This is a genomic window from Bradyrhizobium septentrionale, assembly GCF_011516645.4.
GTDB classification, from domain to species: Bacteria; Pseudomonadota; Alphaproteobacteria; order Rhizobiales; family Xanthobacteraceae; genus Bradyrhizobium; species Bradyrhizobium septentrionale.
The window spans coordinates 7,277,877-7,331,359 of the sequence record NZ_CP088285.1 but is presented as its reverse complement, the minus strand read 5'-3'; the positions used below and the strand labels follow the sequence as shown (position 1 = coordinate 7,331,359).

The window sequence follows — 53,483 nt, the reverse complement described above, 5'->3', positions numbered from 1 at the left end:
GCAGCATGGCGGAGGCGGTGCTGGTGATCGATGCCGCCGGCGTCGTGCTGCTCTCGAACCCGGCCGCAGAGAAGATGCTGCGCTACAAACCGGGCATGACGCTCCGGCAGCTGCGCGCAATGAGCAACGTGTTCCAGTCCGACGGCGAGACGCCGATGCAGGCCGACGACATGCCCTCGGCCAAGGCCTTGCGCGGCGAGGAATTCGACGGGCTGGAATTCGTCGCCAAGCCGGTCCGCGGCGCGCCCCCGATTCACCTCGTGGTGTCGGGTTGCCCGCTGCGCGACGGCGACGACGCCATCACCGGCGCCGCGCTGATCTATCACGACATCACCGCTTCGCGCGAAACCGAGCACAAGCTGCAGCAGGCGCAGAAGCTCGATGCCATCGGCAAGCTGACCGGCGGTGTCGCGCACGACTTCAACAACATGCTGACGGTCATCACCGGCACCACCGAGACGCTGGTCGACAGCCTGCGCAACCAGCCGAAGCTGGCGCAAACCGCCGAATTGATCGACCGCGCCGCCGAGCGCTGCCGCGAGCTGATCCAGCATCTGCTCGCCTTCGCCCGCCGCCAGCCGCTCGAGCCGCGCACCGTCGACATCAACGGCACCGTGGTCGATATCGCAAAACTGCTGCGGCCGACGCTCGGCGAGCAGATCGAGATCGATTCCGTGCTCGCCCCCGATGTCGCCAGCGTCCATATCGATCCCTCGCAGCTCGCCAACTCGCTGCTCAACATGGCGATCAACTCCCGCGACGCGATGCCGAACGGCGGCAAACTTTTGTTCGAGACCAAGAACATCGTGCTCGACGACAACTTTGCTGCTGTTAATCCCGACATCACGCCGGGCCGTTATGTGCTGCTCGCGGTCAGCGACACCGGCACCGGCATGTCGCACGCGGTGCAGGACAAGGTGTTCGAGCCGTTCTTCACCACCAAGGAGGTCGGCAAGGGCTCCGGCCTCGGCATGAGCATGGTGTACGGCTTCGTCAAGCAGTCCGGCGGCCACATCAAGATCTACAGCGAGGAAGGCCACGGCACCACGATCAAGCTCTATCTGCCGCCTGCCCGCGGCCAGGTCGAGGCGACGGCTCCGGAGCCGGAGCCGGTGCGGCGCGGCAGCGAAGTCATCCTTGTGGTGGAGGACGACCAGCTGGTGCGCAACTACGTCGTCACGCAGCTTGGCGCCCTCGGCTACAAGACCATTGCCGTGCCCGACGCCCGCGCGGCGCTGGCGCTGGTCGACAAGGGCGAGAAGTTCGACCTGCTGTTCACCGACGTCATCATGCCGGGCGGCATGAACGGCCGCCAGCTCGCCGACGAAGTGAGAAAACGGCGGCCCGGCCTCAAGGTGCTCTACACCTCGGGCTACACCGAGAACGCGATCGTGCATCACGGCCGCCTCGACGAGGGCGTGCTGCTGCTCGCAAAGCCCTACCGCAAGGCGCAGCTCTCCAGCATGCTGCAGCAAGCGCTCGGCGAGTGATGCGACGCCTCGACCTCTCCTCGGTTGCGGCAGGGCGATCGCAGGGGTGCACTGCCAAAATATCGAAAACAACCCCATGCAAAGGAGCCGACGGCCGCCGACGTTCGCCACGGTGCCTTGACGGGCTAATCAGCGATATATTTCCGTTATTCGGAAATTGTGCAGGCGCCCTTCACCCTGGGGCTGTCGCATGTTGCATTTACGGACTTCTGCAACTGACGTTGCCACGTCGTCATGGCCGGGCTTGTCGCGGCCATCCACGTCTTCTTTTGCTCTGAGGCCAAGACGTGGATGCCCGGCACAGGGCCGGGCATGACGAGTTTGTGGCGCAGAGCGAGACGCAGCTACCTTGTCGCCAGCGCGACGCCGGCGAGCGTGAACAGCAGCGCGGTGATCTGGATCGGCCCGAGCGGCTCGCCGAGCGCAATGGCGGAGGCCACCACGCCGATGACAGGCACTGCCATGGTGCCGATCGCCGCCACCGAGGCCGGCAGGCGGGCGAGCGCGGCAAACCACGCGACATAGGCGACGCAGAACTGGATCAGGGTCGAATAGACCAGGAGCCACCAGCCGACCGTCGTCACCCGCTCGAGATGCGTGGTCTCGATCAGCAGGCCGACGATTGCGATCGGCACGCAGCCGAGGCCGATCTGCCAGGCCGCGGCCGGGATCGGCGGCATCACCAGCGGATATTTCTTCGCCAGCACCGTACCGAGCGCAAAGCCGAACGCGCCGCCGAGCGCCATGATGATTCCCGGCAGCTTCTCCTTGCTGGCGGAAATGCCGTTGCCACCCATGATCGCGGCAAGCCCCGCGAACGCCATCACCAGTGCGATGGTCCGCAGCAGCGTCGGCCGCTCGCCGAGCACCGGCCAGGCCAAGAGCGAAGCCCACACCGGCATGGTGTAGGCGATCAATGCGGTCTCGCTCGCCGGCAGCCAGAGCAGCGCCAGCCCCATCAGCACCATCCAGCCGGTGACGTTGAGCGCCGCATAGAGCACGAGCCGCGGCCACAGCCGGGCCTCGACATGCAGGCTCTGGGCGCGGATCACGGCCAGCAACGCCAGCAGCACCGCGCCGATCACGCCGGTGGTGCCGCGCAAGGTCAGCGGCGGCAGCTCGCTGAGCAGGAATTTTGTGGACGGCCAGTTGAACCCCCAGCCCACCGAGGTGATGGCGAGGAACATCAGGCCGGCGGGCGCAAGGCGCGGCCGCGCGTGAGGCTTCTGATCTGTCATGGAACCCGGCAGGGATGTGAGTCGATCACAGCTTGCCCGCGATTTTGTCGCCCGACCATCACGCCCCTGACATGCCTGATCCGTAGTTTGCCCGTAGCCCTACGTGAGTCCCTAAAATTCAATCCGGGACGGCGAATAAAAACTTCGCCTGTGAACAGCGGGGCGAAACTCCAATCCACAGGCGGCGCGAATTTTTTTGGCTTGGGAATCCCTGAGGACTCACCGATAGTTGGCTCGATCACAGGCGCGGCACCGACCCCTGTTATCCCCCTCCATCCACCATATTTAGTGCTTGATTCAGAAACTCGTACTAGTCCTTGACGGGTGAGACGGACATGGCCTAGTTTTCAACCTGTTCGGCGCGAGTGTGTTTGGGTTCCCGCCGGTCGCTCCCACAAGGGTACCAAAATGACCACTCCGCCAGGCCTTTGGGCCGCGGGTGAAGGGCTTGTCTGCCCTGATTTTGGGCCGAGTCCTTTGGGCTAGGTTCGGGACGACAAACGGGCCGCGAAGGACCCGGAAACAGAGGCCGAAAACCGGCCCGAAAGAAGCGTACGCGTGACGTGTCGCGTGAAGCGTTTTGGGGCGTTGAATGCATGACCCGGAGGACCCGCAACGTCGGGATCCGCGCCGGGATCGTGCCGCCGCAGGGCCGGGTCAAACCGGCGCCGCGCGGTTGAGAGAACAGGCCGGGTCCACCGGCTGAGCTGCGGATGACGGGAGGCGTGCTGACGCGTTTTCCCTGAGTCCGCGAACAGATAACATTCCGGCAACCTGCGGAGAAACGTGGGGCCGGGCAGAAGAAGAGACGGGGCTCGACCATGCGAATCGATCGGCGCAATACCACCAGCGGACAATCTCCCTATGCCGGGATCAATTTCCGCCTGACCACATCAGAGATCCGCAATCCGGACGGCTCGGTCGTGTTCCGCGCCGAGAACGTCGAGGTGCCGGAGTTCTGGTCGCAGGTCGCCTCCGACGTGCTGGCGCAGAAGTATTTCCGCAAGGCCGGCGTTGCCGCGCGCCTGAAGAAGGTCGAGGAAGAGACCGTGCCGTCCTGGCTGTGGCGTTCGGTGCCCGACACCGAGGCGCTTAGCCTGCTGCCCGAGAACGAGCGCATCGTCGGCGAGACCAGCGCAAAACAGGTGTTCGATCGCCTCGCCGGCTGCTGGACCTATTGGGGCTGGAAGGGCGGCTACTTCTCCACGGAAGAAGACGCCCTCGCCTTCTTCGACGAGTTGCGCTTCCAGCTCGCAAAACAGATGGTCGCGCCGAACTCGCCGCAGTGGTTCAACACCGGACTGCATTGGGCCTATGGCGTCGATGGCCCCGGCCAGGGCCACTATTACGTGGACTGGAAGACCGGCAAGCTGACCAAGTCGAAGTCGGCCTATGAGCATCCGCAGCCGCATGCCTGCTTCATCCAGGGCGTCGGCGACGACCTCGTCAACGAGGGCGGCATCATGGACCTCTGGGTGCGCGAGGCGCGCCTGTTCAAATATGGCTCCGGCACCGGCTCCAACTTCTCCAGCCTGCGCGGCGAAGGCGAAAAGCTCTCCGGCGGCGGCCGCTCGTCCGGCCTGATGAGCTTCCTCAAGATCGGCGACCGCGCCGCGGGCGCGATCAAGTCGGGCGGCACCACCCGCCGCGCCGCCAAGATGGTCGTGGTCGATGCCGATCACCCTGACATCGAGACCTATATCGACTGGAAGGTGAAGGAGGAGCAGAAGGTCGCAGCGCTCGTCACCGGCTCCAAGATCAACCAGAAGCACCTCAAGGCCGTGATGAAGGCCTGCGTGAACTGCGAAGGCAGTGGCGACGATTGCTTCGATCCCGAGAAGAACCCTGCCCTGCGCCGCGAGATCAAGCTCGCACGCCGCAGCCTCGTGCCCGACAACTACATCAAGCGCGTCATCCAGTTTGCCAAGCAGGGCTACAAGGACATCTCGTTCGACATTTACGACACCGACTGGGATTCCGAAGCGTATCTGACCGTCTCCGGCCAGAACTCCAACAACTCGGTCTCGCTGAAGGACGACTTCCTGCGTGCGGTGGAAACCGACGGCGACTGGAATCTCGTCGGACGCACCACCAAGAAGGTGACCAAGACGCTGAAGGCCCGCGACCTCTGGGAGAAGATCGGTTACGCCGCCTGGGCCTCCGCCGATCCCGGCCTGCACTTCAACACCACGATGAACGACTGGCACACCTGCAAGGCGTCCGGCGACATCCGCGCGTCCAATCCGTGCTCGGAATACATGTTCCTGGACGACACGGCGTGCAATCTGGCCTCGGCCAACCTGCTGACGTTCTACAACACCTCGACCAAGCGCTTCGACATCGAGTCCTACGAGCACCTCTGCCGGCTCTGGACCGTCGTGCTGGAAATCTCGGTCATGATGGCCCAGTTCCCGTCGAAGGCGATCGCCGAGCTGTCCTACGAATTCCGCACCCTCGGCCTCGGTTTTGCAAACATCGGCGGCCTGCTGATGACCATGGGCCTGCCCTATGACTCGAAGGAAGGCCGCTCGCTGTGCGGCGCGCTGACCGCTGTGATGACCGGCATCTCCTACAAGACCTCGGCCGAGATGGCCGCGGAACTGGGCACCTTCCCGGGCTACAAGAAGAACGCCGCGCACATGCTGCGCGTGATCCGCAACCACCGCCGCGCCGCCCACGGCAACGCCGGTGGTTACGAGGCGCTCGCCGTCAACCCGGTGCCGCTCGATCATGCCTCCTGCCCGCAAGCCGACATCGTCGCGCACGCCAAGCTGGCGTGGGACGACGCACTGGCGCTCGGTGAAGTCAACGGCTATCGCAACGCCCAGACCACCGTGGTGGCGCCGACCGGCACCATCGGCCTCGTGATGGATTGCGACACCACCGGCATCGAGCCTGATTTTGCGCTGGTGAAGTTCAAGAAGCTCGCCGGCGGCGGCTACTTCAAGATCATCAACCAGGCGGTGCCGGCGGCGCTGCGCGCGCTCGGCTATCGCGAGAGCGAGATCGCCGAGATCGAAGCCTATGCCGTCGGCCACGGCTCGCTGTCCAATGCGCCCGGGATCAACGCCTCGACCTTGAAGACCAAGGGCTTCACCGATGAAGCCATCGCCAAGGTCGAGAAGGCGCTGCCGACCGCGTTCGACATCAAGTTCGCCTTCAACAAGTGGACCTTCGGCGAGGACTTCATTCGCGACACGCTCGGCATCGGCTCCGAGGCCATTGCTGCGCCGGGCTTCGACCTCCTCTCAGCGGTTGGCTTCACCAAACGCGAGATCGAAGCCGCCAACGTGCACATCTGCGGCGCGATGACGGTCGAAGGCGCGCCACACCTGAAGGCCGAGCACTATCCCGTGTTCGACTGCGCCAATCCCTGCGGCAAGATCGGCAAGCGTTATCTCTCGGTCGAGAGCCACATAAGGATGATGGCGGCTTCCCAGCCGTTCATCTCGGGCGCGATCTCCAAGACCATCAACATGCCGAACGACGCCACGGTGGAGGACTGCAAGTCCGCTTACCTGCTGTCGTGGAAGCTGGCACTGAAGGCCAACGCGCTCTACCGCGACGGTTCAAAACTGTCGCAGCCGCTCAACTCGCAGCTCATCTCCGACGATGAGGACGAGGACGATGCGGTCGAAGCGCTCTACGAGAAGCCGATGGCGGCGCGTGCCGCCCAGGTCTCGGAGAAGATCGTCGAGAAGCTGGTCGAGCGCATCATCGTGATGCGCGAGCGCGAGAAGATGCCCGATCGCCGCAAGGGTTACACCCAGAAGGCTGTTGTCGGCGGCCACAAGGTCTATCTGCGCACCGGCGAATATGACGACGGACGGCTCGGCGAGATCTTCATCGACATGCACAAGGAAGGCGCCGCACTCCGCTCCTTCATCAACAACTTCGCGATCGCGGTCTCACTCGGTCTGCAATACGGCGTGCCGCTGGAAGAATATGTCGACGCCTTCACCTTCACCCGCTTCGAGCCCGCGGGTCCGGTGCAAGGCAACGACTCGATCAAGTACGCGACCTCGATCCTCGACTATGTCTTCCGCGAGCTCGCGGTGAGCTATATGAGCCGCTTCGACCTGGCCCATGTCGATCCGAACGAAAGCGGCTTCGACGCGCTCGGCAAGGGCGTCGAGGAAGGCAAGGAACCGGATGAGGCCCCCACCCACCAGGCGACGAAGTACGTGTCGAAGGGCTTGACCCGTTCGCGCACCGACAACCTCGTCGTCATGCGCGGCGGCTCGTCCGCAGTCAGCGGCAACGCCGACAACGCGCCCGCCGGCGGCAGCCGCGTCACGGCGCTGGCTCCGCACGGCGCAACCGCCCGCGGCGTCTCCGACACCATCGAAGGCGCGGTTGCCCTGAAGCAGGAGGTCAGCCACGACCTCTCGCCGACCGAGAAGCTCGAGGCGCTGAACTGGAGCAAGGCCGGCACCGCCGCAGCCGCAGCACCGTCCAAGGCCGAGCGCCGGGCCGAAGCGAAGGCCAAAGGCTACGAAGGCGAGATGTGCTCGGAGTGCGGCAACTTCACGCTGGTGCGGAATGGGACCTGCATGAAGTGCGATACGTGCGGAAGCACGACGGGGTGTTCGTGAGGAGCCTATATGAATCATCGCCGTGATCATGAGGACGAAGACATCGAGCGTGTAGCGCGAGATGCAAGGAGGGCATTGGGGATCGAGTTCACCCTAAAGCCCGACATGATCACGGCGGTATTCAAAGCTAAGTATCTGGGCTTCCTAAAGGGCTACGTCCGCATTCCGGATGCGGACATGCCGGACGACCTAGCTGCTTTTGATCCAGAAACGGGCATCCTCAGTCTGCAGGAGAGTACGTTTACCGCTGCCAACGAAGTGCTAGGCAATCCACCGGGACGTAAGCGCGCCCGCTTTACGATTGCGCATGAGTTTGGACATGTGTTTCTTGGCCACAAGAAGACGCGTCATCGAAATATCTCCGGACGCAAGATAGAGAAAATTGCAGCCCCAATTGTTCGCGACGAACGCGACGCAGATCGATTTGCCGCGGCCTTTCTCGCGCCGTCTTACTTGGTAGAGAATCCACTGTTGGTCTCTGACCGCGACATGGCTGACAAATTTGATATTAGCCAGACTGCGTCATCAATTCGCCTTGACGTACTCCAGCGGATATACCGACGCACCCACGGTATCCCTCGACCTATCCCCGAAAGCATCTATGAGTTTTTAACGGACGCAGCGAAGCGCGGAGCCAAGGTCACCAGCCTTGAAGCCGAAAATAAGCGGCGCATTGCTGAAGCGAAGGCTCGCGGAAAGGGGAAGTGAACCGCTCGAATTGCCGCAACCTCACGCTGGTGCGGAATGTCACCTGCGTGAATCGCGATACGTGCGGAAGCACGACGGGGTGTTCGTGACGGGCATGTCGACTGCGGATTGCTACTAGCCACAGCCTGGAAGCGAAGGGACGGCTTCGGTCGTCCCGTTTTCTTTCACAGGACAGGCTTGCATCTGAGCAATCCAAGCGCGAATATAAGCGTGTTATCAACCTATTCAGGTTCGAGATTTGTAGTGAAGAACCCGACTAAACCAATAAAGCAGAACAGGGTAAAGCCGATCGCAGAAGGCTCACACGATGCTTGGCTAAGCGAGATATTACCCAATCACGAGCGTTTATGGAACGCATCTCCGACGAGATCAAGCGATTTGGTATCAACACGATTGGAGCGGTTGAGAAGCTAGTAACCACCAGTTTCTTGCGAAGCTTTAAAGAATACATGCGCGATGAATCTGGAGTTAGTTTTCTCCGATTGATCATTTTGTATGACGACATCGAAGGCTATTTCAAGAGGGCCCAACCGAAGTGGGGGCAAATGCCTCGTGACGCTTTCAAGCTGCTTTCTTCAAAGTATGGCGAGGAGAATGTCCTTCGCCTCCTCACGGTGTATGATAAAAAATTGCAAGAGGACGACTCCAAAGAGCAGCTGGCGACTTAAGTTACAGCAAGCGTAGGGCGGATTTGCCGAAGGCGTAAACCGCCGCTTCGCTCGCAACGGTCGCGGCGGGTTACGCTTCGCTAGCGCGCCTACTCGCTTCGATCACGTTTGCGGCTACCTCTCCGCCGAAGGCGCTGATTGTGATCGAACAGTTATCCGCCACGCTGACATCAAAAAGCACGTTCCCGTCGTCCGAAAAGACCTCCATGCGGATACCATCGAAGGCGACATCGGATGCCCATTGATATCTCATGGGGCGATCTTCGAGCGTAGGCATTTTCATGCCGAGCGCCTCTGACGATCAAAATCGTACAGTCTACCGCGAGGCGTTGGCACGCTTTTCAAGAAGCAGCGTGCGGTCGGTGATGTCCTTCAATTCGAACGCCTGGGAGTCGACGAACGCGACGGACCCGTTGTTGGGGTCCGCGGCGAGGCGATGGGTTTCACCCAGATGATGCTTCAGCCAGGCCCGCTGCTCGGTCTGCAATTGCGCGTGCGCCTCGCCCTTCGACTTTGCGAGAAGCGCTTGATAAGCGGCGTTGAGCCTGGCGTCCCACTTGTCGATTTCAGCCTTGCCGCACGCGAGCATCGTCGTTGACACCCCTTCGGCCTTGTCCATGCACGCATCATACTCGGTGCTTTGCTGCGCGCGGACCGACAAAGTCCCGAGCACGAGCGTAGCTGCAACAATGACAAGCCTTCGCGAAAGCATGACCACGTCCAAATCACTCCACCCGCATCTTTCGAACGATCATCGTCGCAGTCACGCCGCTTTCGCAGCCTTGTCTGCCGGCGCGGTCTCCATCGCGCGCATATAGAGATCGAGCAGGGATTCGCGCTCGTCGCGCTCGTCCTGGTCCTGTTTGCGCAGCTTGATGATCTCCTTGAGGATCTTCACGTCGAAACCCTCGCCCTTCGCCTCCGAAAAAACTTCCTTCTTCTGCTCGCTCAGTTCCTGGATTTCAGTGTCCAGGTTCTCGATCCGCTCGACGAAGGAACGAATTTTTCCGCCGGGAATGGTGATGTCAGACATGGTGCCTCCTGCTGAATGAGGCCGTGAAAATGAAAGCAAAGAGATGACCAATGTCTTAACCCACGCGATCGCTGCGGCGTGTTCATAGCTGAGGTATTTTTGTGACGACGATGCGCTCGCATCATCGCATGCGAAACAAATCCGTCAGGCGTCACCCGCCGCCCTCAACGTGATCCGCGTCAATTCGGACGGGCGACCGAGCCGCAAGGCAAAACCCGGCCATAGCGCGGTGCCGTTGTTGACGTAGAGCGTCATCCCGTCGACGTCGTAACGGCCCGAGACGAAGCCGGCGTTGGCGCGCGCGGCCAGGCGGTCGATCCCCAGGATCAATCCGCCATGCGTGTGTCCGGAGAGTTGCAGGGCGACGCCGAGCCGAGCGGCGTTTCGTGCGTCGCTCGGCTGGTGGTCGAGCAGGATGACGGGCGCGCCCTTGGGGGCGCCGTCGAGAACCGCGGCAAGGTCGCGGACGGGATGCCCCCTGCGGCGCGACGCGCGGTCGGTAATCCCTGCGATCACCAGCCGGCCGTCGCCGCGTTCGAGAACGACGTGCCTGTTCTCGAGCGAGCGCAGGCCCAACGCGGCATAGTGCGCCATCCACCCGTCATAGCCGAAGATATATTCGTGATTGCCCGAGATCACGTAGACGCCATCGGCGGCCACAAGGTCCCGCAACGGCTCGATGTCCTTGCGCCGCGCATCGACGGTGCCGTCGATCAGGTCGCCCGTGATCGCGATCAGGTCCACGCCGAGCTTGTTCGCTCGCGCGACGACGGCGCGCGCCCATGGCGCAGGAAACAGCCGGCTGATGTGAAGATCGGTCAGTTGCAGGATGGTGTAGCCGTCGAATTGTCGCGGCAGTCCGCGGATGCCGACTTCGACGTCTTTCAGCGGCGGAATTCGCATGGCCTGATGGACGCCGATTGCGGCGGCTGTGGCCGCCAGCGCTGCAAGTGCGTAGCGGACGCCGTCAGGCGCGCCCACGATGCCGCCGTGGACCAGCGCGGCGACCAGTAATCCGGCATCGAGCGCCAGTTGCAGCAGCGCCAGCAGCATGATCGCACCGAACGCCCAGTTGAAGAGGACGACCACCGGACGCGGAAACTCCGGCGAGAATTCCGATCCCGACGACAGTCTGTTCCAGCGGTGAAACTGCAAGGCGACCAGCACGAGCAACGCGGCGACGATCTTTGCCGGGAGCGGCCAGTCGAGCGGCCAGATGAAGCGGGCCAGGATCAGCAGACTGGTCAGGCCGAAGATGAGCTGGGGAATCGGTTCGCTCCGGATTGGATCGGTGGGGCTGTGCGGTCGGCGCCCAGCGAACGTAGGGCGGATCGGCCGCAGGCGTAAGCCGCCATCATCAGCACATTTTCGGCGCGTTGCGCTTCGCTGAAACGCCCTGCGCGCTCATAGCTTTGCGGTGGAGCAAGGCTGGCGCCGCCGCAGCCGTCGCCCCGGCCAAGCCGAAGGCCGCGTTGCCGCTCTGGCGGAGGTCTCCAAGCACCTTCCCCATCAGCATCATCAACCGCTCCTCCCGAAATAGAACTTGAACATTGCTCATTTTATGCCTTATTATTGAACAATGTTCATATTTGATGGAGCCGGCCATGCAAACCACCTCCTGGACGGACGGATCGATTGGGCCCGACCGGCCCGTGAAACCGTGGATCAAGCACGCCCCGACGATCGTCACGACAGGCGCGATAGTGATCCTCGCGCTGTACGGACGCATCGCGCAGCCGGCCGACTACAATGATTTCGCCGACCGGTCCGATCTCTTCGGCATTCACCACGCAGCCGATGTCTTCTCCAACGCCGGGTTCGCACTGGTCGCCATCTGGGGCTGGCTGGCGCTGCGCCCCCGGCGTAACAGCGATCAGCTTCGCGCCGGATGGCCTGGCTACCGCTTGTTCCTGATCGGACTGTTCCTGACCGCCTTCGGGTCCGCGTACTATCACCTCGACCCCGGCAATGCCCGCCTGATCTGGGACAGGCTGCCGATCGCGCTTGCTTGCGCCGGCCTGCTGGTCGGCGTCCGCGGAGGCACAAGGCCCGGATTGAAGACCGACATCGAAGCGATCGGTCTCGGGCTGTTTGCCGTGGCGAGCGTCGCATGGTGGGTCATCACCGACAGACATGGCGCGGACGATTTGCGGCCGTATTTGTTGTTGCAGGTGCTGCCGCTCATCCTGATCCCGCTCTGGCAGTCGATCTATCGCGCGCCGCGCGCCGACCGCACGGCTTTCGCCACCGCAATGGTGCTGTACATTCTGGCCAAGATCACTGAGGTGCTCGACCATCAGATCGCCGGCACGTTCGGCTTCGTCAGCGGACACACCTTGAAGCATCTGATCGCGACGGCAGCCACGGCCGCCGTCGTCTGGGGGCTGACGCGACGATTCTCCGCCGGCGGCCGGCGGTTGAACGACGCGGCGAGCTAGGCTTACGCCTCAGCCAGCGCAACAGCCGGCGAAACGCCAGCCGGCTCGACCCGCCGGTTGTTCTCGTCAACGATCACCACGCGCGGCCGAAACCTGCGCGCCTCCTCGGCATCGAAGCCGGCATAGGCGACGATGATCACCTTGTCGCCCGCCATGGCGAGACGCGCGGCGGCGCCGTTGAGGCCGATGGTGCCGGAGCCCGCTTGCGCCTCGATCACATAGGTCGAGAAGCGCGCGCCGGTGTCGATGTTGTAGATGTCGACGCGTTCGTTGATCAGGAAGCCGGCGGCCTCGATCAGATTGCGGTCGATCGAGATCGATCCCTCGTAATGCAAGTCCGCTTCAGTGACACGCGCGCGATGAATCTTGCCCTTCATCAAAGTCACTTGCATCGAGGCCATCCCGTATCGTTGCGTCGGAATTGTCGTGCTCGCCAATACGGTCCTCACGCCGCCGGGTCAATCTTCACAGCGCAAAGGCGCGCCGCGCGTGCGCCCTTGCGTCGATACGATTGTTCCGAGATCGCGGATCGCCGTGGTGGGAATGGGCTACGGATCGCAACGATCCGAGAACGATCGCGCTACAGATCGACTTTCAGGGAGCAGATTCTTATCTCGCAATGCTTTGGCAGGCAGCGAGCGAATGGCGGATTGGCCCACCGGGGGACGCGCGTTGTGCGGACCCGTTGGCCAACCCGCTCTATTCGTTGTTCTCAGCGCGTCGAGCGTCCGATCGTTTCGGTTTGGCCCGGCGCGGTTGCGGTCGTGACCTTGCGCGCCGTCAGGACGCTGCGTTGATGCGGCGTGGCCGCATTCGCCGCCGACGACTGCTGCTGGACGCCAGCCGCGCCGAGCAGCTGGACCTGCACGGGCGAGATCGGCAAGCCCGCCTTTTCATAGGCCGGCAGCTCCGCCGCGCCGGCGGTCACAGCGGTCGTCGCGACAATGGCGGCCGCGATGGACAGAGAGATCTTCTTCACGTCACTTCTCCTCGATAGCATTGGAATATCGAGCTAATGCTCGATTTGCTGCACCGCAATACTATATATGACGCATTGCACAATTTTGTGATAGATGCACGTGCATTGAATCGCATGACAGGCTCGGGTCACCGCCCTGGGGGTGCAGCGCGTGGCGCGAACAGGGATCGGCGCGTCGTGCTGCGCGACGTCGACGCGCAGCGCGATTTCGCGATCGGCGCGACGATCACGCCAGGCAACCGACGACGAATTCGACATCGATGTCGTCGCGCAACGCTGCCAGTCGATCGCCGATCGGATCAGCAGATTGACCCGCTCAGCGGCACTATCCATATGGGACGGACGAACCGGCTGATATCAGCCGCTTCGCCCTCACCCGGACACAGCCTGATACCACCGGCCTCGTCCCCCATGCACCGCCTGTTCCGGAGCTCCCGTGACCGCTCTCTCCATCCTTGATCTCGTCCGCGTCACTGAGGAGACCGATGCGCGCGGCGCGCTGTACAACGCCCGCGATGTCGCCGTGCATGCCGAGGCGCTCGGCTATCGCCGCATCTGGGTGGCCGAGCATCACAACATGGCGGGTATCGCGAGCGCCGCGACGTCGGTCGTGATCGGGCATATCGCGGCGGGCACGAAAACCATCCGCGTCGGCGCCGGCGGCATCATGCTGCCGAACCACGCGCCCTACGTCATTGCCGAGCAGTTCGGCACGCTGGCGCGGCTGTTCCCCGATCGGATCGACCTCGGCCTCGGCCGCGCGCCGGGGACGGATCAGCTGACGCTGCGCGCGCTCCGCCGCACGCCGGAATCCGCCGAGAATTTTCCGCAGGACGTGCTCGAGGTGCAGGCCTTCCTCGCGGCCGCCGGTCCCAACCAACGCATCCAGGCGGTGCCGGCCGCTGGCACCGACGTGCCGCTGTGGATTCTCGGATCGAGCAATTTTGGCGCGATGCTGGCCGGCGAGCTCGGCCTGCCCTACGCCTTCGCCTCGCATTTTGCTCCCGAGCTCCTGATCCAGGCGCTGCAGATCTATCGCGCGCGCTTCAAGCCGTCGGAGCAACTCGAGCGCCCCTACACCATGGTCGGCGTCAACGTCATCGCCGCCGACACCGACGCGGAAGCGCGGCGCCTTGCGACCACGCAGCAGATGTCATTCACCAACATCTTCCGCGGCGCGCGGGGGCTCAGCCAGCCGCCGATCGACGACATCGAGACCTACTGGTCGCCTTCGGAAAAGGTCCAGGCGATGCGGATGCTGGAGCGCTCCATCATCGGCTCGCCCGACACGGTGCGTGCCGGGATCGAGGCGCTGGTGGCGGAGACCGGCGCCGACGAGCTGATGATCGTGTCCGATGTCTACGATCACCAGAAGCGGCTGCGATCCTTCGAGCTGATCGCCGAAGCCGGCGGGATCGCTTCGCCTCAAACTTAGGGCGGATTAGCCAACGGCGTAATCCGCCGTTCCTCGCGACGCTGTCGGCAGGCTACGCTGCGCTAACCCGCCCTACGACCTTCGCACTTGTGGCACGCCCTCAACGTCCGGCCGCCTGAACCCCATCGCCATCCACGCGCCGAGCAGCTTCAGCATGAACTTGCCGGAGTGGCCTGGATAGTTGGCGATATCGTCCGGCAAGATCACACCCTCGGGCCGGTCGGCCGTCATCATCCGCATGGTTGCCGGCGGGATATCGCCGGGCAAGCGGCCGCGATACACCGTGAGCCAGTGTCCTCTGGTGAAGTCCAAGAACATGGCGGTGTTGCAACAGCGCGCGACCATTCGCCTCGTCGGCGACTCCGGTTTCAACCGCCGCTCCTCCAGGAGCTCTCCGCCACTGCTACAGCGCACGCGATCCTTGCGATAGAGCACGTAGTCCGTGCCGCCATCCTCGGCCAAAACAGCATCGGCGCCGGACACCGCCTGATGCCGCCGACCCGCCTGCTGGCAACTCGCGCAATAGCAGATGCCCCGCAGGATTGGGGATCCTGCGATCTCGAGCGCGACCCTGCCGCAGCGGCACGATGCCGAGGCGCGCTCATCCGTCATTTCGCATCACCTTTGCTCGCAATCTCGTTCGCCGACACCAGGATCACATCGCCATCGAGGATCGGCCTCGCAATATCGAAGAACCGCGCCACGGCCGGCGAATTGTTGTGCCGGTCCATGGCGGCCTGATCCGGATAACGCTCATAAGTCGCGAACACGCAGGGATCCGACGCATCCTGCGACACATAATAGCCGATGGTGGAAGGCTCATTGGCCCGCACATGGTCGACGACATCGAGCAGGGCCTGACGCATCGTCGCCTCGTGGTCTTGCTTGGCCCGGATGACCGCCGTGATCGTCAACATGCTGCTTCTCCTGCCCAGCGCATCGCTCACACCCGGCTCAGCGCCTGCGCGATGTCGGCCACGAGGTCCGACGGATGCTCGATCCCGATCGAGAGCCGGATTGTCGTATCCAGTACCCCGATCTTCTTCCTGATATCGGCCGGCACGCCGGAATGCGTCATCGTCGCCGGCAGGCTCGCGAGCGACTCGGTACCCCCCAGGCTCACCGCGAGCTTGAAGATCTGCAAGCTGTTGAGGAATTTCTCCGCGGCCTCCCGCCCGCCGACGATGTCGAAGGCGAAGGTCGAGCCGGCGCCGGAGCACTGGCTGACGAACACGCGGCCGGCAAGCGAGGCCGCATCGTGATGCGCCAGATAATGCACCTGCGCCACCTTGGGATGGTCGCGCAGATAGTCGGCGACGATCCGCGCGTTGCGGTCGGCCTTTTCCATGCGCAGGCTCAGCGTCTCCAGCGAGCGGCTGATCATCCAGCAGGAATGCGGATCGAGCTGGGTGCCGATCGCGCCGCGCAGCGCCTTGACGTCCTTCATCAGCTTCTTCGAGCCTAGGGCTGCGCCCGCGATCAGGTCGGAATGGCCGCCGACATATTTGGTCAGCGAGTACAGCGACAGATCGGCGCCATGCTCGATCGGGCGTTGAAACACCGGCCCGAGCAGCGTGTTGTCGCAGGCGATGATCGGGGTAAAGCCCTGCACCTTGCCGATCATGTCGGCGATGCGCCGCGTGAGCGCGATATCGACCAGGCCATTGGTCGGATTGGCCGGGGTCTCGATGAAGATCATCGCAACCCGGCCCTTCTTCATCGCCTCGTCGGCAGCGGCGCGGACAACGCTCTCGTCGAGTCCGTCGGCAAAGCCTACCGCGCTGATCGAGAAGCCCGCGAGCGTTCTCGTGAACAGCGTTTCGGTGCCGCCATAGAGCGGCTGCGAATGCAGGATCACGTCGCCGGGCCGCGCAAAGGCGAAGATCGTCGTCGAGATCGCCGACATGCCCGAGGAGAACAGCGCGCAGCTTTCGGTGCGCTCATAGATCGCAAGCCGGTCCTCGACGATCTCGCTGTTCGGATGATTGAAGCGGGAATAGACCAGCCCTGCCCCCATCCCTTCCGGAGGCTCGCGCCGGCCCGCGACGAAATCGAAGAAGTCCTTGCCGTCCTCGGCGGTCCGGAACACGAAGGTCGAGGTCAAGAACACCGGCGGCTTGACGGCTCCCTCAGACAGTTGCGGATCGTAGCCATAATTCAGCATCAGGGTTTCCGGATGCAGTGTGTGATTGCCGATATGGGTTTTGGACGGAAACGGTTTGACCACGGCCTGTCTCCTTGTCTGGAGGGAAACGCCGAGTCGGCGGCACATCCCTCAGAATCTGCCGCGAGCATACTCCACCTTTGTGCCATTCCGCCAAAGCACGGCATCAACAGTTCTGGATAACGAACGGCCGGCGTGCGCCCTGCGCCGCCGGCCGTCCGAAAACCATAGTCAGTATGGTGTGTCCCGGTGTCACCCGCCGTGTGACATCACAACAAGCCGCCGATGCGGGCTGCGCGTGATCTGCTCACGCAGCGGCCAAGACGCGGCTACCAGCCGCGGTCCACATTACGCACCTCGCCGGTCCGTGCGTCGACATCGACCTGCATCCAGCGGCCGAGACGGTCGCGGCCCTCGACCTCCCACTCGTCGCCGAGGAACTTCGTGTTGGACACCGTCACGATGCCGAGATTGGTCGCGACGTCGAGTGCGGCCTCCATCGAGATCTGGCTGCCGGAATCATAGGCCATCGCCGGCGTCGCCGCGCCGATCGCCAAGGCCGCGACGACCGGAACAATGAAGCTGCGCATTGTCACTCCTTATGGATGTTATGCCGCATAAAACGAGCGGCGCACGCGATCAGTTCCGGGAACAGGGATGACGGAGCAGCGTGAAACTTCGGCAGTTGCGGCAATTTGGTGGCGTTTCCAGCGTCAACGCGGCGCGCTGCTCGCCTTGCGCTCAACCCTCTTCCACATCCGGAAGCCGCCTTCGAATGCGTTGGCGTTGTCGCCGAACCTCACCTTGGGCGGCGGGTTGTCGACCTTGTCGGCATTGCCGCCGCCCAGCACGATGTAGTCGGGCTCCAGCGCCGCCGACAGGCGCGCGATGACGTCGTCGACGCTCTTGCGCCATTTCTTCCTACCGCGACGCTCAAGGCCTGCGGCACCGACATAGTCCTCGAACGTCTCGCCCTTGCGGTACGGCAGATGACCTAGCTCCATCGGCTCGAACACGCCTTCGACGATCATCGCTGAGCCGAGCCCGGTGCCGAGGCCGAGAAACAGCATCCGCCCGCCCTGGTAGCTGCCGATCGCCTGCATCAGCGCGTCGTTGACGACCTTGGTCGGACGTCCGACAGCTGCGTGAAAATCGAAGCCGGCCCAGCCGCGGCCGAGATTGTGCGGCTCGGCGAGCGGACGGTTGTGAACCACCGGCCCGGGATAGCCGACCGAGATCACATCATAGGACCAGTCCTTGGTCAGCGCTTTGACCTGTCGCACCATCTCGGTCGCGGACAGATTTGGACCTGACTCGAACTCGCGCCTGATGCGCTCCCTGTCGGTCATCACCTTCACATGCGTGCCGCCGATGTCGATCGCCAGCACCGTGCGCCGCGACGCGGGCTTACTCGCTTTCCCGCTTGTTTTCTTGCTGGTTCTCTTGCTGGTTCTCTTGGCCATCAATCCGCTCTCTCCTGCGCGCACCAAGTGGAGCAGAGAAACGCATCGCGCGCCACAGCTCCGTTCTGCATCTGACTCCAATTTGTTCGCAAGGAACGAATCGGAATCGAGCAAATCGGCGCGGCTCAAGCATTAACAAGACGTGTGCATCAGCCCCATCCGAGCAACTGATGTTGTGCCGAGATGGGATTTTTGCTGTTAGTGCAAAATACCGTCGGGTACTTCAGGCGCATTGCATTCAGTTGCTACACTGATGGAGCGGCTAGCAGCACCACAGCCACGTTCCCCATCCGACTCCAGTTTGTTCGCGAAGAACGAATCGGAATCGAAAAATCAGCGCGAAGCATTTCTTAACAACACGTTTGCGCGACTTCGATGCTGATGCATCTTTGTAGGGCGGATTAGCGCAAGCGTAATCCGCCATCTCTCCGCAACATGACTCCGGCGAGTAACACCTCGCAACCTGCGCTACTCCTTGATCGCAAACCCAACGCGAGAGAAATCGACATCGGTTGCGTCCTCGTTGATTGCGGCGCCCTCCAATGTGCGAATGATCCCTTCGCGCAAGAATACGAGAAACGTCATCGGCACGTCGAAACCCTCGATGTCGGCCCATACGTCTTCGATAACCCGTTCACTCATTCGCCCGACGGCGCTTTCGACCTTCAGCTCTGTGAAAAAGCCCGCGCCCGTATTCTTGCGCCCAACAACCGTTGCTCCGTCGATCTGCGCACGCAAGATCGGAGCCAGATCACCGGGCGTGTCCCGCAGGATCCTTTCCAGCACCGCCCGTTCAAGCGAATTGAGCGACGACATGATCGCTTCTCCTTCGCGCATGTCGATCCGCCCGAGCGGATGACCCGCCAATCACGGGAGAAGAGCGCACCATTGTTCTCTATCCGACTCTATTTTGTTCGCAAAGAACGAATCGGAATCGTGCAAATCAACGCGAGGAAATCCTTAACAACACGTTCGCGACCTCGATGCCGACACCCTTTGTAGGGCGGATTCACGCAAGCGTAATCGGCCATTTGTCCCCGGCTTCACTGCGGCGGGTTACGCTTCGCTGACCCGCCCTACGCGCTGCTCTGCGATCTCATACGCAAGCTCAGGCCGCAGCGCGCGCATCTTCGCGGCCAGCCGGCGGCTTGCCGTCTCCTCCGCATGCGCGAGGCGATTGACCAGCGCGACATAGTCCGCATCGCTCTTGTGCTGATTGAGCTTCGACTGGCCCTCGATCTCGTCGACGACGAGATCGATCACCCGGATCGCCGACAGCATCTGTTCGCGCTTGGTGGGCTCCATCTGCGCGAGGTCCCAGGGCTGCTTCGGCAGCCGCGCCTCGGAGGCCGCGAGCAGCGCATCGCCATGGCCGCGGTTCTCGTCGAGTCCGCGCAGATGCGCGACGCCGGACAAATGCACCGCCTCGTAGAGCCAGGTGGAGACGTTGTCGCGCGAGACGTACCAGTCGTTCGAGATATAGGCGTCGTCACCGGAGACGATCAGCAGGAAGCGCCTGACACCATCGGCAAGCTCGACCAGCGGGTTCTTCGCGGTGAGATGGATCTGCACGATCGCGCGATCGTCGCGCCGCTCGATCACGAACGGCACGTGGGAGGCCCGCGGGCAGCGCGCATCGGCGGCGACGACGGCGCCGAAGCCGCGCGCAGCCGCAAAGGCCAGCGCGCGGTCGTCCTCGATGCGAAACTGGGGTCGGAGGATGTGCATGGCGGCGGCGCTCGCGGCTGGAGGGAGACGACCCAGCGAGGCTAGCGCAAGTTTCGCCTGATATCACCGCCATGCACCATCAGGCTCAGCAGATCATCGCGTTGTCGCCGACATCGCAGACGCCGCCGGGCAGGTCGCGGGGCTGCGCCTCGGACTCGCCGAAGCGCGGAGCCGCCATGTGCGGAGGTCCGCCGCTCCAGTGGCTGGCGGCCGCGGCGCCGGCGTGGCCCTTCGCGAACGCGTATGGCCCGGCCGCCGGGGCCTCGTGCGCGATTGCCGATGTCGTCAGCATGGCGCGAGCGGCCAATCCCGCCGCGATGTGTTTGATCCTGATCATGAGTTGCTCCTGTTCTATCGGGCACGCCGGGCATTCCTCGCCCGCCTGCCGATCGGTTCGCGCACACCATGTGATCGACCGCCGGCTGGTTCCGACGCCATGGGGCAAGTGTTTGGATACAGGACGGTCGAACCGCGCATCCTCTTCCACTGCGATCCGACACAATCGGTTGATTGGACCGTGACCGGCGAGATCCGCGACCGGATCGGCCCGAACGCGAAATGGGAGGTGTCTGAATGCGAGAGCTGAGCAGGGCGTCAGCGCGCCTGCTTTCTCCTCGTCATTCCGGGGCTCGCGAAGCGAGAGCCCGGAATCCATTCATCCACGGGTTATGCGGGCCGATGGATTCCGGGTTCGGCCCTGCGGGCCGCCCCGGAATGACAGAAACAGGTGCGACAAAACAACCCGACGGGCAACTCAGCAAAACCTGTCAATATCGCAATAAGAAAATATTCCGCTTGGCGTTTCACCCAACTCAGATGTTCAATTGCCCCGTCTCACCCGATCGAGGGGCGCTTCGCGATCGTCACGAACGCGGTGTGGGATGCGGTGCACGCCGAGTGTGCAAGAGACGAAAGCACGCAAGGCGGACGGTGAAGTCGTGTGGTCCTGACGCCTTAGTGGCCGGTGTCCCCAAAGCAAAGCGCGAAAGCGTTTTGCGAAGGCGGTGACAAAAAAGCCAAGTCTCGCCGGGGAGAGCACGAAGTAAGCCGTAAAACCATCGCGCAGGGAAAGCCGGAGTCTCCGGTTACACCTGTGGTCCTACCTCCCGTGCTTTTTGTTGCACGGGACCCATGGGTGCGATCGGCACCCGGCTTTCCCTGCGCCCTCTGATTTGAGGAGGGCCGAACGAAAAGCAAGACTCGGGCAAATCATGCCGCGAGAATGCAGACGTGTGGCTCAAAAGCAGATGCGTGGCTCACAAGTGGCGCAACAAATTCAGTGTCGTCCCGGCGAAGGCCGGGACCCATAACCACAAACGGCTATTGCTGTGCAGCGCTGGAACGACGAGTCCCGTCCACTACATCTGACGGGGAGTATGGGTCCCGGCCTTCGCCGGGACGACGAATGGAGAGAAACGCGCTCCCGACTCCATCACCGTCATCCTGAGGTGCGAGCCTCTTCGGCGAGCCTCGAAGGATGAATCGGCCAGAGTGGGGCCGTGCATCCTTCGAGGCTCGCCCAGCGGTGCAAGTGCACCGCAAGGCTCGCACCTCCGGCGACAAAGGCGAAGCCTTTGCGCGGGGATGACGGAGCTTAGCAATGCCGGGAAGGCGCGATCCGCCGTTGAACTCGCTGATATCGGCGGGTTACCCTGTCGCCAATCACGCCCTCCCGCTGGAAGGACCACCATGAACGGCAATCGATATTATGGCGTCCGCGTCGAGGGTGCGAAATATGGCGTCGGGTTCGGCTCGGCGCTGGCGATTGCGATCTCCTACACCAACAATCACTCGATCCTGTGGGCGATCATCCACGGCATTCTGGGCTGGCTCTACGTGATCTATGCCGCGCTGTTCGGGTGATGCTGAGGACATGACCGTCATCTCGATCCAGTCGCAGGTCGCGTGGGGCCATGTCGGCAACAGCGCTGCCATTTTTCCGATCCAGCTGCATGGCATCGATGTCGTCGCCGTGCCAACCACGCTGCTGAGCAACCGGCCGGGCTATTCGACCATCCGCGGCCGGGTGCTCGACGTGCAGCTGGTCGCCGACCTCTTGCGCGGCATCGAGGAGCGCGGCGCGGTCGAGAGCGCGCGGATGATCCTGTCGGGCTATCTCGGCTCGGCCGATATCGCGCTCGACGTCGCCGATTTCGTCAACCGCGCCAAGGCCGCGAACCCGGCCCTGCTCTATTGCTGCGATCCCGTGCTCGGCGATCGCGACCGCGGCATGTTCGTCCGACCGGATATTCCGCCGCTGGTGCGCGACCAGCTCTGCCCGCTCGCCGACATCATCACGCCCAATCATTTCGAGTTCGAATTCCTCTGCGGCGCGCGCGTCACCACGACCGATGAAATTGTCGCGCAGGCCCGCGAGCTGATGGCGCGGGGACCCGCGTCCATCGTCATCACCAGCGCCGAGATTGCCGGCACGCCCGATGGCGAGATCGAGACGCTTGCAATCGAGCGCACGGGTCCTGATAGCGTTGGGGCGTGGCGCGTGCGCACCCCGCGGGTGCCGATCAGCCCGTCCGGCACCGGCGATCTGTTCGCCGCCCTGTTCGTCGCCGCCCGCGTGCGCGGCCTCGAGACACCGGACGCGCTCAGCCATGCCGCGTCAGGCATCCACGGCGTGCTGCAGCGTACGGCGCAGAGGGGAACCGAGGAAATGCGCATTGTCGAAAGCGCCGACGTGATGCTTGATCCGAAGCCACGCTTCGCGGCAGTCGCCATTTCCGCGGCCTAACATCCGGGACACGTCCGATGACCGACATCACCACCCTCCTCACCTACGCCGCCGTCGTGCTCGGCCTGTTCCTGATCCCCGGGCCGGCCGTGCTGCTGGTACTCGCGCGCTCGATGACCGGCGGGCCGCGTGTCGGCGTCGCGACCGGGTTCGGCATCGCGCTCGGCGACCTCGTCCACACCGCGATGGCGACGTTCGGCCTGTCGGCCGTGCTCATGACCTCGGCGCTGGCGTTCTCGATCGTCAAATATGCCGGCGTGATCTACCTGATCGTGCTCGGCGTCCGCGCTCTGTTCGAGAAGAATGACGACCTGCATTTGCCGGCGTCGCAGCCGGTCGATCCGCGGCGCGCGTTCCGGCAGGCGATCTGGGCGGAGATGCTCAATCCGAAGACCGCGCTGTTCTTCCTCGCCTTCCTGCCGCAGTTCGTCCACCCCGGCCACGGCTCGGCGGTGACGCAGTTCGCGACGCTTGGCCTGATCTTCGTCGCAATGAGCGCGGCCTATACCTCGCTGCTCGCGCTCGCCGCCGGCCAGATCAGCCCGTGGATCAGGCGGCATCGCCGCATCGGGCAATGGCAGGGCCGCGTCGTCGGCACGATCTACATCGCGCTCGGCGTCCGCCTCGCCTTCCAGGAGCGCTGATGGTTCCGCTCAAGCCGCAGGCCAGCTACGACGACTTCGCCCGCCTCGATATCCGGATCGGCAGGGTCGTCGAGGTGCAGCCGTTTCCGCGCGCCCGCAATCCCTCCTACAAGGTCGGCGTCAACGTCGGCACTGATCGGATCATGTGGTCGAGCGCGCAGATCACCAATTACGAGCCGGCGGCGCTGCTCGGCTCGCTGGTGGTGTGTGTCTGCAATCTCGGTGCGAAGAACATCGCGGGTTTCACCTCGGAACTGCTGATTCTCGGGGCGAAGGACGCCGATGGCAGGGTGATCGTGCTCGGCCCGCGCAGCGAGGTGACGGTCGGCGAGTCGATCTTTTAACCTTAACCGCCGATCACGGCCGCGTGATTCAAATCGTCAGGAATCCCCGTAGTTTACCGATGGGGGATGACCCGGATTCTCCGTGCCCGCGCGCACTGCTATTTTTGTGCGTGAGAATCGCTTCGGCATGGGAATTGGAAGATGTCTGCAGTTTTCTTTCACTGCTCCGACGACAAGCACGTGATCCTGGATCGCATCGGCACCGCGATGGATCTGACGGACGTGCGCGTGTATGCCGAGCAGCTGGCCCGCAGCTACATGATGACACCGAGCGCGGAAGACTGGCGCAACTGGGCGGTCCACGTCACCGACGATATCGGCACCGAGATTTTCGACCTGCCCTTCACTGCCGTGCTCGGCGAGCTGCACTGAGGGCATGTCATGAAATCGATGGAACTTGCACTGCAGCCCCTGCGCCGCCGCCTCGCCCGCCTCATTGCGGATTGCCTGGCGCTGATCGAGAGTGTCTGCCACCCCTATCGCCCCGAGCTGTATTACATGCGCGGGCCCGGCCCGAAATGCCGCGCCAGGCAAGCCACGCTGCGCGACTAGTTCCAGGGCGTCCGCGACGAGAAAAGGCCGGCGGGCGTTACGCCACCGGCCTTCTCCTGCAGCTGCCGGTTCCCGGAGCCCGGTTCCGCCGCAATTCCACTTGGCATTCCACTTGGGCCCAAGCTTGCGACGACAGTTTTAATCAAATCTTAACGGCATGGCGGTGTGCTGGAGCACAGGACTCCTTCGCCGTGCGACGCGTGATTGATCGTTCATCGTGCTGGATGTGCTGCACACCGTTTTTGCGCGATCGCCCGACGATTGTGCGCCACGCATCTTAGGGAACGCACGACTCAGTGTTACCCTGTGATGCAAACCGAAACGGAGACTTCGGAATGCCGTACTACACCTTCGATCTCGTGGTGGGGGACGAGTTCCGCAATCAAGGAACCATCATCCTCGAAGACATCAGCCTCGCCTCTGATCGCGCCGACCAGCTCGCCTGCGAGCTGTCGCAGGTCAAGCCGGAGCTGAAGGCGCGCGGCTGTGCCGTGCGCGTAACCGACATCGACCGGCGCGAGCTCTACCGCACGCCGCTCGATCCTGTGCCGCGTTGGCGCCGGATCGGCTAGCGCCGGCAGCTTGGGGCGTTACGTGATCGCGCGGGTCAGCGCGCGGTTTTGATCATGCTGCGCCCGGCGACCGGGTCGACCAGGCTCGGCAGGAAGCTGAAATTGGCCGACGTCTTGTTGTCGACCAGCGTCGCGAAGTTGTGACAGCTGACGCAGGAGCCAGGACCCGGCAGGCTCGGATCGCTGCCATTGTAGTTCTGGATATAGGTCTCGAGCGTGGTGTTGGAGAGCATGCCCGGCACCGCATTGGCGGGCACCGGATTCGGCGGCGTCGGCGGTTCGAGCTGCCCGCCCCATTGCGTGCCGATCAGCATGTAATTCTGGAACACGCTCTTCAGCGAGCCCAGCGCCATCCGCCATTGCTCGTTCAACACCGTCGTCGTCGGATAGATCTGCCAGCAGCGCACCGCCTGCGGCATCGCCGTTGCCTGGCTGGTCGCGCCGTGCGCATAGGGCCGCGTCGGATTCCACGGGAATTGCGTCTTGGTGCCGAGCAGACCCTGTGGCGCGATATTGGTGCCGAGCCCCGACTGCGCCGGGTCGTAGAAGGAATAATGCGCACCGGGCGCCGCAGCCGCCGGCCCGCAGCTCGGCTTGTTGATCCAGTAGGTCGGCGACGTGGCGCTGCCGCAGCCGTTCGACACGTTGCACGGCTCCTGCGCCAGCGGCGCGTTGTCGACATGCTCGAAGGTCGCCCAGATCCATTGCGGCAGCAGTGCCTTGTTCTGCTCGACGAACGGATTGCGCTGCAGGATATGCATGCCGACCAGCCCCACCTTCTCGCTGCGGCAGAACGGCTTGCCGTTGCGGACGAGATCGCCGGAGACGGCGAGCAGGATGTTCTGCGTGTAATATTTCGACGCGTCGTCCTTCGCCGGATCGAGGATGCGCCAGGCCGCCTTAATCTCGATCGAGCCATTCTTGCCGTCGGGGACCGACGCCGACGCGGTGAAATCGGCGCCCTTCGGATTGGCCTTGATGAAATTGCGCTGCCCGTCGCGCGTCGTCAGCGTCTGCGCCGACAGTCCCTGCGGTGCGCGCAGATACAACGCCTCGATCGCATTGACGCGCCGCTCGAACAGCGTCCAGTTGCCGTTGACATCGATCAGCGGCAGATTGGTCGAGGCCTGCAGGAACTCCTCGTTGTTCGGCGCCGGCTTACCGTTGCCGTAGGAGCCGATGTAGAAGATCGGCAGGGCAAGCGCCTGGGGGCAGCCGGCCCTCACCTTCGAATTGCCGAACAGCGCGCTGACCTTGGGATAGGTCTGCCAGACCCGCGATCCCGGCACCGTCAGCCCCTGTGCGGCCGGTTGCTCCACGCCGCTTGCCGCCCAGTTGAGCGCCACGAACATCTGCCAGGCCATGTTGTCGAACGGCGTCTGCACATCCTCGGATGCACTCCGGGGCGGATCGCCATAGAGGCCGTTATAGCCGACGGTCAGTCCCAGCCGCGAATCCGGGCCGATATAGGCCGGCAGCTTCGAGCACAGCGCGCCGGTGTTGCCGCTGACGCAGAACTGCGCCTGCGGCTGATCGGACGACTGGGTCTGCGCAACCGGCCGCAACGGCGACGCCACGATTGCCACTGCAACCAGCAGCGGCAGCACGATTCCGACAAGCCATGTCTTCATGGGAGTCCCCGAACATGCCCGGCCAACGGCGTTCAAGCACGCACGACGAGAGCGCCGCCGAACCGCCTTCACCGGCAGTCAGCAATTGAGTTGAAACCATCAATCGCACTACCTGAGATTTATAGCACCGTTCGGGCCGCGCCACAACCGTGATGCGGACTCACCATCTAAGATTGTATATACCAGCAAGCGGCAGCGCGCGGCGGACATCTCCCCGTTCAAGACCGGCCGGTGCGAGGCCCGGTCACTTCTTCAGATTCAAGCGGCCGATGAAGTCGCGCTTGCCGAGCGGCGCGCCCTTGTGACGGAGGATGTCGTAGGCGGTGGTTGAATGGAAGAAGAAGTTCGGCAGCGAGAACGACATCAAGAATCCTTCAACCGTGAACAGCATCGACCGCTCTCCGACCTTGAAGGTGATGTCGCGCCCGAGCAGCGCGTTGACCGCATCCGGCGTCAGGTCAGACAATTCGCTGTGCGCGTCCTTCACCAGCGTCTGCAGCCCGGCGTAATCCAGATCGGGCTTGCCGGACGGCGGGGCGAACACGCCGTTCTTCGCGGCCTGCATCGCGCCGCGGGAATGATGCGCGAGCGAGACCACCTGAAAGCGGAACGGCAACATATCCGGAAACAACCGGGTCTCGACAATCTCGGCCGGATCGATGCCTGTCTCCTTGAAATGCGCCAGGCTCTTGTCGAGAAAGCCAATGGCGGCGCCGAGAACCTGCAAATAGTTGGCAACGGTCGCGTCGTAGAGTGAGAAGGTCATGGCGAATTCCCCAAATCAAATTTGTCTGCGGCTTGCCTGAACAGAGTTCCCGGAATTTCCGGCGAAGGCAAGCGGCGCGAGGGAGTTCGCAAAACGAATGAGGCGGCGCGCAGCACCGGATCATTCGATCAGTCATCGCCGTTTCCGGCAGTCAGCTCTGATGCGGTCCGCGCATCATCTTCATGGCGTCCTCGACGTGGCGCCAGTCCCGGGCTTGTTCGGTCTCGCCCTTGCTCTCGCAGTCGACGGCATTTTGCGCCGCCTGGGCGATCGCTTGCAGGCCGTACGTCTGCAACATCTGCCGCGCGATAGTGTGGATTTGCGTCTCGGCTATCATGACGCGCTCCTCCGCTGCCGAATGCCGCGGGGACAGGCGTGACCGCGTGCCCCGCGCGCTGACATTAAAACCGCCGAACGCGCTGTCTGGTTCCAGCCTCACCGCCCTACTCGACGGATTCGGCGGTTCCCACGCGCCGCGCCGGCGGTTACAGAGAGATCACTCCGACCGACACGAGTTGCCGTGCCCATGGCGCAGAACATCTATGACGATCCCGGCTTCTTTGCCGGCTACAGCCAGTTGCCGCGGCAGGTCCGCGGACTGCTCGGCGCGCCCGAATGGCCCGCGATCCGCGCCATGCTGCCCGATATCGCCGGCAAGCGCGTGGTCGATCTCGGCTGCGGCTTCGGCTGGGTGTCGCGCTGGATGCGTGAGCAAGGCGCATCCGCCGTTCTGGGTGTCGACCTCTCGCAGAACATGATCGCCCGCGCCACGGCGATGAGCCAGGATCCGGCTATCGCTTACGAGATCGCCGACCTCGAAACGCTTGAGCTGCCAAAGGCGACCTTCGATCTCGCCTACAGCGCCCTCACCTTCCACTATATCAGGGATTTCGATCGTCTGGCGCGCATGCTGTATCGCACGCTCGTTCCGGAGGGGCACCTGGTCTTCACCATCGAGCACCCGGTCTACATGGCACCCGCCCATCCGGGCTGGGGGCAGGACCAAGACGGCCGCAAGACCTGGCCGGTCAACCGCTACTTCATCGAAGGCGAACGCCGCACCGACTGGTATGTGAAGGGCGTGCTGAAATATCACCGCACGATCGGCACCACGCTCAACGCGCTGATCGGCGCCGGCTTCACGCTGCGCCATGTCGAGGAATTTTCCCCGACGCGGGAGCAGGTCAAGGCCATGCCCGAACTGGCCGACGAGCTCGAACGCCCGATGATGATGCTGGTGTCAGCGCAGCGTTAGAACACGATCCGGAAAAGTGAGAAGCGGTTTTCCCTCGCGACAAACGCAGAGCGTTTGCGCGGAGATCATGCTTAAAACAAAGACCTAAAGCGCGATGACGATCTAACCCAAACTCATCGCGCTTTAGCACTATGCCGCCAGCAGCTTGTCGAATTCCTCGGGCGGGTATGATTTTCCGTCCTTGTCGGTGATCACGACCTGCCATCCTTCGCTCGCCCAGACCTTGGCCTTGGCGACGATGATGAAGGTGCTCTCCCGCTCGATCCTGACCGTTTCGTTCTCGCGTTCTGCGATCATCTTGTAGGCCAACGCTTGTCCCTCGCCGACGCATTCTGCTCCGTGGTGTGTTGGCAGCGGCGTTGGGCCGCAATTCGCCGGGAGCGTGACAATTTGGTGAAAGCGATGGCGCAGGATATGGCAGCACGCAGCGTGCGGTCGCGCCTACGCCAACTTTCCCATCAAGGTCGGCATGTGCCAGGTCTTATGCCAAGGACTTTCCGGAGATGGCTCGGATCCGGTCATCAACTCATGCAGCGAGCAGACCTCAAAGAAAAACCCCGCCTTGGAGGGACAACGCCAAGGCGGGGAAGGTTCATTGGGTTGAAATCCACGCGCCTGGAAATGGAGAGCGCGGGGAAGTAGCGGCAACAATTCTATTTGCTGCGCAAATTCGGACAACAGGATTAAAGCGCGCGAAATGCCGGGACTTTTTCCCGATCGAGCTGGCAAAAATCCCGAACCTGGCTTCTGCCACGCCGTTCACTGCACGACGTCGAGCCTGACATTGGCGACGCCCTTGCCGACCATGCCGAGCGATTGTGCGGCGGAATACGAGACGTCGACGATGCGCCCGGGAACGTAGGGTCCGCGATCGTTGACGCGCACGGTGACGGAACGGCCGCTCTTGACGTCGGTGACGCGCAGCCTGGTGCCGAACGGCAGCGTGGGATGCGCGGCAGTCAGTTCCTGCCCATCGAACTTCTCGCCGCTCGCGGTTGGCTGCGCCTCGCTGTAGAAGCTCGCGACGCCGTGCGACGCGATCTTGGTGTCACCCGTCTTGCGCGAGGCGTAAGGCGTATGCCTGCGCGCAACTGCAACACGTGTGCGTGGCGCAGAGGATACTGCCCGTGTCGGCTCGATCGAGGCTGGCCGGCTCGCGAGCGCCTGTGAGCGCTGGCTGACAACGGAGGACTGCGCGCAGGCCGCCAGCGAGGCCGCGCCGATCGCCACGGCGAACAGCCTGAGCGGCTTTCGGGCATGCACAAACAGCATCGAGGGCGCAGCGCAGTGCGCGCTGCGTTTGACGCCGACGTACGAGATGACTGCATCGTCGCGTGACATGTTGCACCCCCAACTTGCGCCCCAGCCCAAGCCGAAAATCCAACAGTTGCCTATCAGCCGAATCCAAACGGGGCGGAACGGTGGCGGAGCACGGTCAGACGTGCCGCACGTCCCCCGATTTCCCCTCGGCTGTGGTGGATACGCCACACAACCGAGGGAGATTCAGTCCGGAAATGCAGTCCGGCGCCCCTCGCGAGTGTACGTGGACGCTCGTGCCCCCTCGCCTCCGGCTTCGGTTCCCGAAACTCCCCAACCTCTCCACCCTCTCGCCTTGCTTTGGTCAAACCGGACTGGAGTCGTGGGGACAGGGTCAGGGGTCGATACAGCGCGCTAATTTGCCGGCCGCCCATTTGCGGTTGACCTTGGACTGAAACGGGGACCGCCATGCAATCCACACTGAAAGATGCAGATCCGCACGATATTTTCGCGATTGAGCCGAGCTTCGCACCGGCACGTAAGGACGATGCCGCAACACCGGCACAAGCCGGCAAGGCAGCGCCGGACCAGCGCGAGCCGTGGTTCGGCCCGAGCCTCGCGCCCTCATCGGTGCCGCCGATCGCGTCCGTCGCCTCGATGCCACCAGTCACGCCGGTGTCAATGACGCCGGCACCGACCGCGCCAGAGTACAGCGCCGCAAGCCATGACGGCAGACTGGACGACATCAGACTGGAGCGCGCGCCGCGCCCCACCAACAAATGGGCGGTCCGCGCCTTCTGGTTCGTGTTCGCGATCGCCGGCGCCATGGGCACCGCGGCGTGGCAACACTACGGACATCGCGTCAAGCAGGTGGTGGCGGAGTACGCGCCCCAGGTCGAGGCCCTGACGTCGCTGCTGCCAGGCAGAGCCACTCCCGCTCCCGACCAAGCGAGCCCACCCGCGCAGGCGGCTGCCGCCGATCAACCGGCTGAGACCGCTCCGGCCGCTGTGCCACAGGATGTCGCCACGGCCGCGCCCGCTCCAGCCGCAGCACCGGCGGCGGCAGCGGTGCCGGTTGCGCCCGCCGCCCCGGCAGCGCCAGCCGCAGCCGCACCCGACCAGGCGCAGTTGCTGCAGTCGATGGCACGCGATCTGGCGTCGATGGGGCAGCAGATCGAGCAGCTCAAGACCAGCATCGATCAGCTCAAGGCCGGCCAGGATCAGTTGACACAGCGTGTCGCGAGGACGACCGAGACCCGGGCCGTCGAGCCACGGCCGGTCGCACCGCGTCCGCGCGCCGCGATCACACCGCCGCCGGCGGCGCCCCATGCGGCCGTTGCTCCGCCGCCGGTACGCCGGCCGGCCCAGGCCTACATCCCGCCGCCACCCCCGCCGGCATCGGCGGCGCCGCTGCCGGCGCCGGTTGGAGCCGCACCGCAGGCTGCAGCACCACGGCCGGTGCAACCGCAGCAGCAGTCCAGCGTGGTTGATGCCGATGATGGCGGCCCTGTGGTTCGGCCGCCGATGCCGCTGCGCTGAAGGCCAGCCGGCGATTGAAAAGAACGGCGGCCGATCGCGATACGCGATCGGCCGCCACTGCCACTCATCACACGATACGAATTACGCGCTCTGTCCCGGCGGCAGCACGACCACGGTCGCACCAGGCTTGACCCGCTGGTAAAGATCGATCACGTCGGGATTGTTCATGCGGATGCAGCCCGACGAGATTGCCTGCCCGATATATTCGGGCTGGTTGGTGCCGTGGATGCGGTAGAGCGTGTCCTTGTTGCCCTGGTAGAGGTAGATGCCCCGGGCACCGAGCGGATTGGCCGGCCCGCCGGCGACACGCGCCGGATACGGCCCGAGCCGCTCCTGGATATCCTTGGTCGGAACCCAATCCGGCCATTCAGCGAGGCGGCCCACGGTGGCGACACCTGAGAACGCCATCGCCTCCTCGCCCACGGCGACGCCGTAGCGGATCGCCTTGCCGCCGGGCAGCACGTAATAGAGGTAGCGCTTGTCGGTATCGACCAGGATCGAGCCCGGCTGCTCACGGCGTGTGTAATCGACAATGTGGCGCTGGAACTGATCCGGGATCTTGGCGTCCGCATAGGGCGGATGCGCCAGCAACTGCCGATCGCGCGGCGTCATCGCGGCATCCGTCACCGGCGACAGCGTCGCCTGCATGCAGCCGCCAAGTGCAAGCGAACCCACCAGCACAGCAGCAAGCCCCAATTTCGACACGATCATTCTCCCCTGCGTCAACTTCTGCCACATGCTGCCGAAATCGTGCTGAAATCGTGGCAGCCCCTTCTGGAACACGGCCGTTTGATCGGTTCCTATGGCGACTGTGTCCTGCGGGTTGCAGTCGGTTCCCTTGGGCGCTAGCGTAGTAAAAAACGTCCAAACCCTTCGGAGGAATTCCATGCGTTACGCTCTGCTGATCGGCGGCCTGATTGTCGCAGCAACCCCTGCCCACGCCGATCCGCGCGCCGCCTATGTCACGATGGTGCTGCAGGCCTTTGCCGCCAAGGTCGAGTGCCCCGGCACCGATCTGGTCTATCAGGACCTCGTGCAGCGGGCGCAGGACATGCACCTCCCCGACGGCACCACCGAGCAGGTGCGCAAGGCAATCGCCTACCTGCACACCGGCGGCAAGATGGGCGAGAAGCAGCCCGACGACCTGATGACCGAAGTTGCGATCGCAACCCAGACCACCGACCTCGATCAGCGTCGCGCCGGCAGCATGGCGACTTGGTGCCAAGACCAAAAGACGCGGCTTGCGGGCTACATCAGGACCAAGGAGTAACTTCGACTCTCAGTCGAGCTCCGGCGGCGCGAACCAGTTGGTCAGCGACAGACCGCCGTCGACCACGATCGATGCGCCGGTAACGTAGCCGGAGAGCCTGTGCGACAGCACGGCCAGCGCCATCGGCGCGAGATCGTCGGCCTGGCCAAGCCGCCCGAGCGGGATGTGCTTGGCGAGCGCGGGATCGGCGACGAAACCGCCGGCCGCGATCGCGCCGGGCACCAGCGCATTGACGCGGATGCCATAGTGGCCCCAGCTCTTGGCAAGCTCCTTCACCAGCATCGCCATGCCGGCCTTCGCCGTCGAGTAATGCGGCAGGTTGCGCGGCGTGCCGGCATGCAGCGAGGTGAGCAGCAGGAACGAGCCCGGCGTCTTCGCTGCGATCAGCCTGCGCGCCAGTTCGCGCGACAGATGAAAGCCGGCATCGAGATTGACCACGTGCATCTGCCGCCAGGTCTCATCGTCGACCGCCATCGCGTGATCGGCCTCGCGGCGCGGCGGCGAAGCGCTGTGGACGAAATGGGTCACCTGCCCAAGCTTTGCCTGCGCATGCGCCAGCAAGGCGTCGCACGCTTCGCGCTGCGCGAGATCGCCGATCCAGGGCACCGCAAGCTCGGGACGCGGGGCAGCCTTGATCGCGGCCAAAACCCTGTCCTCATGCAGATCGGCGAACACCGTGCGCACGCCTTCGCCGACCAGGGCCTGCGCGATCGCGCGGCCGATGCCGTTGCCCGCGCCGGTGACCAGGGCGGCCTCGCGCGCGGGATCGAAGGGCGATGTGAAAAGGCTCATGATCCCTGAACTCCGAGGACTGGTTCAATACGGCGGCGCCTTGCGCGCCCGCTGCGCCTTGGCGGCTTCCATCCACCAGGCAAGATCGTCGGCAAAGCGTGGGAAGGCGCGCTCGAGCGATTTGCCGCCCTCGCCGATCGGCTGGCCTTCGGCCGACAGGGTCTGCGCGATCGGCCCCGCGCTGATCGTGCTCGACACCACAACCATGCCCATCTCCGACAGCGTGCCGTGCCAGGCGGTCGCGGCGCGCGCCCCGGCGAATCGTCCGGCCGAATAGCTCGCGATCGCCGCGGGCCGCCAGAACCATTCCTCGAGGAAATGATCGGTGAGGTTCTTCAGCCCGGGCTGCATGCCCCAGTTGTACTCGCCGGTGACGAACAGGAAGCCGTCGGCGTCGCGGATCTTTCCGGCGAGCGTTTCGAGCACAGCCGGCGCGTGGCCCTTGGGATGTTCCTTGTACATCCGGTCGAGCATCGGCAGACCGACCTCCTTGGCATCGATCAACTCGACATCGTCGCCGCGGGCGCGAAAGCCCTCGACGACGAAATGCGCCAGCCGGATGCCCATGCGATCCGAACGATAGGAGCCGTAGAAGACGAGAATGCGGTGGGTCATGATGGGGCGATCCTAGCACGGTGCGGCAACAGCGTCCTGCGATGCCACGCGCAGATGTTAATCGCCGTCCCAGTTCGTTTTCCCGGCATTAAGCAATTCGTCGCAGACCATACGCTGCGGCCCAAAATCGCCAGATTTCTTCTCTGGATATGAATTCGCTTCGAGAAGGAGAACCCGACATGCGGATTGCAGGGCTGGTTTTCGCAGGCTCGCTCGCAGCCATCGCTGCCATTGCAACGCCAGCGCTGGCGAAGAGTGCCGAGCGGCAGAAAGCCGACGACAAATCCACCACCACCACAACTTCAGCCGGTTGCCAGGCCTATCAGCAGGCCGCGGACGGCACCTGGACCCAGCTGCCCTGCGGCGAGGCGGGCTCGGGCGGCGCGACCCAGCACCGCCCTGCGACCAAGGGCGCTGACGACGACGAGCACTGAACGCCACGCACGGCGGGGCGGCGCCTTGAACTTTTGGACGGTTGGACTTTCGGGCAGGATGGATAGCCCGGAGCGCCGCGGCTCGCGTATCGTAAACCCAAGCTTAATGCGCACAAGGTACGGTTGAGGCCTCCCCTCTCTCGTCCAGAATGGCGCGCGCATCCCATGAAAATCGGTACTCTCCTGACGGCTGCGATCGTCTCCTTGTCCGCGGTCGGCGGCGGACTGGCGGCTTATGTCGCGGTGACCAAGTACCAGACCATGGACAAGATCTCGACCGCGCAGGGCCGGCTCGAGATCGTCCGCGCCGTCGGCGATATCCCGCGCTACATGAACCCCGAGCGCGGCTACGCCACCAATTTGCTGCTCGGCACCGCCACGATCGATCCGAAGCAGATCGCCGAACTCGACCGTCAGCGCCGGCTGACCGACGGCGCGCTCGCCAAGGTCAACCAGGTGCGCGCCGCGCTGCCGGGATCGCTCGACGACGGCGAGGCGGTCGCGAGCGCGATCGATGCGCTGAAGCTGAAATTTGCCGGGCTGCGCGACGCCATTGCGGCTGCAATCGCCGGCCCGGCCGATGCCCGCCGCGCGGCCGCCGGCAAGATCGTCGCCGACAATTCCGTGTTCAACGCCGGTGTCACCACGCTGCTCGATGAGCAGGTGCGCCGGCTTGCCGGCCTCGACGGCAATGCCTATCGCCAGGCCAGCTACGCCAACGTCGCCTGGACGCTGCGCGACATCGGCGGCCTCAATGCCAGCCTGCACAAGGCGCTGGTCGGCGCCAAGCGTGTCGCGACCGATCAGGAGAAGCTGGAACTCTACCGCTCGACCGGCCGCACCGAGCAGATCCTCTCGACGCTGCAGGAGCTGCGCAACAATCCGGCAACGCCAGCGAACGTCATGACGGCACTCGGCAAGATGCAGGCCGATTATGTCGAGCGGTTCGGCAAGGCGCTGAAGTTCGCCAAGGAAGGCGCGGTGACCGGCAAGTACGAGCAGGACCTCGACACCTACTACCCCGAATCGCAAATCGGCCTCGCCGCCATCATCACCGTGCGCGAGGCGCTCTACGAGAATGCCGAGCAGGGCCTTGCGAGCGCCTATTCGTCGGCGCGGCTCAGCTTCGTGATTGCGCTGGTCGGGCTGCTCGCGGTCATTGCGGTCAGTGCCGGCCTCATCGTCATGGTCGGCCGCCGCATCCTCAACCCGATCGCCGCCCTCACCGGCCGGATGTCGCGTCTCGCCGCGGGCGAGGTCGCCGAGGCGATCCCGGGCGCCGCGCGCAACGACGAGATCGGCGCCATGGCCGCCGCCGTGCAGGTGTTCAAGGACAACAAGATCGAAGCCGATCGCCTCGCTGCCGAGAAGGAAGCCGAGAACGACGTCAAGATGCGCCGCGCCCGCGTGCTCGACGATCTGACCCACGCCTTCGAAGCCAAGGTCACCGAACTGGTCGGCGGACTGTCGGCTGCATCCTCAGTCATGGAGGATACGGCGCAATCGATGTCGGCCACCGCCGCCGCCACCAACCGCCAGGCCGCGGTCGTGGCTGCCGCGTCGGATCAGACCTCGACCAACGTGCAGACGGTGGCGAGCGCGACCGAGGAACTGACCTCCTCGATCTCGGAGATCGCCCGCCAGGTCGCGACCTCGACCGAGATCGCGGCGCGCGCGGTCGACCATGCCCGCCGCACCGGCGACACCGCGCGTTCGCTGGCCGACGGCGCGCAGAAGATCGGCGACGTGGTGACGCTGATCCAGAGCATCGCGGCACAGACCAACCTGCTCGCGCTCAACGCCACCATCGAGGCGGCGCGCGCCGGCGAGGCCGGCCGCGGCTTTGCGGTGGTCGCCTCGGAGGTGAAATCGCTCGCCGGCCAGACCGCGAAGGCGACCACGGAGATCGCCGAACAGATCACCGCGATCCAGACCGCAAGCGACGAGACCGTCACCGCAATCAGGAGCGTCGTCGACGTCATCACCGAGATCGACCAGATCGGCACCGCGATTGCCGCCGCGATCGAGGAACAGGGCTCGGCAACCCAGGAGATCTCGCGCAGCGTTCAGGAAGCCGCGCGCGGCACCCAAGAGGTCAATTCCAACATCTCCGGCGTGCAGCGCGCTGCCGACGACACCGGCGCTGCGGCAACCCAGGTGCTGGGCGCGGCCGAACAGCTCTCGACGCAATCCAAGGACCTCGCCGGCCAGGTCAACCGCTTCCTCTCCGACGTGCGGGCGGCGTAATCAGCCGCGCGCCCTCTAACCGCCGCGCAACCCGAGCACGCGACGCGCGATCGACTGGCGATGGACCTCGCTCGGGCCTTCGTAGACCCGCATCAGGCGGGCCTTCTGCCAGAGCGCGTTGAGCGGCAATTCCAGCGTCACGCCGAGCGCGCCGAGCGTCTGCATGGCGTGGTCGCAGGCGTCATAGGCCATCTCGGTCGCGAACACCTTGATCATCGAGGCCTCGTGGCGGATGTCCTCGCCGCGATCGGTCTTGTCGGCGGCCTCGCGCACCATCAGCCGGCAGGCATGCATGCGCGTGGAGATATCGGCGATCCACCACTGGATGGCCTGGCGCTCGGCAAGCTTGACGCCGAACGTCTCGCGCTGCTTGGCGTGATCGCACATCATGTCGAGCGCGCGCTTGGTGATGCCGACGCAGGTCGATCCCATCTCGAGCCGCCGCGTGCGCAGGCGCAGCTGCATCGGCGCGTAACCCTTGCCGACCTCGCCCAGCACGGAGTCATTCGGGATGCGGCAGTCCTCGAACACGATCTCGTAGGTCGAACCGCCGCCGACCATCGGGATCTCGCGTTCGATGATGAATCCCGGCGTGCCCTTCTCCACGATGAAGGAGGTGATGCCGCCCTGGCGCTGGTCGCTGCCGACACGCGCCATCACGATGATGAAGTCGGCGGCGCGCGCGTTGCTGATCCAGATCTTGCGGCCGTTCAGCACCCATTCTTCGCCTTCGAGCGCCGCGCGGGTCTTCATGGCCGCGGGATCGCCGCCGGCGCCGGGCTCCGAGATCGCGATCGCCGATGCCATGCGGCCCTCGATATAGGGCTGCAGATATTTCCTCTTCTGCGCCTCGGTGCCGACCGCCTGCAGCATGCGCAGGTTCGGCGAGTCCGGCGGCAGCACGAAGGGCACGCAGCTGCGACCGAGCTCCTCGTGCACCGCAGCCATCGTGCGCGTCGGCAGGTCGTGGCCGCCGAGATCCTCGGGCGCATCGAGGCCCCAGAGCCCGAGCTCCTTCGAGACGTCGCGCAGCCGCTTGCGCTGTTCCGGCGTGAGCTCGGGATGATCGCTGCCGGGCAGTTTCGATTTCAGATATTGCGGCTCGAGCGGGATCAGCTCGCGATCGACGAATCTCGCGACGGTCTCGCGGATCATGGCTGTCTGTTCATCATCGCTCATCTGAGATTCCTCGCTTGTGCTGTTGTGGTTCAGAAACCCAGTATCGCATTTTCGATCGGCACAAATAGCGGAAACGCGCGCTCGCACTCACGCTCGCGCGAGGGTTTCACGGCGCGGAATTCAATATCCCGCGGCGTGGTCAGCGCGTGCGTATTTGCGCCGGACGCGCGGGCGCGTCGAGCAGCCGATCGCGCAGCACGAGGTTGTTATCCCCGAGGAAGCGATCGATGATCGGCGCCCAGATCGCTGTTCCCTGCTCGCTGAACAACGTGTGCCCGTCGCTGCCGAAGGCAGGCGTTCGAACCAGCGCGAGCTTGCCGCCAGCTTTCACAAACGCATCCGACAATCGCGTCACGAGTTTTGGGCCAAAGAAATGATCGTTGTCGGCGGACACCCACAGCAGCGGGATGCGCGAGGATTTGCCGAACTGCGCGAACGCGTCGACGAGTTCGTCCTCCTCGCAGACCGTATCGGGGCCGGTCGATCCACGGCCCGGCGCGAACGCGATCGCAGCGGCCAGACCCGGCGGCGCTATCGACGTCAACGCGACCGTGGCAAAGCCTCCCGCCGAGCGGCCGACGCTGATCCACTTCCCCTTGCTGACGTAAGCCTGACCGGTCATGAATTTGGCGGCGGCTGCGACGTCGCTGGCGCCGGCGCGGCCGGCCTTCGCATAGTCCGGGTCGGAGCACCCTCCGTAGGTCTCGGCCCATCCACCCTGCGAGGCGCCGTAGCCGCGGCGCAGGAAAGCCACCGCGACCCAGCCGCGCCGGGCGAACTCCACAGCCTGTGCCCACATCCCGTAAGGGCTCATCGCCGGACGGTCGCTCGCCGAACGCGGTGAGCCGTGATTGAGCAGGATCAGCGGATGCGGCTGCCCGTCATCCGGCCGCAGCACGATTGCGTCGAGCAGCGCGGTGGACGGCCCTGCCCCTCCCGCATTCGGCACCGGGATCTTGAGTGCATCGAGACGTATGCCCTCCGCTCGCCCGGAGCCGAGGGCCGAGATGATGACGACCAACGCGAGGGCAACCGCGCCGGTGATGCTGCGGGTCCGCACTGGTCATATCCCTCTATTCGGCAAAGCCGACATAGCGGACAAAGTTGTCGTTGGCCTCGCGTTCCGACCGCACCGCATTGGCGGCAAAGCTGTCGTCGGGATAGCCCATCGCGACACAGGTCATGATCACCTGGTCTTCCGGGATATTGGCGACCTCGCGCACGATGTCGGAGCGCATGATGCCCTGGCCGTTGATCACGCTGCCAAGGCCGCGATCCCAGGCCGCCAGCACGATGCCGTAGCAGAGCGCGCCGAGATCGAAATGGCAGACCGCGCCCGGATCGAGCACCCGGTCATAGGCGAGCACCAGCGAGACCGGGGCGTCGAACTGACGGAAGCCACGCAGCACCCAATCCTGCCGCATCGGCTTGTCGTCGCGGGCAATCCCCATCGCCCCGAACAGCTTCTTGGCGATGTCGACCTGGCGACCGCGGTGCACGCCTTGGTACTCGCCATGGCTGACGATGTCGCGCTTGGCTTTGGCGCCGGCGATCATCTCCTCCATGTTGCGGCGGCGCACTTCCTCCAACGGCGCCCCGGTCAGGACATGGACGTGCCAGGGCTGGGTATTCATCGAGGACGGTGCGCGCTTGGCCACCTCGATGATCTCCTCCACGGTCGCCCGGGACACCGGCTGCTTCTTGAACCCGCGCACGCTTTTGCGTGTCTGTACCAGCGTCTCGAATTCCATTCCGGGCGTCCCCCATTGTTGTTCCGCGCTGCACGCGGAATTTCCTTGCTCTGATCGGGGCATTTTACCGACAAAATCGGCTGTGGGAACTTGATCGGGCCAAGAATCCGATATCCAATCCGGCCACTGGTTTGGTTTAGGGAGAGCCCAGATGAAGCGGATTTTCTTGGCGGCCGTGATCGCGACCTTTGCCGCCGGTTCGGCACTTGCACAGGACGCCTCCTGCGAGACGAAGGCGGTCGGCAAGGACGGCAAGCCGCTGGCCGGCGCGGCCAAGACCTCCTTCATGAAGAAGTGCACGACGGACGCTTGCGAGACCAAGGCGGTCGGCTCCGACGGCAAGAAGCTCGCCGGCGCGGCCAAGAACTCGTTCATGAAGAAGTGCCAGAGCGGCGCCTGAGCCCCTCGCCGGCACTTCCCCTCCAGCTTCGATCGGGACAAGACCATCGGGTCGCGCCGGGCGCGGCCCGAACGGCTATTGACGGGTGGATCACCTGAGGCGCTCAGAACGAGACGCCGACCCGCACACCCCTGCTCCAGACCCGCCGGCAACGCTTCTTGGTGTTGCCATGAAACATTTCGAAACGTTCGGGCAGCTGGATCGGCTTCTGAAACTCGAGGCAGGCCCCTCCGGCGGAATAGTCCACCAGCCGGCATTCGATCAGCGGCGCCTTGGGTTCGAGCTGCAGCTTGACTACACTGGATACGCATCCTGTCGGACGAACACGCGCAAATCTCCGGGGATGCATCACCGCCGCCTCTGGTGGAATCGTACCAATAGCCTCTTCGGCGGCCGTTAAGATTCCGTTCAGATCGACGGTTACGATTCGTAACTGCCAGCGGCCGTCTCGGCGCGCACGGCGCCAGGGCGGCGCGAGGCGGCCAGCGTCTCCGATGGCGCCTCCCCAAACTGCGACCGATAGCTGCGCGAAAAATCGCTCAGGTGCCAAAATCCGTAGGCCAGCGCGCAGGCCTTGACGCTGTGCGCACCGGCGAGCAGTTGCTGGCGCACCAGCCATAGCCGCCGCAATCTCAAGTAGCGATGCAGGCTGACGCCCCGGTAGCGCTGGATGGCGTCGTGCAGCGTGCGCACCGACACGCCGATCTGCCTGGCGAGTTCGCCGCTGTAGATCGGATGAGCCACGTCGCCGGCCAGAATGGCACGCGCATCGTTGAAGACCTTGAACTGCCGGGTCGTGTTGGCGCGCGTCGCCCACTTGGCCGGCACGATCTCGGCGAAGGCGCCGTCGATCGCCGCAAGCAGCGTTTCCCTGATCGAGGCGCCGGTCGCGAACTGGGCATCATCGGTCTGCTGCGACGTCACGAGCAGAATCTGCCGCACCACTTCGCGCAGCCGATCCTGCGCGCGTTGAGAAATTTCATGAATGCTGAAATGGAGACCCGGTTGCGGCCAACCGCGATCGACAATCTCCGGCGTGAACATCGCCGAGACATATTGCCGGGGCGTCTGCTCCACCGAGGTATAGAACGCGCCGCCGCCGCCAAGCACGATCACCGCGCGATCGCGCTCGACACCGTTGAACCGCATCGGGACACCGTCATCCATCGTGAAGCCGACCGCCGTGGTGTGCCGCGCAAGCTGCGCGTCGACGATCCGCGGAAAGGACTGGGTGTAGTTGAGCTCGCATCCCGGCAAACTCAGGATGATCTGCTCGGCCGAAATCTTCCGCGCGAGTGGCGTGAAATCAACATCCAGATCTCGGATCGAACTCCGGAATGCATCGACATCGTCAAAACGAAAGACTCTCGGCACCAGCAATGGCGCCGTCAAATGACTGCTCCTGTGAAAAGGTCTTGAAAATGTCCGCGCGGCGCAGCGCAAAGCGCGCCGGCCTCATTGATAATTTCCGTGCACAAAATGCGAATCGTCCAATGGGCTCAATCAGGAAAAATGCGGTCCGCTCCTCGAACCGGACAATCAGGCAAAGCAGCGCTGCTGCCGATTTTCGATAGTGTTTGCCGGGATATCCACCACCGGGATCGATCCTCCCATCAATTTCTATACCCCTATTAAAGATTCGGGGAGCAGATTGGTTGTGGGGACGGTGAAGTTCCCCATCGCGGAACATTTTAGGTACCGCAATGACAGTCATTGCCTCGCCCGATCTTATTGCCGAACTCGACCATGTCCTGAAGGCCGGCTCACCAGACCACCGCACGCGCATGCTGCGGGAGGTGGCAGGGCTTTTTCTCGAAGACGCTCACCGGCTCAACGAACACCATGTCGGGCTGTTCGACGACATCCTGGTCCGCCTGACCGAGAGCGTCGAGCTGCGGACTTTGACCACGCTCAGCCGCTCCCTTGCCGACCTGCGTCTGGTGCCGCGGGAGCTGGCACGGCGGCTCGCCAATCATGACGACGCCGATGTCGCCGCGCCGATCCTGCGCAAATGCGACAGCATTCCGAATGCCGATCTGATCGACATCGCCTGGATGCGGGCCGAAGGACATCTCTGTGCGATCGCGGGACGCAAGGCCGTCAACCAGGAGCTCACGGACATTCTGCTGATGCGTGGCGACGGCAGCGTCCTGCGCGCCCTGGCCGAAAATCCCGGCGCGGAACTGACCAGCGCCGGCTTTGCCATGATGGTCGATGCTGCCGAGCGTGACGACAGCATCGCGGACGCATTGATATCGCGCGCCGACCTGCCGCACCGCGTGCTTGCCGATCTCGTCATGCGGTCCACGCCGCGTCAGCAGGCCCGGCTGCTCAAGCGCGCACGTCCCGACATTCAGGACGCGATCCGCGCCGCCATCGACGCCGGCGCAGCCCGCGCCTCCGCAAAACCACCAGCCACGATCGACTATGCGGAGGCGCGGGCCACGGTGATGGCCCTGAACAAGTCCGGACAGCTGAACGATTCCAGCGTCAACCGTTTCGCGATCAGGCAAGAGGTCCGCAACCTCGTCGCGGCGCTGGCGCAGCTCGCGAGCGTTCCGATCGAGACCATCGCGCCGCTGATGGAGGCCGCCACCAGCAACGCGCTCGTCATCGCCTGCCGCGCGTCGCGACTGAACTGGAACACCACGGCCGCGATCGTCAGCTACCGAAAGGCCGGCCTGACGGTCGCACCTGACGAGCTGGAGCGCGCCCGGCAGATGTTTGAAGGGCTGCCGCTGTCGAACGCGCAGCGCATGATCCGGTTCGGTTCGCTCAGCGAGCTGACTGCGAAGCCTTCAGCGAAAGTGTGAGTAGCGTAATGACGTATGGTGACCGCAGGGCGGAGCGGGTCAGGCTCGAGACCCGCTATCCCGTCAATCTTATGGGTGTCGACGGCACATGGCGGCGGAGTTGCATCCTGCTCGACGTCTCGCAGAGCGGCGCCCGGCTCGAGGTCGACGGAACGCTTGATGTGCTGAAGGCCCAGGAGTTCTTCCTGGTTTTGTCCTCGCGGGGACTGGCCTTCCGCCGCTGCGAGCTGGTCCGTGTCGACGGCACCGAGATCGGCGTGAGATTCATCGAAGAGAAAAAACGAAAGGGACGCCCGGTCATTCCGAAATGAGGATGGCGGCATCCGGCCTGAAGGGACGTTGACGACATGACCGTGCAGAGAGCGACAAACATCGTGGTATCGACCATGTCAGCCGCACCGTTGCGCGGGACCATCGCAATCGACTGCGCCGGCACCGTCGCGACGTTCGAGATCGACGAGGAGCTCGCACACCGCCTCTGCACCGATCTCGAACGGTTTCTGACCCAGGCTCCGCACCGGACCCGCACGGCGCGGTTCTGATGATACCGAGCTCCCGACCGTCCGGGTCGCCTACTCCCGCTTGAAGCGATAGTCGAAGCGGTCGCCGTCCACGGTGATCAGGCCGACCGTCGGGGCCGGGAAATGGATCGGCAGGATCAGCGTGTCGGTCCCGGCGACGGAGCCAAAGAATTTTCGCCGCGAGATCGCCGATTGCTTCGGATCCCAATCGGGCTTTGCCGACCATTCCGGCTCGCGGCACTGGATCGCATGATGCATCAGATCTCCGGCGACCACGGCGCGCTGCCCCTTCGAGAAGATGTTGATACAGCAATGGCAGGGCGAATGCCCCGGCGTCGGCGTCAGCGTCACGGTGTCGTCGAGCGCATAGTCGTCGTCGACCAGCAGCGCCTGCCCGGCCTCGACGATCGGCAGGCAATTGTCGCGAAACACCGTGCCGGGCGGATTGGCGCCCTTGGCGTTCTCGGCCTCCCAGGCCGCATACTCACCCTTGTGGAAGACGTATTTCGCGTTCGGGAAGGTCGGTACCCAACGCCCGTCGCGCAGCGTGGTGTTCCAGCCGGTGTGGTCGATATGCAGATGGGTGCAGAACACGTAGTCGATCTGCTCGTAGGAGATCCCGAGCGCGAACAGCTCGTTGCGCCAGCGCTCCTTGCCCGGGAAGTCGAACGGCGGCGGATGCCCCTTGTCCTCACCGGTGCAAGTGTCGACCAGGATGGTATGGCGCGGCGTCCGCACGACGAAGGTCTGGTAGGTGATCACCATCATGCCGCGCGCGGCATCGAACACCTCCGGCTCCATCGTCTTCAGGTGATGCTTGAACACGGCATCGTCATAGGTCGGGAAGAAATCCTGCGGCCGCCGCCACGGCCCTTCGCGCTCGATCACCGCGTCGATCGTGATGTCGCCGATCCTGATCTGCTTCATGCCGTTTCGCTCCCGCTCGCTCCCGCTTTTTTGCGAAGCGTAGCGGGCGGCCCCTCACCTCACAAGCCGAGCACCGTGCAGCGTGCCATGCGGCTTTGCATTGCTGGAGGCAGTCATGCCGTAATTCATCCGAAAATGTTGCTCATGCTGTGGGGATGACCCAGCGCGCGATTCAGATTGCCCTCCTGATGCTCACGACATTGCCGACAGCGGCGGCGGCCGCGCCCGACGCCGTTTTCTTCCCGAGCGCCGACGGCAAGACCGAGATCGTCGGCTATCTTTTTCGGCCGCAAACGCCGGGCCCGCACCCCGCCATCGTGCTGCTGCACGGCCGCGGCGGCCCCTATTCGATCAACGTCAACAAGGACTGCACGCTGGTGTCGCGCACAGCTCCGTCCGCGGCCTGCAATGCCGGCAGCCTCTCCAAGCGCCACGCGATGTGGGGCCGGTATTGGGCCGATCACGGCTACGTCGCGCTGCTGCCGGACAGCTTTGGGCCGCGCGGCAAGGCCCATGGCTTCGGCCGCTTCACGCATGACGACCCCGATCGCGCCGACGTCAACGAAAAGACCGTGCGGCCGCTCGACGCCGAGGGCGCGCTAAGCTGGCTGCGCAGCCAGAAGGATGTCCGGGAGAACCGCATCTTCCTGCAGGGATGGTCGAACGGCGGCAGCACCGCGCTGAACGTCATGCAGCGCCAGGGTACGGCGACGTCGGGCTATCGCGCGGCGCTGGTGTTCTATCCCGGCTGCGGGCCGGCGGCCCTGCTGGCGCCGACGCTCAAGTCGGCCGCGCCGATCACGATGCTGCTCGGATCCGACGACGAGGAAGTGTCGCCCGAGCGGTGCCAGGAGGTCGCGCAGCGTTCCGTCGCCGCCGGCAGCAAGATCGACGTCGTGCTCTATCCCGGCGCGACCCACGATTTCGACGATCCCGGCCAACGCCGGCAATCGAATCCCGCCAACAACGCAGCGCTGAAGGATGCGATGATCAGGGCCATTGCCGCAGTCAACGGATCAAAGGATTAGGCGGCCCAGCCACGCGCCGTTGCATTGCTTGCGCGCTTGGCTCGCCGCAAACCGCAGTCTTAGACGGCGTCCTTAGCGACCTTGAGAGGTGACGCCTTGACTGACTTGCTGGCTGGCTTCGCTGCAAATTCCATCGGCTCTTTCGTAAAAGGATTTACGCCGCTGCGAGCTTCTGTGGCAGGCTTATGCACGACGGACATTTTCACAAAGCCAGGAATGACGAACTCTCCGGATTCGTTCAGCTCTTTATAGCCAACAGTCGCCATGTGCTCGATGACGGTCCTTACGTCGTTCTTCGAGATCTGCGTGCTTTCGGCAATCGCGTCGATCAATTGATTCTTCGTCATCTTGGCCATGCTGAAATCCTCTGAATTTGGGGCGCGCGAGCTACGATGTAACTCTGTCTAGAATGTGGTAAAACCACGCAGCGCGTTTCTCGTTCATGCCAACGGTCATGAAGTCACCGGGCTTAAAACCTATCGAGGCCCAAAACGCAAGCAAGCGAATCGCGAATCCTTCGATAGCGCGCGAATCTGCAGTGTACATTTCCCGACCCGGTCAGCGGCTTGATTCCCACGCGCGGACTTGCTGAACAAGGCGATTGCCGTGATCGACGGAATTTGAGAGCTTGGCCCCCGCAGCAGACAGCAACCACTCTCGCCTTGCCCGCCCGCCGTGATAGATACCACTCCGTGCGAGTTGCCGGATCAAGGACAGTCATATGGATCAATCGACCCCACCCCGCCCCAAGCTTGCCGAAACCGTCATCGAGCCGACGGTCAGGCTGCGCGAGGTCAAGGTTGGGCGTTGCTGCGAAGTTCTCGGCGACAGCTCGCTCGAATACACCGAGCTCGGCGACTATTCCTACCTCGCCAGCGGCTGCATCGTCGCCGACGCGCAGATCGGCCGCTTTTGCGCGATCGCAGCCCAGGTCAGGATCGGCGCCCCCAATCATCCGCTCGAGCGCCCTTCCCAGCACCGCTTCACCTATTGCCCTGAATATTACACGGCCGCCGCCGAACGGGATCGTGACTTCTTCAGGAACCGACGCGCGGATCGCGTCGTGATCGGAAACGACGTCTGGATCGGCCATGGCGTGATCGTGCTGCCCGGCGTCACCGTCGGAGACGGCGCGGTGCTCGCGGCCGGCGCGGTCGTCTCGCGCGATGTCGCGCCCTACACGATCGTCGGCGGCGTGCCGGCCCGGCCGATCAAGGAGCGGTTCAACCGCCGGATCGCGGCCGAGCTATCGCAGATCGCCTGGTGGAACTGGCCGGTTGAGACCATTTGGGAGCGCCTACCGGAATTCCAGTCAGGCGACGTCGAGGCGTTTTGCGCGCGGTGGCGGGCTTGACTCGGCGCTAACTCCGCAACCCCGGCGCTTCGTGCCCGGTGCGCGCGACGTATTCGGTGTAGCCGCCACCGAACTGATGGATGCCTTCCGGCGTCAGCTCGAGCACGCGGTTGGAGAGCGCCGCGAGGAAATGCCGGTCGTGGGAGACGAACAGCATGGTGCCCTCGAACTCGGAGAGCGCTGATATCAGCATCTCCTTGGTGGCGAGATCGAGATGGTTGGTCGGCTCGTCCAGCACCAAAAAGTTCGGCGGATCAAACAGCATCTTGGCCATCACGAGCCGCGCCTTCTCGCCGCCCGAGAGCACCCGGCACTTCTTCTCGACATCGTCGCCCGAGAAGCCGAAGCAGCCGGCGAGCGCGCGCAGGGAGCCCTGGCCGGCCTGCGGAAACGCATCCTCCAGCGACTGGAACACGGTGCGTTCGCCGTCGAGCAGATCCATCGCATGCTGCGCGAAATAGCCCATCTTGACGCTGCCGCCGACCGCGACCGCGCCGTCATCGGGTTCGGTTGACCCGGCGACCAGTTTCAGCAGCGTCGACTTGCCGGCGCCGTTGATGCCCATCACGCACCAGCGCTCGCGGCGGCGGATCATGAAGTCGAGCCCGTCATAGATCCGCTTGCTGCCATAGGCCTTGTGGACGTTCTTCAGGCTGACGACATCCTCGCCCGAGCGGGGCGCCGGCTGGAAATCGAACGCCACCGTCTGCCGCCGCCGCGGCGGCTCGACCCGCTCGATCTTGTCGAGCTTCTTGACCCGGCTCTGCACCTGCGCGGCGTGGGAGGCGCGCGCCTTGAAGCGCTCGATGAACTTGATCTCCTTGGCGAGCATCGCCTGCTGCCGCTCGAACTGAGCCTGCTGCTGCTTGTCGGAGAGCGCGCGCTGCTGTTCGTAGAATTCGTAATTGCCGGAATAGCTGGTGAGCTGGCCGCCGTCGATCTCGACCACCTTGTTGATGATGCGGTTGATGAACTCGCGGTCATGCGAGGTCATCAGCAGCGCGCCCTCATAACCTTTCAGGAACTGCTCGAGCCAGATCAGGCTTTCGAGATCGAGATGGTTGCTCGGCTCGTCGAGCAGCATCACGTCGGGACGCATCAGAAGAATACGCGCAAGCGCGACGCGCATCTTCCAGCCGCCAGAGAGCTTTCCGACGTCGCCATCCATCATCTCCTGGCTGAAGCCGAGACCGGCCAGCGCCTCGCGCGCGCGGCCGTCGAGCGCGTAACCGTCAAGCTCCTCGAACTGGTGCTGCACCTCGCCATAGCGGGCGATGATGTCATCCATCTCGTCGGCCTTGTCGGGGTCGGCCATCGCCGCCTCGAGTTCCCTGAGCTCGGCTGCCACCACGCTGACGGGCCCCGCCCCGTCCATCACCTCGGCGACCGCGCTGCGGCCGGACATCTCGCCGACATCCTGGCTGAAATAGCCGATCGAAATGCCACGATCGAGAGAGACCTGGCCCTCATCGGGGACCTCCTGACCCGAGATCATTCGGAACAGCGAGGTCTTGCCGGAGCCGTTCGGCCCGACAAGGCCGATCTTCTCGCCCTTCTGGAGCGCCGCGGAGGCTTCGATGAAGAGGATCTGGTGGCCGACTTGCTTGGAAACGTTATCGAGGCGGATCATGCTCAATGCTGGGAACTGAGGGATTGCGGCCTCTTATTCGATCTGGGGCGTGGGTGGAAGCCCATTCCGGGCGTTTCGCGCGTCGCTCCACGCATGCCACGATCATGGCCAATCGATTATGACAGAAAGTCCTTCGGCGACCGGTTTTGGGGCATCACATGCAAGTCTGGTTTCTCTCTCTGCTCGCGCTCGGCGCCGGTATCTGCGTGGCCGTTCAGCAGGTCCTGAACGGCAATCTCCGCTCAGCCCTCAACTCGCCGGCCTGGGCCGGGCTCGTCAGCTATCTCGGCGGTCTCGTGACGATGGCGGTCGTGGTGGTCGCGACGCGCGAGCCGGTGCCGTCCTGGAAGCTGGTGTCGGCCGTGCCGTGGTGGGCCTGGAGCGGCGGCATCCTCGGCGGCGTCTTTATCCTGTTGATGATCCTGCTGCTGCCGTCACTCGGCGCCGCAACCTTGCTGGCGCTGGTGGTCGCGGGTCAGATGGTCGCCGGCATCGCGATGGACCATTTTGGCGTGTTCGGACTGGCGCAACATCCAGTGTCGTTTTCACGGCTGGCCGGCATCGCGCTGATCATCGGCGGCGTGCTTCTGATCAAGGACTAGTTTAAGGTAACGAAGCGGCGCTAGGCGCGTCGCATCAGCCGCAGTTCGGCTGCCAGCCGAAGGCTGCGCTTACCGGCCAGCGCGATGCCTTCGAGTTCGGCGCCCTCCTCGCGACACGACCCAGCAAAGCCGATGCCGACCTCATAACCGCCGAACACCGGGTATTCGCCCTTCGCCGGCGTGTGCTCCTGGTTGACGATCTCGCCCCGCCAGCGACCGTCCGCCGACGTATACGAGCCGAGATAGTAGAAGAACGCATCGCCACCGAGGATACGGCCATCCATCAGCAGCATGACCCCGGAGAGGCCGGCGTCGACACCGTCGAGTGCGCGGAGCTGGATGGAGTAGAGCCCGTTGACGATGCCGCCCGGTCCGACCGCCCCGCGCGGCGGCAACGCCTCATCGTCGAGCGGCGCCAAATTCGCCCAGAACACGCCGTCCGGCATGGCGTCCGCCTTGCCCTCGAGCAGGATGGTCGAGCCCTCGGTGCGGCCGCGCACCTTGATGACGGTGACGTCGGCGCCCATCAGCGGCTTGAAATGCGGATCGTCATTGTGACGCTCGGTGATCACCTCGGCGGCGATCTCGCCCCTCATCACCTGGTAGGTGCCGAGATGGGCGAAGGCCGAATTCCCGCCCAGCATCTTGCCGTCATGCATGCACATAATGCTGCGGCCGAACGCGCCGTTGATGCCGTACTCGACCTTGTAGAGTCCGTTGAGCACGAGAAATCCAATAAATAAAATTGATTCTATTCGCCACATAGCACCGGGCCAAAGGCCGCACCATTGGGTCTTTTGGCGCAGGCAAACCGGCAATGTCCCGGTGTGGACACCGGCCGATTCGTCGCTTAGCTGTAGGCGTCCGCCCGCGTCGTGCCGCGTCAACGCGGGATCTACCTCCAGTTCATTGTGTCCAAGCATTTGCGCATTCCGCGAATGGTCGCGCGGCCGCACCCGGCCCTCGGCATTGGCTGGAGGCATCGAGGAGCATCACATGACCCATCGCCTTCGCCTGGCCGCCGCCTCGGCACTGCTGCTCGGCAGCGGCGGCGCGGCCCTGGCCCAGACGCTGCCCGACTACATGGGACCGATCTCGGGCAAGACCACGTCCACGCCGGCCGATGTCGCGACCAAGGATGTGCTGGCGCTCAACACCGGCATGTTCGAGCTCTATGGCGATGCGGCGCGGATCTTCCAGAAGAACATCCTCGACAAACACCCGGTGATCCTCGGCCTGTTCTCCGGTGCCGGCGGGCGCCTGATCCTCTACCGGCCGGGCAAGCCGCCGACCGAGGCGCCGCAGGTGCCGATCGTCTATCAGCTGCTCAAATCGGTCGGCCACAGCACGATGGCGCTGGCCGAGGTGGTCGGCCCCTATGTCAACAATCCCGACGACAAGGCGTGGCGCGGGTCGATGCAGGCCTATCGCAGCCGGATGCAGTCGGCGCTCGACGGGCTCGACGCGACGCCGATGCAGGCCGACTGGCGCGACAACAACCGCGCTATCCTGCAGAACAACATCGCCTTCATGGATGATTGCCTCACAGCCGGCGCCATCCCCTTCGCCAAGCTCGAGGCGTTCGGCAAGAAGCAGGCGCCGCTGCTCGCCAGGAACGTCGCATGGGCCGCGCAGACCCAGGTCGCGCACTGGATGACGGTCATGGCCGACTGGAAGACCCAGCTCGGTGCCGACTGGGACAAGACCTATGGTGCGAGCAACACGATCTATGTGGCGCGGCAGAACAACGTGATCTTCAGCGTGCTGGCGCAGTTCTTCGGGCCTGATGCGATCAACAGCCGCCTGATGCTGATCGAGACGATCTCCTTCACCACGACGCCGTCGGACATGCTGGAGTCGCTGACCCGGATCATCGCCGACCGCTCGGTCGGCGCGTTGTTCTTCGGCAGCTACCATTTGATGGATTATGAACTGATGGGCGGCGACGCGCGCGATGCGATCATCGCGGAGACCAAGACGCGCGGCATGACGACGTTCCTGCCGCCGCTGGTGCCGTTCGGTTCCAAGCAATGGCCGACGCTGATCACGCCGGGTCCGGGACCGGCGACGATCGCCGACCTCAAGTGAGGCGGCTACGACCTATTGCGGCGTTGCGATCGCGCTCGCTTTGTCGCAATACTTTTGCGTGTGCCACACCGATCGATAAACCCCGGCGCGATATGCCGTCGAAGCGTTGATGAGAGATCACACCATGCGGCCCTCGCGACGCGAATTCGTGAAGTGGTTGTCGGCCGGCGGCATCTCGGTCAGCCTGTCGCATCTGGCGCTCGCCAAGGAACCGACCTTCGCGAGCCGCGAGACGCTTCCCGGGCGCGGGCATTTCAACCCGGCGGCGACGGCCGCCGGCCGCGTCGACGGCGTGGCCAAGGTCACCGGCGCCAAGCTCTACGCCTCCGACTTTCGTGCCGCCGACATGCCGGGCTGGCCCGCGACCACCTCGCACGCCATTCTGGTCCGCGCCGATGACGCGACGCATGTCTATGCCGGCATGGACCTCGCGCGCCTCGATGGCGCGCTGAAACCGTCGGTTATCGTGACCGCAGCCGATCTCGACCGCATCGGCACGCGGGTGCCGGAGTTCTACACTGGCGACCTGTTCTGCCCGGTCGGCAAGACGCCGCTCTATCTCGGACAGCCGGTCGCGCTGTTGATCTTCGAGCGGTTCGACACCTTCGACCGGGCGCGCCTCGCGCTGCGTGACGGCGGCTTCGTCAAGTTCGGCGACGAGACCGGACCGGTCGTCATCCCGAATTACGGCGCGTACCGCTTCACGCGGGTGGCCGGCGCCACGCCTGACGCGCCCGACGTCTATTCGCCGATCCTGGCCGGCTGGGTCTCACCGAGCCGGATCCAGAACGCGGCGCTGCCGGTCTGGCTGCCGCTCGCCAAGGAGACCAAGGCCGACTACGCCAAGGCCGCAACCCATGGCGAAGCGATCCGCGCCCAGCTCGCCAAGGACGATCCGTCGCAGCTCGTGCTTGACCGCGAGTTCGAGACGCAATCGGTCGATCCGATGTTCCTGGAGCCGGAGAGCGGGCTCGCCTGGTACAGCGACAAGGGCGGCAATCTCGAACTGGTGCTCGGCGTGCAGTCGCCCTATGAGGCGACCGAGTCGATCGCCTTCATGCTGGGCAAGGCCCGCCCGCCCTACCGGCCGTCGCACATCAACGCGCAGTTCGCCCATGTCGGCGGCGGCTTCGGCGGCCGCGACCATACGCCCTTCGTGCTGTACGTCGCGCTGGCGGCGATGTTCTTCCCGGGACGGCCGGTGCGGCTGGCGCACGACCGCTACCAGCAATTTCAGGGCGGCATCAAACGCCATCCGATCAAGATGCGCTCGCGGATCGGCATCGATCGCACGAGCGGCAAGATCACGGCGTTCGCCGCCGACCATGTGCTCGACGGCGGCGGGCTCGCCAATTTCTCCGCCAACGTCGCGACCGTCGCCGCGACCGCGGCGATCGGCATCTACGACGTCCCGAAGGTGGACGTCACCACCGTGGCGCTGCATTCGCGCGCCGTCACCGCAGGCTCGATGCGCGGCTACGGCACGCTGCAGACCATGACCGCGCTCGAAGTCCTGATCGACGAGGCCGCCAGCGAGCTCAAGGTCGACCCGATCGCGTTCCGCCGCAACAACGCGCTGAAGCAGAACGGCCGGACCATGACCGGCAACCCCTACATCGTTTCGGTGCGCACACCCGAAATCCTCGACAAGCTCGAGAAGCATCCGATCTGGCAGCAGCGCGCGCAATTCAAGCAGACCGCATCCGAGGGACGGCTGATCGGCACCGGCGTCGCCTGCGTCACCAAGGATTACGGTGCGGGCGCGGATTGCTCGCTCGGCCGGGTCGAGATCGATCCCGAGGGACGGATCGCGATCTTCTGCGATCACGTCGAGATGGGCAACGGCATCGGCACGGCGCTTGCCAACCGGGTCGCGGGCCATCTTGGCGCCGTCGCCGATGAGGTCGCCGTCTCCCGGGTCGACAGCTACGACGCGCTCGGGCTCGTCACCTCGGGCGATCCCTACACGATGGATCAGAAGACCCAGGATCTCGCCGAGAAGAACCCGCGCTGGGTGCCCGCGATCAGTTCGGCGACCAGCGCCTCGATCGGCGCCCATGTCGGCACGCATTCGTCGGCCGAGGCCGCCCGCATCATCTTCCGCTTCGGCCTGTGGCCGGCGGCGCTCGAGCTCTGGCAGATCGGCAAGACCGATCCGCGCGCCCGGCAATGGGACAAGGCGCGCTGGCGGGACGGGCAACTTGTGCTCGACGAGCTCGCGCCGCTGCCATTGCCAAAGCTTGCGGCGACCGCGCACACGCGCGGCTTCGTCACCGGCGCGGTGGCGCACAGCTTCTCGCGCTGGGCCTGGTCGCGCGCGCGCTTCCCGCTGTTCGGCGAGCAGTACCGCGCCGAGATCGACGCGCTGGCGATCCGCCGCGGCCGCAGCGCATTCGAGCGGATCGACCGCGTCAGCGTGAAGTTCCCGCCGACCGACAACAACCGGATCGGCACCGCCTACACCTCGATGTGCGGCACGCTGGTACGCGTCGAGATCGAGCGCGCGACCGGCACCTTGCGCATCGCCAAGGCCTATAGCGTGTTCGAGTGCGGCCAGGCGCTGGTGTCCGAAGTCGTGCTCGGCCAG

At 64.2% G+C, this 53,483-nt stretch carries 61 protein-coding genes (2 of these 61 cut by a window edge); 27 read left to right on the top strand and 34 right to left on the bottom strand.

The genetic code is table 11. The features are described 5' to 3' along the window. A protein-coding gene (locus tag HAP48_RS36670) for a CHASE3 domain-containing protein (RefSeq protein ID WP_166204643.1) crosses the window boundary here: on the top strand, nucleotides 1-1,490 show its 3' portion. The gene continues 748 nt to the left of window position 1, outside the view; the window shows 1,490 of its 2,238 coding nt (coding positions 749-2,238); its start codon lies beyond the left edge, outside the window; the stop codon is at nucleotides 1,488-1,490. Between the two features lie 344 nt (nucleotides 1,491-1,834). Here the strand turns inward: HAP48_RS36670 and HAP48_RS36665 are convergent, their stop codons facing one another. Continuing rightward, nucleotides 1,835-2,728: a DMT family transporter gene (locus HAP48_RS36665; RefSeq protein ID WP_166204642.1), complete on the bottom strand. Its 894-nt coding sequence runs from the start codon at nucleotides 2,726-2,728 to the stop codon at nucleotides 1,835-1,837. Nucleotides 2,729-3,549: 821 nt separating this feature from the next. Between HAP48_RS36665 and HAP48_RS36660 the strand changes: the two genes are divergently transcribed. The 3 genes from HAP48_RS36660 to HAP48_RS36650 all read left to right on the top strand — a co-directional run bounded on the left by HAP48_RS36660 (nucleotide 3,550) and on the right by HAP48_RS36650 (nucleotide 8,699). After that, the gene (locus HAP48_RS36660) at nucleotides 3,550-7,323 is read left to right on the top strand and encodes a vitamin B12-dependent ribonucleotide reductase (RefSeq protein ID WP_166204641.1); all 3,774 of its coding nucleotides are present in this window, start codon (nucleotides 3,550-3,552) and stop codon (nucleotides 7,321-7,323) included. Nucleotides 7,324-7,332: 9 nt separating this feature from the next. Further along, nucleotides 7,333-8,031, top strand: a complete 699-nt coding sequence (locus HAP48_RS36655) for an ImmA/IrrE family metallo-endopeptidase (RefSeq protein ID WP_166204640.1) — start codon at nucleotides 7,333-7,335, stop codon at nucleotides 8,029-8,031. Nucleotides 8,032-8,378: 347 nt separating this feature from the next. Next, on the top strand, nucleotides 8,379-8,699 hold the full coding sequence (locus HAP48_RS36650) for a hypothetical protein (protein ID WP_166204639.1): 321 nt from the start codon (nucleotides 8,379-8,381) through the stop codon (nucleotides 8,697-8,699). A 70-nt stretch (nucleotides 8,700-8,769) separates the two neighbouring features. Here HAP48_RS36650 and HAP48_RS36645 read toward each other — a convergent pair whose 3' ends face one another. The 5 genes from HAP48_RS36645 to HAP48_RS36625 form a co-directional block, all read right to left on the bottom strand. Next, nucleotides 8,770-8,982, bottom strand: coding sequence for a hypothetical protein (locus HAP48_RS36645; RefSeq protein WP_166204638.1), 213 nt, complete (start codon nucleotides 8,980-8,982; stop codon nucleotides 8,770-8,772). Nucleotides 8,983-9,015: 33 nt separating this feature from the next. Continuing rightward, nucleotides 9,016-9,318, bottom strand: coding sequence for a lysozyme inhibitor LprI family protein (locus HAP48_RS36640; protein ID WP_224496754.1), 303 nt, complete (start codon nucleotides 9,316-9,318; stop codon nucleotides 9,016-9,018). A gap of 144 nt (nucleotides 9,319-9,462) precedes the next feature. Next, on the bottom strand, nucleotides 9,463-9,732 hold the full coding sequence (locus HAP48_RS36635; RefSeq protein WP_166204637.1) for a DUF2312 domain-containing protein: 270 nt from the start codon (nucleotides 9,730-9,732) through the stop codon (nucleotides 9,463-9,465). Between the two features lie 144 nt (nucleotides 9,733-9,876). Continuing rightward, entirely contained in the window at nucleotides 9,877-11,001 is a 1,125-nt protein-coding gene (locus HAP48_RS36630) for a metallophosphoesterase (protein WP_166215496.1), read from the bottom strand. Between the two features lie 88 nt (nucleotides 11,002-11,089). Continuing rightward, the gene (locus tag HAP48_RS36625) at nucleotides 11,090-11,338 is read right to left on the bottom strand and encodes a hypothetical protein (RefSeq protein WP_166204636.1); all 249 of its coding nucleotides are present in this window, start codon (nucleotides 11,336-11,338) and stop codon (nucleotides 11,090-11,092) included. Here HAP48_RS36625 and HAP48_RS36620 point away from each other — a divergent pair. Further along, nucleotides 11,337-12,170, top strand: a complete 834-nt coding sequence (locus HAP48_RS36620) for a hypothetical protein (RefSeq protein ID WP_166204635.1) — start codon at nucleotides 11,337-11,339, stop codon at nucleotides 12,168-12,170. The two genes, HAP48_RS36625 and HAP48_RS36620, sit on opposite strands and share 2 nt — an antisense overlap. Before the next feature lie 2 nt (nucleotides 12,171-12,172). Here the strand turns inward: HAP48_RS36620 and panD are convergent, their stop codons facing one another. Beyond that, nucleotides 12,173-12,562 (bottom strand): aspartate 1-decarboxylase, encoded by a 390-nt coding sequence (gene panD / locus HAP48_RS36615; RefSeq protein WP_166204634.1) that lies wholly within the window; start codon nucleotides 12,560-12,562, stop codon nucleotides 12,173-12,175. 320 nt (nucleotides 12,563-12,882) lie between these two features. Further along, complete coding sequence (locus tag HAP48_RS36610) at nucleotides 12,883-13,149, bottom strand: hypothetical protein (RefSeq protein ID WP_166204633.1); 267 nt, start codon at nucleotides 13,147-13,149, stop codon at nucleotides 12,883-12,885. A gap of 436 nt (nucleotides 13,150-13,585) precedes the next feature. On the opposite strand from HAP48_RS36610, the gene HAP48_RS36605 reads away from it, so the two are divergent. After that, on the top strand, nucleotides 13,586-14,584 hold the full coding sequence (locus tag HAP48_RS36605) for an LLM class flavin-dependent oxidoreductase (protein ID WP_166204632.1): 999 nt from the start codon (nucleotides 13,586-13,588) through the stop codon (nucleotides 14,582-14,584). Nucleotides 14,585-14,656: 72 nt separating this feature from the next. On the opposite strand, the gene HAP48_RS36600 is transcribed toward HAP48_RS36605, so the two are convergent. The 8 genes from HAP48_RS36600 to HAP48_RS36565 all read right to left on the bottom strand — a co-directional run bounded on the left by HAP48_RS36600 (nucleotide 14,657) and on the right by HAP48_RS36565 (nucleotide 20,276). Beyond that, complete coding sequence (locus tag HAP48_RS36600) at nucleotides 14,657-15,196, bottom strand: GFA family protein (protein ID WP_166204631.1); 540 nt, start codon at nucleotides 15,194-15,196, stop codon at nucleotides 14,657-14,659. Then, complete coding sequence (locus HAP48_RS36595) at nucleotides 15,193-15,501, bottom strand: putative quinol monooxygenase (protein WP_166204630.1); 309 nt, start codon at nucleotides 15,499-15,501, stop codon at nucleotides 15,193-15,195. The genes HAP48_RS36600 and HAP48_RS36595 overlap by 4 nt, the downstream gene beginning before the upstream one ends. Nucleotides 15,502-15,527: 26 nt before the next feature. Then, entirely contained in the window at nucleotides 15,528-16,811 is a 1,284-nt protein-coding gene (locus HAP48_RS36590; protein WP_166204629.1) for a cystathionine gamma-synthase family protein, read from the bottom strand. Between the two features lie 266 nt (nucleotides 16,812-17,077). Further along, nucleotides 17,078-17,338 (bottom strand): PepSY domain-containing protein, encoded by a 261-nt coding sequence (locus HAP48_RS36585; protein ID WP_166204628.1) that lies wholly within the window; start codon nucleotides 17,336-17,338, stop codon nucleotides 17,078-17,080. Nucleotides 17,339-17,461: 123 nt separating this feature from the next. Continuing rightward, nucleotides 17,462-18,211 (bottom strand): ROK family protein, encoded by a 750-nt coding sequence (locus tag HAP48_RS36580; protein WP_166204627.1) that lies wholly within the window; start codon nucleotides 18,209-18,211, stop codon nucleotides 17,462-17,464. A gap of 468 nt (nucleotides 18,212-18,679) precedes the next feature. After that, nucleotides 18,680-19,027, bottom strand: a complete 348-nt coding sequence (locus tag HAP48_RS36575) for a hypothetical protein (RefSeq protein ID WP_166204626.1) — start codon at nucleotides 19,025-19,027, stop codon at nucleotides 18,680-18,682. 240 nt (nucleotides 19,028-19,267) lie between these two features. Continuing rightward, complete coding sequence (locus HAP48_RS36570; RefSeq protein WP_166204625.1) at nucleotides 19,268-19,939, bottom strand: FMN-binding negative transcriptional regulator; 672 nt, start codon at nucleotides 19,937-19,939, stop codon at nucleotides 19,268-19,270. Nucleotides 19,940-20,024: 85 nt separating this feature from the next. Further along, on the bottom strand, nucleotides 20,025-20,276 hold the full coding sequence (locus tag HAP48_RS36565) for a hypothetical protein (RefSeq protein WP_166204624.1): 252 nt from the start codon (nucleotides 20,274-20,276) through the stop codon (nucleotides 20,025-20,027). Between the two features lie 1,352 nt (nucleotides 20,277-21,628). Between HAP48_RS36565 and HAP48_RS36560 the strand changes: the two genes are divergently transcribed. The 7 genes from HAP48_RS36560 to HAP48_RS36530 all read left to right on the top strand — a co-directional run bounded on the left by HAP48_RS36560 (nucleotide 21,629) and on the right by HAP48_RS36530 (nucleotide 24,797). Beyond that, the gene (locus HAP48_RS36560; RefSeq protein WP_166204622.1) at nucleotides 21,629-21,802 is read left to right on the top strand and encodes a hypothetical protein; all 174 of its coding nucleotides are present in this window, start codon (nucleotides 21,629-21,631) and stop codon (nucleotides 21,800-21,802) included. 10 nt (nucleotides 21,803-21,812) lie between these two features. Next, entirely contained in the window at nucleotides 21,813-22,685 is an 873-nt protein-coding gene (gene pdxY, locus HAP48_RS36555; protein WP_166204621.1) for a pyridoxal kinase PdxY, read from the top strand. Nucleotides 22,686-22,702: 17 nt separating this feature from the next. Next, nucleotides 22,703-23,329 carry a LysE family translocator gene (locus HAP48_RS36550; protein WP_166204620.1) on the top strand — a complete coding sequence of 209 codons (627 nt, stop codon included), beginning with the start codon at nucleotides 22,703-22,705 and terminating at the stop codon, nucleotides 23,327-23,329. Further along, nucleotides 23,329-23,673, top strand: a complete 345-nt coding sequence (locus HAP48_RS36545) for a tRNA-binding protein (RefSeq protein ID WP_166204619.1) — start codon at nucleotides 23,329-23,331, stop codon at nucleotides 23,671-23,673. The genes HAP48_RS36550 and HAP48_RS36545 overlap by 1 nt, the downstream gene beginning before the upstream one ends. 141 nt (nucleotides 23,674-23,814) lie before the next feature. Then, nucleotides 23,815-24,045 (top strand): DUF6894 family protein, encoded by a 231-nt coding sequence (locus HAP48_RS36540; RefSeq protein ID WP_166204618.1) that lies wholly within the window; start codon nucleotides 23,815-23,817, stop codon nucleotides 24,043-24,045. A gap of 9 nt (nucleotides 24,046-24,054) precedes the next feature. Continuing rightward, nucleotides 24,055-24,225: a hypothetical protein gene (locus tag HAP48_RS36535; RefSeq protein ID WP_166202819.1), complete on the top strand. Its 171-nt coding sequence runs from the start codon at nucleotides 24,055-24,057 to the stop codon at nucleotides 24,223-24,225. Between the two features lie 335 nt (nucleotides 24,226-24,560). Beyond that, a complete protein-coding gene (locus HAP48_RS36530) occupies nucleotides 24,561-24,797 on the top strand; it encodes a hypothetical protein (RefSeq protein ID WP_029082208.1) in 237 nt (78 codons plus the stop codon). Between the two features lie 35 nt (nucleotides 24,798-24,832). Here the strand turns inward: HAP48_RS36530 and HAP48_RS36525 are convergent, their stop codons facing one another. From HAP48_RS36525 to HAP48_RS36515, 3 genes are all read right to left on the bottom strand, one after another. Then, entirely contained in the window at nucleotides 24,833-26,428 is a 1,596-nt protein-coding gene (locus HAP48_RS36525; protein ID WP_166204617.1) for a hypothetical protein, read from the bottom strand. Between the two features lie 244 nt (nucleotides 26,429-26,672). After that, complete coding sequence (locus HAP48_RS36520; protein ID WP_166204616.1) at nucleotides 26,673-27,194, bottom strand: DUF1993 domain-containing protein; 522 nt, start codon at nucleotides 27,192-27,194, stop codon at nucleotides 26,673-26,675. A 151-nt stretch (nucleotides 27,195-27,345) separates the two neighbouring features. Next, nucleotides 27,346-27,531, bottom strand: coding sequence for a hypothetical protein (locus HAP48_RS36515; protein ID WP_175612257.1), 186 nt, complete (start codon nucleotides 27,529-27,531; stop codon nucleotides 27,346-27,348). Nucleotides 27,532-27,720: 189 nt separating this feature from the next. Between HAP48_RS36515 and HAP48_RS36510 the strand changes: the two genes are divergently transcribed. Continuing rightward, entirely contained in the window at nucleotides 27,721-28,449 is a 729-nt protein-coding gene (locus tag HAP48_RS36510) for a class I SAM-dependent methyltransferase (protein ID WP_166204615.1), read from the top strand. A gap of 129 nt (nucleotides 28,450-28,578) precedes the next feature. Here the strand turns inward: HAP48_RS36510 and HAP48_RS36505 are convergent, their stop codons facing one another. Both HAP48_RS36505 and HAP48_RS36500 read right to left on the bottom strand, forming a co-directional pair. Continuing rightward, the gene (locus tag HAP48_RS36505; RefSeq protein WP_029082211.1) at nucleotides 28,579-28,758 is read right to left on the bottom strand and encodes a hypothetical protein; all 180 of its coding nucleotides are present in this window, start codon (nucleotides 28,756-28,758) and stop codon (nucleotides 28,579-28,581) included. A gap of 450 nt (nucleotides 28,759-29,208) precedes the next feature. Beyond that, nucleotides 29,209-29,790: a septal ring lytic transglycosylase RlpA family protein gene (locus HAP48_RS36500; protein WP_166204614.1), complete on the bottom strand. Its 582-nt coding sequence runs from the start codon at nucleotides 29,788-29,790 to the stop codon at nucleotides 29,209-29,211. A gap of 384 nt (nucleotides 29,791-30,174) precedes the next feature. Here HAP48_RS36500 and HAP48_RS36495 point away from each other — a divergent pair, with 384 nt between their 5' ends. After that, nucleotides 30,175-31,245 (top strand): hypothetical protein, encoded by a 1,071-nt coding sequence (locus tag HAP48_RS36495; RefSeq protein ID WP_166204613.1) that lies wholly within the window; start codon nucleotides 30,175-30,177, stop codon nucleotides 31,243-31,245. Between the two features lie 81 nt (nucleotides 31,246-31,326). Here the strand turns inward: HAP48_RS36495 and HAP48_RS36490 are convergent, their stop codons facing one another. After that, a complete protein-coding gene (locus tag HAP48_RS36490) occupies nucleotides 31,327-31,956 on the bottom strand; it encodes a L,D-transpeptidase (RefSeq protein ID WP_224741651.1) in 630 nt (209 codons plus the stop codon). Between the two features lie 175 nt (nucleotides 31,957-32,131). Here HAP48_RS36490 and HAP48_RS36485 point away from each other — a divergent pair, with 175 nt between their 5' ends. After that, nucleotides 32,132-32,515, top strand: a complete 384-nt coding sequence (locus tag HAP48_RS36485; RefSeq protein ID WP_166204612.1) for a hypothetical protein — start codon at nucleotides 32,132-32,134, stop codon at nucleotides 32,513-32,515. Between the two features lie 9 nt (nucleotides 32,516-32,524). Here the strand turns inward: HAP48_RS36485 and HAP48_RS36480 are convergent, their stop codons facing one another. Together HAP48_RS36480 and HAP48_RS36475 are read right to left on the bottom strand one after the other, a co-directional pair. Then, complete coding sequence (locus HAP48_RS36480; RefSeq protein WP_166204611.1) at nucleotides 32,525-33,307, bottom strand: SDR family NAD(P)-dependent oxidoreductase; 783 nt, start codon at nucleotides 33,305-33,307, stop codon at nucleotides 32,525-32,527. Nucleotides 33,308-33,331: 24 nt separating this feature from the next. Then, nucleotides 33,332-33,922, bottom strand: coding sequence for an NADPH-dependent FMN reductase (locus HAP48_RS36475; RefSeq protein ID WP_166204610.1), 591 nt, complete (start codon nucleotides 33,920-33,922; stop codon nucleotides 33,332-33,334). Between the two features lie 179 nt (nucleotides 33,923-34,101). On the opposite strand from HAP48_RS36475, the gene HAP48_RS36470 reads away from it, so the two are divergent. Continuing rightward, complete coding sequence (locus HAP48_RS36470) at nucleotides 34,102-34,356, top strand: hypothetical protein (protein WP_166204609.1); 255 nt, start codon at nucleotides 34,102-34,104, stop codon at nucleotides 34,354-34,356. Nucleotides 34,357-34,521: 165 nt separating this feature from the next. Beyond that, the gene (locus HAP48_RS36465) at nucleotides 34,522-36,603 is read left to right on the top strand and encodes a methyl-accepting chemotaxis protein (protein WP_166204608.1); all 2,082 of its coding nucleotides are present in this window, start codon (nucleotides 34,522-34,524) and stop codon (nucleotides 36,601-36,603) included. Between the two features lie 15 nt (nucleotides 36,604-36,618). Here the strand turns inward: HAP48_RS36465 and HAP48_RS36460 are convergent, their stop codons facing one another. The 3 genes from HAP48_RS36460 to HAP48_RS36450 form a co-directional block, all read right to left on the bottom strand. After that, entirely contained in the window at nucleotides 36,619-37,782 is a 1,164-nt protein-coding gene (locus HAP48_RS36460) for an acyl-CoA dehydrogenase family protein (RefSeq protein ID WP_166204607.1), read from the bottom strand. A gap of 139 nt (nucleotides 37,783-37,921) precedes the next feature. Beyond that, nucleotides 37,922-38,842, bottom strand: coding sequence for an alpha/beta hydrolase family protein (locus HAP48_RS36455; protein WP_166204606.1), 921 nt, complete (start codon nucleotides 38,840-38,842; stop codon nucleotides 37,922-37,924). 13 nt (nucleotides 38,843-38,855) lie between these two features. Further along, a complete protein-coding gene (locus HAP48_RS36450) occupies nucleotides 38,856-39,533 on the bottom strand; it encodes a nitroreductase (RefSeq protein ID WP_166204605.1) in 678 nt (225 codons plus the stop codon). Between the two features lie 151 nt (nucleotides 39,534-39,684). Here HAP48_RS36450 and HAP48_RS36445 point away from each other — a divergent pair, with 151 nt between their 5' ends. Continuing rightward, a complete protein-coding gene (locus HAP48_RS36445) occupies nucleotides 39,685-39,933 on the top strand; it encodes a hypothetical protein (RefSeq protein WP_166204604.1) in 249 nt (82 codons plus the stop codon). Between the two features lie 103 nt (nucleotides 39,934-40,036). Here the strand turns inward: HAP48_RS36445 and HAP48_RS36440 are convergent, their stop codons facing one another. From HAP48_RS36440 to HAP48_RS36430, 3 genes are all read right to left on the bottom strand, one after another. Beyond that, on the bottom strand, nucleotides 40,037-40,282 hold the full coding sequence (locus HAP48_RS36440) for a PilZ domain-containing protein (protein WP_165123412.1): 246 nt from the start codon (nucleotides 40,280-40,282) through the stop codon (nucleotides 40,037-40,039). A 71-nt stretch (nucleotides 40,283-40,353) separates the two neighbouring features. Beyond that, entirely contained in the window at nucleotides 40,354-41,325 is a 972-nt protein-coding gene (locus tag HAP48_RS36435; RefSeq protein WP_224496752.1) for an AraC family transcriptional regulator, read from the bottom strand. Further along, on the bottom strand, nucleotides 41,285-41,647 hold the full coding sequence (locus tag HAP48_RS36430) for a hypothetical protein (protein WP_166204603.1): 363 nt from the start codon (nucleotides 41,645-41,647) through the stop codon (nucleotides 41,285-41,287). The genes HAP48_RS36435 and HAP48_RS36430 overlap by 41 nt, the downstream gene beginning before the upstream one ends. Between HAP48_RS36430 and HAP48_RS36425 the strand changes: the two genes are divergently transcribed. The 3 genes from HAP48_RS36425 to HAP48_RS36415 are packed head-to-tail and all read left to right on the top strand — an operon-like array spanning nucleotide 41,637 to nucleotide 43,288. Beyond that, nucleotides 41,637-42,746, top strand: a complete 1,110-nt coding sequence (locus tag HAP48_RS36425) for a DUF2336 domain-containing protein (RefSeq protein ID WP_166204602.1) — start codon at nucleotides 41,637-41,639, stop codon at nucleotides 42,744-42,746. The genes HAP48_RS36430 and HAP48_RS36425 overlap by 11 nt on opposite strands. Before the next feature lie 8 nt (nucleotides 42,747-42,754). Beyond that, the gene (locus tag HAP48_RS36420; RefSeq protein ID WP_166204601.1) at nucleotides 42,755-43,057 is read left to right on the top strand and encodes a PilZ domain-containing protein; all 303 of its coding nucleotides are present in this window, start codon (nucleotides 42,755-42,757) and stop codon (nucleotides 43,055-43,057) included. A 36-nt stretch (nucleotides 43,058-43,093) separates the two neighbouring features. Beyond that, nucleotides 43,094-43,288: a hypothetical protein gene (locus HAP48_RS36415; RefSeq protein WP_166204600.1), complete on the top strand. Its 195-nt coding sequence runs from the start codon at nucleotides 43,094-43,096 to the stop codon at nucleotides 43,286-43,288. A gap of 30 nt (nucleotides 43,289-43,318) precedes the next feature. Here HAP48_RS36415 and HAP48_RS36410 read toward each other — a convergent pair whose 3' ends face one another. Then, a complete protein-coding gene (locus HAP48_RS36410) occupies nucleotides 43,319-44,194 on the bottom strand; it encodes an MBL fold metallo-hydrolase (RefSeq protein WP_166204599.1) in 876 nt (291 codons plus the stop codon). A 155-nt stretch (nucleotides 44,195-44,349) separates the two neighbouring features. Here HAP48_RS36410 and HAP48_RS36405 point away from each other — a divergent pair, with 155 nt between their 5' ends. Further along, complete coding sequence (locus tag HAP48_RS36405) at nucleotides 44,350-45,222, top strand: dienelactone hydrolase family protein (RefSeq protein WP_175612256.1); 873 nt, start codon at nucleotides 44,350-44,352, stop codon at nucleotides 45,220-45,222. Between the two features lie 59 nt (nucleotides 45,223-45,281). Here HAP48_RS36405 and HAP48_RS36400 read toward each other — a convergent pair whose 3' ends face one another. Continuing rightward, a complete protein-coding gene (locus HAP48_RS36400) occupies nucleotides 45,282-45,578 on the bottom strand; it encodes an HU family DNA-binding protein (protein ID WP_166204598.1) in 297 nt (98 codons plus the stop codon). A 365-nt stretch (nucleotides 45,579-45,943) separates the two neighbouring features. On the opposite strand from HAP48_RS36400, the gene HAP48_RS36395 reads away from it, so the two are divergent. Then, on the top strand, nucleotides 45,944-46,576 hold the full coding sequence (locus HAP48_RS36395; protein WP_166204597.1) for a DapH/DapD/GlmU-related protein: 633 nt from the start codon (nucleotides 45,944-45,946) through the stop codon (nucleotides 46,574-46,576). A gap of 7 nt (nucleotides 46,577-46,583) precedes the next feature. Here the strand turns inward: HAP48_RS36395 and HAP48_RS36390 are convergent, their stop codons facing one another. Next, a complete protein-coding gene (locus tag HAP48_RS36390) occupies nucleotides 46,584-48,206 on the bottom strand; it encodes an ABC-F family ATP-binding cassette domain-containing protein (protein ID WP_166204596.1) in 1,623 nt (540 codons plus the stop codon). A 158-nt stretch (nucleotides 48,207-48,364) separates the two neighbouring features. Here HAP48_RS36390 and HAP48_RS36385 point away from each other — a divergent pair, with 158 nt between their 5' ends. Next, nucleotides 48,365-48,808, top strand: coding sequence for a DMT family transporter (locus tag HAP48_RS36385; protein WP_166204595.1), 444 nt, complete (start codon nucleotides 48,365-48,367; stop codon nucleotides 48,806-48,808). A gap of 20 nt (nucleotides 48,809-48,828) precedes the next feature. On the opposite strand, the gene HAP48_RS36380 is transcribed toward HAP48_RS36385, so the two are convergent. Continuing rightward, entirely contained in the window at nucleotides 48,829-49,533 is a 705-nt protein-coding gene (locus tag HAP48_RS36380) for a GrlR family regulatory protein (protein WP_166204594.1), read from the bottom strand. Nucleotides 49,534-49,804: 271 nt separating this feature from the next. Here HAP48_RS36380 and HAP48_RS36375 point away from each other — a divergent pair, with 271 nt between their 5' ends. Together HAP48_RS36375 and HAP48_RS36370 are read left to right on the top strand one after the other, a co-directional pair. Beyond that, a complete protein-coding gene (locus HAP48_RS36375) occupies nucleotides 49,805-50,896 on the top strand; it encodes a hypothetical protein (protein WP_166204593.1) in 1,092 nt (363 codons plus the stop codon). Nucleotides 50,897-51,020: 124 nt separating this feature from the next. Further along, nucleotides 51,021-53,483 carry the 5' portion of a xanthine dehydrogenase family protein molybdopterin-binding subunit gene (locus tag HAP48_RS36370; RefSeq protein ID WP_166215488.1) on the top strand. 312 nt of this gene lie beyond the right edge of the window, so only the first 2,463 of its 2,775 coding nucleotides appear in the window; its start codon is at nucleotides 51,021-51,023; its stop codon lies beyond the right edge, outside the window.

What these genes read in the sequence shown, in the direction of transcription:
- HAP48_RS36665 (WP_166204642.1), bottom strand. Translation starts at nt 2,728, where the DNA reads ATGACAGATCAGAAGCCTCACGCGCGGCCGCGCCTTGCGCCCGCCGGC.
- HAP48_RS36560 (WP_166204622.1), top strand. Translation starts at nt 21,629, where the DNA reads ATGAACGGCAATCGATATTATGGCGTCCGCGTCGAGGGTGCGAAATAT.
- HAP48_RS36410 (WP_166204599.1), bottom strand. Translation starts at nt 44,194, where the DNA reads ATGAAGCAGATCAGGATCGGCGACATCACGATCGACGCGGTGATCGAG.
- HAP48_RS36540 (WP_166204618.1), top strand. Translation starts at nt 23,815, where the DNA reads ATGTCTGCAGTTTTCTTTCACTGCTCCGACGACAAGCACGTGATCCTG.
- HAP48_RS36415 (WP_166204600.1), top strand. Translation starts at nt 43,094, where the DNA reads ATGACCGTGCAGAGAGCGACAAACATCGTGGTATCGACCATGTCAGCC.
- HAP48_RS36490 (WP_224741651.1), bottom strand. Translation starts at nt 31,956, where the DNA reads ATGATCGTGTCGAAATTGGGGCTTGCTGCTGTGCTGGTGGGTTCGCTT.
- HAP48_RS36640 (WP_224496754.1), bottom strand. Translation starts at nt 9,318, where the DNA reads ATGGACAAGGCCGAAGGGGTGTCAACGACGATGCTCGCGTGCGGCAAG.
- HAP48_RS36395 (WP_166204597.1), top strand. Translation starts at nt 45,944, where the DNA reads ATGGATCAATCGACCCCACCCCGCCCCAAGCTTGCCGAAACCGTCATC.
- HAP48_RS36520 (WP_166204616.1), bottom strand. Translation starts at nt 27,194, where the DNA reads ATGACCTTCTCACTCTACGACGCGACCGTTGCCAACTATTTGCAGGTT.
- HAP48_RS36430 (WP_166204603.1), bottom strand. Translation starts at nt 41,647, where the DNA reads ATGACTGTCATTGCGGTACCTAAAATGTTCCGCGATGGGGAACTTCAC.
- HAP48_RS36570 (WP_166204625.1), bottom strand. Translation starts at nt 19,939, where the DNA reads ATGCACATCCTCCGACCCCAGTTTCGCATCGAGGACGACCGCGCGCTG.
- HAP48_RS36425 (WP_166204602.1), top strand. Translation starts at nt 41,637, where the DNA reads ATGACAGTCATTGCCTCGCCCGATCTTATTGCCGAACTCGACCATGTC.
- HAP48_RS36485 (WP_166204612.1), top strand. Translation starts at nt 32,132, where the DNA reads ATGCGTTACGCTCTGCTGATCGGCGGCCTGATTGTCGCAGCAACCCCT.
- HAP48_RS36385 (WP_166204595.1), top strand. Translation starts at nt 48,365, where the DNA reads ATGCAAGTCTGGTTTCTCTCTCTGCTCGCGCTCGGCGCCGGTATCTGC.
- HAP48_RS36625 (WP_166204636.1), bottom strand. Translation starts at nt 11,338, where the DNA reads ATGGCCGGCTCCATCAAATATGAACATTGTTCAATAATAAGGCATAAA.
- HAP48_RS36510 (WP_166204615.1), top strand. Translation starts at nt 27,721, where the DNA reads ATGGCGCAGAACATCTATGACGATCCCGGCTTCTTTGCCGGCTACAGC.
- HAP48_RS36545 (WP_166204619.1), top strand. Translation starts at nt 23,329, where the DNA reads ATGGTTCCGCTCAAGCCGCAGGCCAGCTACGACGACTTCGCCCGCCTC.
- HAP48_RS36450 (WP_166204605.1), bottom strand. Translation starts at nt 39,533, where the DNA reads ATGGAATTCGAGACGCTGGTACAGACACGCAAAAGCGTGCGCGGGTTC.
- HAP48_RS36525 (WP_166204617.1), bottom strand. Translation starts at nt 26,428, where the DNA reads ATGAAGACATGGCTTGTCGGAATCGTGCTGCCGCTGCTGGTTGCAGTG.
- HAP48_RS36405 (WP_175612256.1), top strand. Translation starts at nt 44,350, where the DNA reads ATGACCCAGCGCGCGATTCAGATTGCCCTCCTGATGCTCACGACATTG.
- HAP48_RS36500 (WP_166204614.1), bottom strand. Translation starts at nt 29,790, where the DNA reads ATGTCACGCGACGATGCAGTCATCTCGTACGTCGGCGTCAAACGCAGC.
- HAP48_RS36660 (WP_166204641.1), top strand. Translation starts at nt 3,550, where the DNA reads ATGCGAATCGATCGGCGCAATACCACCAGCGGACAATCTCCCTATGCC.
- HAP48_RS36470 (WP_166204609.1), top strand. Translation starts at nt 34,102, where the DNA reads ATGCGGATTGCAGGGCTGGTTTTCGCAGGCTCGCTCGCAGCCATCGCT.
- HAP48_RS36550 (WP_166204620.1), top strand. Translation starts at nt 22,703, where the DNA reads ATGACCGACATCACCACCCTCCTCACCTACGCCGCCGTCGTGCTCGGC.
- HAP48_RS36475 (WP_166204610.1), bottom strand. Translation starts at nt 33,922, where the DNA reads ATGACCCACCGCATTCTCGTCTTCTACGGCTCCTATCGTTCGGATCGC.
- HAP48_RS36375 (WP_166204593.1), top strand. Translation starts at nt 49,805, where the DNA reads ATGACCCATCGCCTTCGCCTGGCCGCCGCCTCGGCACTGCTGCTCGGC.
- HAP48_RS36595 (WP_166204630.1), bottom strand. Translation starts at nt 15,501, where the DNA reads ATGTTGACGATCACGGCGGTCATCCGGGCCAAGCAAGACCACGAGGCG.
- HAP48_RS36585 (WP_166204628.1), bottom strand. Translation starts at nt 17,338, where the DNA reads ATGCGCAGCTTCATTGTTCCGGTCGTCGCGGCCTTGGCGATCGGCGCG.
- HAP48_RS36480 (WP_166204611.1), bottom strand. Translation starts at nt 33,307, where the DNA reads ATGAGCCTTTTCACATCGCCCTTCGATCCCGCGCGCGAGGCCGCCCTG.
- HAP48_RS36575 (WP_166204626.1), bottom strand. Translation starts at nt 19,027, where the DNA reads ATGTCGTCGCTCAATTCGCTTGAACGGGCGGTGCTGGAAAGGATCCTG.
- HAP48_RS36400 (WP_166204598.1), bottom strand. Translation starts at nt 45,578, where the DNA reads ATGGCCAAGATGACGAAGAATCAATTGATCGACGCGATTGCCGAAAGC.
- HAP48_RS36460 (WP_166204607.1), bottom strand. Translation starts at nt 37,782, where the DNA reads ATGAGCGATGATGAACAGACAGCCATGATCCGCGAGACCGTCGCGAGA.
- HAP48_RS36580 (WP_166204627.1), bottom strand. Translation starts at nt 18,211, where the DNA reads ATGGCCAAGAGAACCAGCAAGAGAACCAGCAAGAAAACAAGCGGGAAA.
- pdxY (WP_166204621.1), top strand. Translation starts at nt 21,813, where the DNA reads ATGACCGTCATCTCGATCCAGTCGCAGGTCGCGTGGGGCCATGTCGGC.
- HAP48_RS36445 (WP_166204604.1), top strand. Translation starts at nt 39,685, where the DNA reads ATGAAGCGGATTTTCTTGGCGGCCGTGATCGCGACCTTTGCCGCCGGT.
- HAP48_RS36440 (WP_165123412.1), bottom strand. Translation starts at nt 40,282, where the DNA reads ATGCATCCCCGGAGATTTGCGCGTGTTCGTCCGACAGGATGCGTATCC.
- HAP48_RS36515 (WP_175612257.1), bottom strand. Translation starts at nt 27,531, where the DNA reads ATGATAGCCGAGACGCAAATCCACACTATCGCGCGGCAGATGTTGCAG.
- HAP48_RS36655 (WP_166204640.1), top strand. Translation starts at nt 7,333, where the DNA reads ATGAATCATCGCCGTGATCATGAGGACGAAGACATCGAGCGTGTAGCG.
- panD (WP_166204634.1), bottom strand. Translation starts at nt 12,562, where the DNA reads ATGCAAGTGACTTTGATGAAGGGCAAGATTCATCGCGCGCGTGTCACT.
- HAP48_RS36635 (WP_166204637.1), bottom strand. Translation starts at nt 9,732, where the DNA reads ATGTCTGACATCACCATTCCCGGCGGAAAAATTCGTTCCTTCGTCGAG.
- HAP48_RS36565 (WP_166204624.1), bottom strand. Translation starts at nt 20,276, where the DNA reads ATGATCAGGATCAAACACATCGCGGCGGGATTGGCCGCTCGCGCCATG.
- HAP48_RS36465 (WP_166204608.1), top strand. Translation starts at nt 34,522, where the DNA reads ATGAAAATCGGTACTCTCCTGACGGCTGCGATCGTCTCCTTGTCCGCG.
- HAP48_RS36650 (WP_166204639.1), top strand. Translation starts at nt 8,379, where the DNA reads ATGGAACGCATCTCCGACGAGATCAAGCGATTTGGTATCAACACGATT.
- HAP48_RS36390 (WP_166204596.1), bottom strand. Translation starts at nt 48,206, where the DNA reads ATGATCCGCCTCGATAACGTTTCCAAGCAAGTCGGCCACCAGATCCTC.
- HAP48_RS36620 (WP_166204635.1), top strand. Translation starts at nt 11,337, where the DNA reads ATGCAAACCACCTCCTGGACGGACGGATCGATTGGGCCCGACCGGCCC.
- HAP48_RS36535 (WP_166202819.1), top strand. Translation starts at nt 24,055, where the DNA reads ATGAAATCGATGGAACTTGCACTGCAGCCCCTGCGCCGCCGCCTCGCC.
- HAP48_RS36420 (WP_166204601.1), top strand. Translation starts at nt 42,755, where the DNA reads ATGACGTATGGTGACCGCAGGGCGGAGCGGGTCAGGCTCGAGACCCGC.
- HAP48_RS36495 (WP_166204613.1), top strand. Translation starts at nt 30,175, where the DNA reads ATGCAATCCACACTGAAAGATGCAGATCCGCACGATATTTTCGCGATT.
- HAP48_RS36645 (WP_166204638.1), bottom strand. Translation starts at nt 8,982, where the DNA reads ATGAAAATGCCTACGCTCGAAGATCGCCCCATGAGATATCAATGGGCA.
- HAP48_RS36530 (WP_029082208.1), top strand. Translation starts at nt 24,561, where the DNA reads ATGCCGTACTACACCTTCGATCTCGTGGTGGGGGACGAGTTCCGCAAT.
- HAP48_RS36600 (WP_166204631.1), bottom strand. Translation starts at nt 15,196, where the DNA reads ATGACGGATGAGCGCGCCTCGGCATCGTGCCGCTGCGGCAGGGTCGCG.